General features: G+C 56.2%; 44 protein-coding genes and 1 tRNA gene (2 of these 45 only partly in view). 24 read left to right on the top strand and 21 right to left on the bottom strand.

Annotation, left to right across the window (positions count from 1 at the left end):
- The 3 genes from argF to LEP6406_RS0223865 all read right to left on the bottom strand — a co-directional run.
- Window positions 1–852, bottom strand: the 5' portion of a protein-coding gene (gene argF / locus LEP6406_RS0223880) for an ornithine carbamoyltransferase (RefSeq protein WP_008309663.1). Its footprint begins 78 nt before the window's first position; only the first 852 of its 930 coding nucleotides appear in the window; it begins with the start codon at window positions 850–852; its stop codon lies off the left edge, out of view.
- Window positions 853–1145: 293 nt separating this feature from the next.
- Entirely contained in the window at window positions 1146–1928 is a 783-nt protein-coding gene (locus LEP6406_RS0223875; protein ID WP_008309665.1) for a transglutaminase-like domain-containing protein, read from the bottom strand.
- A gap of 129 nt (window positions 1929–2057) precedes the next feature.
- Window positions 2058–3083: a hypothetical protein gene (locus LEP6406_RS0223865; RefSeq protein ID WP_008309667.1), complete on the bottom strand. Its 1026-nt coding sequence runs from the start codon at window positions 3081–3083 to the stop codon at window positions 2058–2060.
- Window positions 3084–3558: 475 nt separating this feature from the next.
- Between LEP6406_RS0223865 and rsfS the strand changes: the two genes are divergently transcribed.
- From rsfS to LEP6406_RS0223845, 4 genes are all read left to right on the top strand, one after another.
- Window positions 3559–3951 (top strand): ribosome silencing factor, encoded by a 393-nt coding sequence (gene rsfS / locus LEP6406_RS0223860; RefSeq protein WP_225886628.1) that lies wholly within the window; start codon window positions 3559–3561, stop codon window positions 3949–3951.
- 47 nt (window positions 3952–3998) lie between these two features.
- On the top strand, window positions 3999–4496 hold the full coding sequence (locus LEP6406_RS0223855; protein ID WP_008309671.1) for a CGLD27 family protein: 498 nt from the start codon (window positions 3999–4001) through the stop codon (window positions 4494–4496).
- 76 nt (window positions 4497–4572) lie between these two features.
- Window positions 4573–5526 carry an asparaginase gene (locus LEP6406_RS0223850; RefSeq protein WP_008309673.1) on the top strand — a complete coding sequence of 318 codons (954 nt, stop codon included), beginning with the start codon at window positions 4573–4575 and terminating at the stop codon, window positions 5524–5526.
- Window positions 5527–5655: 129 nt separating this feature from the next.
- Window positions 5656–5732 (top strand) — tRNA-Met (locus LEP6406_RS0223845).
- A gap of 81 nt (window positions 5733–5813) precedes the next feature.
- Here the strand turns inward: LEP6406_RS0223845 and LEP6406_RS0223840 are convergent.
- Window positions 5814–7964: a hypothetical protein gene (locus LEP6406_RS0223840; protein ID WP_008309675.1), complete on the bottom strand. Its 2151-nt coding sequence runs from the start codon at window positions 7962–7964 to the stop codon at window positions 5814–5816.
- 535 nt (window positions 7965–8499) lie between these two features.
- On the opposite strand from LEP6406_RS0223840, the gene LEP6406_RS0223830 reads away from it, so the two are divergent.
- From LEP6406_RS0223830 to LEP6406_RS0223815, 4 genes are all read left to right on the top strand, one after another.
- Complete coding sequence (locus LEP6406_RS0223830; protein ID WP_008319038.1) at window positions 8500–9318, top strand: 3'-5' exonuclease; 819 nt, start codon at window positions 8500–8502, stop codon at window positions 9316–9318.
- A 363-nt stretch (window positions 9319–9681) separates the two neighbouring features.
- Window positions 9682–10698, top strand: a complete 1017-nt coding sequence (locus LEP6406_RS0223825; RefSeq protein WP_008319039.1) for a BMP family protein — start codon at window positions 9682–9684, stop codon at window positions 10696–10698.
- A gap of 97 nt (window positions 10699–10795) precedes the next feature.
- Window positions 10796–13528 (top strand): hybrid sensor histidine kinase/response regulator, encoded by a 2733-nt coding sequence (locus LEP6406_RS29520; RefSeq protein ID WP_008319040.1) that lies wholly within the window; start codon window positions 10796–10798, stop codon window positions 13526–13528.
- Window positions 13518–14894, top strand: a complete 1377-nt coding sequence (locus tag LEP6406_RS0223815; RefSeq protein ID WP_008319041.1) for a sensor histidine kinase — start codon at window positions 13518–13520, stop codon at window positions 14892–14894. Before LEP6406_RS29520 ends, LEP6406_RS0223815 begins: the two co-directional genes overlap by 11 nt.
- A 112-nt stretch (window positions 14895–15006) precedes the next feature.
- Here LEP6406_RS0223815 and LEP6406_RS0223810 read toward each other — a convergent pair whose 3' ends face one another.
- The 3 genes from LEP6406_RS0223810 to LEP6406_RS29515 all read right to left on the bottom strand — a co-directional run bounded on the left by LEP6406_RS0223810 (window position 15007) and on the right by LEP6406_RS29515 (window position 17866).
- Window positions 15007–16188: an LptF/LptG family permease gene (locus LEP6406_RS0223810; protein WP_008319042.1), complete on the bottom strand. Its 1182-nt coding sequence runs from the start codon at window positions 16186–16188 to the stop codon at window positions 15007–15009.
- A gap of 108 nt (window positions 16189–16296) precedes the next feature.
- Entirely contained in the window at window positions 16297–17025 is a 729-nt protein-coding gene (gene lptB / locus LEP6406_RS0223805) for an LPS export ABC transporter ATP-binding protein (protein ID WP_008319043.1), read from the bottom strand.
- A gap of 217 nt (window positions 17026–17242) precedes the next feature.
- Entirely contained in the window at window positions 17243–17866 is a 624-nt protein-coding gene (locus LEP6406_RS29515; protein ID WP_008319044.1) for an LptA/OstA family protein, read from the bottom strand.
- A gap of 504 nt (window positions 17867–18370) precedes the next feature.
- Here LEP6406_RS29515 and dnaA point away from each other — a divergent pair.
- The 3 genes from dnaA to LEP6406_RS33165 all read left to right on the top strand — a co-directional run bounded on the left by dnaA (window position 18371) and on the right by LEP6406_RS33165 (window position 21816).
- On the top strand, window positions 18371–19747 hold the full coding sequence (gene dnaA, locus LEP6406_RS0223795) for a chromosomal replication initiator protein DnaA (RefSeq protein WP_008319045.1): 1377 nt from the start codon (window positions 18371–18373) through the stop codon (window positions 19745–19747).
- A gap of 535 nt (window positions 19748–20282) precedes the next feature.
- The gene (dnaN, locus tag LEP6406_RS0223790; RefSeq protein WP_008319046.1) at window positions 20283–21434 is read left to right on the top strand and encodes a DNA polymerase III subunit beta; all 1152 of its coding nucleotides are present in this window, start codon (window positions 20283–20285) and stop codon (window positions 21432–21434) included.
- Between the two features lie 217 nt (window positions 21435–21651).
- Window positions 21652–21816, top strand: coding sequence for a hypothetical protein (locus LEP6406_RS33165; RefSeq protein ID WP_155834757.1), 165 nt, complete (start codon window positions 21652–21654; stop codon window positions 21814–21816).
- 333 nt (window positions 21817–22149) lie between these two features.
- Here LEP6406_RS33165 and LEP6406_RS0223780 read toward each other — a convergent pair whose 3' ends face one another.
- Complete coding sequence (locus LEP6406_RS0223780; RefSeq protein WP_008319047.1) at window positions 22150–22458, bottom strand: hypothetical protein; 309 nt, start codon at window positions 22456–22458, stop codon at window positions 22150–22152.
- 153 nt (window positions 22459–22611) lie between these two features.
- On the opposite strand from LEP6406_RS0223780, the gene LEP6406_RS0223775 reads away from it, so the two are divergent.
- Window positions 22612–23181, top strand: coding sequence for a winged helix-turn-helix transcriptional regulator (locus LEP6406_RS0223775; protein ID WP_162160910.1), 570 nt, complete (start codon window positions 22612–22614; stop codon window positions 23179–23181).
- Between the two features lie 600 nt (window positions 23182–23781).
- Here the strand turns inward: LEP6406_RS0223775 and LEP6406_RS0223765 are convergent.
- Window positions 23782–24624 carry a hypothetical protein gene (locus LEP6406_RS0223765; RefSeq protein WP_027269391.1) on the bottom strand — a complete coding sequence of 281 codons (843 nt, stop codon included), beginning with the start codon at window positions 24622–24624 and terminating at the stop codon, window positions 23782–23784.
- Window positions 24625–25166: 542 nt separating this feature from the next.
- Between LEP6406_RS0223765 and LEP6406_RS0223760 the strand changes: the two genes are divergently transcribed.
- Together LEP6406_RS0223760 and LEP6406_RS0223755 are read left to right on the top strand one after the other, a co-directional pair.
- A complete protein-coding gene (locus LEP6406_RS0223760) occupies window positions 25167–26147 on the top strand; it encodes an ATP-binding protein (protein ID WP_263971221.1) in 981 nt (326 codons plus the stop codon).
- A gap of 148 nt (window positions 26148–26295) precedes the next feature.
- Complete coding sequence (locus LEP6406_RS0223755) at window positions 26296–28785, top strand: S8 family peptidase (RefSeq protein ID WP_263971220.1); 2490 nt, start codon at window positions 26296–26298, stop codon at window positions 28783–28785.
- Between the two features lie 24 nt (window positions 28786–28809).
- Here LEP6406_RS0223755 and LEP6406_RS29510 read toward each other — a convergent pair whose 3' ends face one another.
- From LEP6406_RS29510 to LEP6406_RS0223730, 5 genes are all read right to left on the bottom strand, one after another.
- Window positions 28810–29049, bottom strand: a complete 240-nt coding sequence (locus LEP6406_RS29510) for a hypothetical protein (RefSeq protein WP_202807551.1) — start codon at window positions 29047–29049, stop codon at window positions 28810–28812.
- Between the two features lie 235 nt (window positions 29050–29284).
- Window positions 29285–31606 carry a transglutaminase TgpA family protein gene (locus LEP6406_RS0223745; protein WP_008319057.1) on the bottom strand — a complete coding sequence of 774 codons (2322 nt, stop codon included), beginning with the start codon at window positions 31604–31606 and terminating at the stop codon, window positions 29285–29287.
- 80 nt (window positions 31607–31686) lie between these two features.
- On the bottom strand, window positions 31687–34443 hold the full coding sequence (locus LEP6406_RS0223740; protein WP_008319059.1) for a bifunctional acetate--CoA ligase family protein/GNAT family N-acetyltransferase: 2757 nt from the start codon (window positions 34441–34443) through the stop codon (window positions 31687–31689).
- A gap of 90 nt (window positions 34444–34533) precedes the next feature.
- A complete protein-coding gene (locus LEP6406_RS0223735; protein ID WP_008319062.1) occupies window positions 34534–36033 on the bottom strand; it encodes an MBOAT family O-acyltransferase in 1500 nt (499 codons plus the stop codon).
- Window positions 36030–39194: a hypothetical protein gene (locus LEP6406_RS0223730; RefSeq protein ID WP_008319065.1), complete on the bottom strand. Its 3165-nt coding sequence runs from the start codon at window positions 39192–39194 to the stop codon at window positions 36030–36032. Before LEP6406_RS0223730 ends, LEP6406_RS0223735 begins: the two co-directional genes overlap by 4 nt.
- 278 nt (window positions 39195–39472) lie before the next feature.
- Here LEP6406_RS0223730 and LEP6406_RS29505 point away from each other — a divergent pair, with 278 nt between their 5' ends.
- The 4 genes from LEP6406_RS29505 (at window position 39473) to LEP6406_RS0223710 (ending at window position 44473) form a co-directional block, all read left to right on the top strand.
- A complete protein-coding gene (locus LEP6406_RS29505; RefSeq protein ID WP_008319067.1) occupies window positions 39473–39706 on the top strand; it encodes a hypothetical protein in 234 nt (77 codons plus the stop codon).
- A 62-nt stretch (window positions 39707–39768) separates the two neighbouring features.
- Window positions 39769–42852, top strand: coding sequence for a phosphoenolpyruvate carboxylase (gene ppc, locus LEP6406_RS0223720; protein ID WP_008319069.1), 3084 nt, complete (start codon window positions 39769–39771; stop codon window positions 42850–42852).
- A 274-nt stretch (window positions 42853–43126) separates the two neighbouring features.
- Window positions 43127–43663, top strand: a complete 537-nt coding sequence (locus LEP6406_RS0223715; RefSeq protein ID WP_008319071.1) for a hypothetical protein — start codon at window positions 43127–43129, stop codon at window positions 43661–43663.
- A gap of 144 nt (window positions 43664–43807) precedes the next feature.
- On the top strand, window positions 43808–44473 hold the full coding sequence (locus LEP6406_RS0223710; protein WP_008319074.1) for a cysteine hydrolase family protein: 666 nt from the start codon (window positions 43808–43810) through the stop codon (window positions 44471–44473).
- Between the two features lie 50 nt (window positions 44474–44523).
- Here the strand turns inward: LEP6406_RS0223710 and chrA are convergent, their stop codons facing one another.
- The 3 genes from chrA to yidD form a co-directional block, all read right to left on the bottom strand.
- On the bottom strand, window positions 44524–45795 hold the full coding sequence (gene chrA / locus LEP6406_RS0223705; RefSeq protein ID WP_008319076.1) for a chromate efflux transporter: 1272 nt from the start codon (window positions 45793–45795) through the stop codon (window positions 44524–44526).
- Between the two features lie 206 nt (window positions 45796–46001).
- A complete protein-coding gene (locus tag LEP6406_RS0223700; protein ID WP_008319078.1) occupies window positions 46002–46316 on the bottom strand; it encodes a PadR family transcriptional regulator in 315 nt (104 codons plus the stop codon).
- Between the two features lie 50 nt (window positions 46317–46366).
- The gene (gene yidD, locus LEP6406_RS31655) at window positions 46367–46669 is read right to left on the bottom strand and encodes a membrane protein insertion efficiency factor YidD (RefSeq protein ID WP_008319079.1); all 303 of its coding nucleotides are present in this window, start codon (window positions 46667–46669) and stop codon (window positions 46367–46369) included.
- 564 nt (window positions 46670–47233) lie between these two features.
- Here yidD and LEP6406_RS30680 point away from each other — a divergent pair.
- The 4 genes from LEP6406_RS30680 (at window position 47234) to LEP6406_RS29490 (ending at window position 51569) form a co-directional block, all read left to right on the top strand.
- Window positions 47234–48559, top strand: a complete 1326-nt coding sequence (locus LEP6406_RS30680) for a septal ring lytic transglycosylase RlpA family protein (RefSeq protein ID WP_008319081.1) — start codon at window positions 47234–47236, stop codon at window positions 48557–48559.
- Between the two features lie 64 nt (window positions 48560–48623).
- Entirely contained in the window at window positions 48624–49457 is an 834-nt protein-coding gene (locus LEP6406_RS0223690; protein ID WP_027269387.1) for an RNA methyltransferase, read from the top strand.
- An 88-nt stretch (window positions 49458–49545) separates the two neighbouring features.
- Window positions 49546–51321, top strand: a complete 1776-nt coding sequence (locus LEP6406_RS30675; protein ID WP_008319085.1) for a hydrolase — start codon at window positions 49546–49548, stop codon at window positions 51319–51321.
- 5 nt (window positions 51322–51326) lie between these two features.
- On the top strand, window positions 51327–51569 hold the full coding sequence (locus LEP6406_RS29490; RefSeq protein ID WP_155834752.1) for a hypothetical protein: 243 nt from the start codon (window positions 51327–51329) through the stop codon (window positions 51567–51569).
- Between the two features lie 137 nt (window positions 51570–51706).
- Here LEP6406_RS29490 and LEP6406_RS0223675 read toward each other — a convergent pair whose 3' ends face one another.
- The 4 genes from LEP6406_RS0223675 to surE all read right to left on the bottom strand — a co-directional run bounded on the left by LEP6406_RS0223675 (window position 51707) and on the right by surE (window position 55779).
- Window positions 51707–52618 (bottom strand): AAA family ATPase, encoded by a 912-nt coding sequence (locus LEP6406_RS0223675; RefSeq protein ID WP_008319089.1) that lies wholly within the window; start codon window positions 52616–52618, stop codon window positions 51707–51709.
- Between the two features lie 27 nt (window positions 52619–52645).
- Window positions 52646–53761 carry a bifunctional riboflavin kinase/FAD synthetase gene (locus LEP6406_RS0223670; RefSeq protein WP_008319091.1) on the bottom strand — a complete coding sequence of 372 codons (1116 nt, stop codon included), beginning with the start codon at window positions 53759–53761 and terminating at the stop codon, window positions 52646–52648.
- A gap of 50 nt (window positions 53762–53811) precedes the next feature.
- On the bottom strand, window positions 53812–54687 hold the full coding sequence (locus tag LEP6406_RS0223665) for an MBL fold metallo-hydrolase (protein ID WP_008319093.1): 876 nt from the start codon (window positions 54685–54687) through the stop codon (window positions 53812–53814).
- Between the two features lie 231 nt (window positions 54688–54918).
- Entirely contained in the window at window positions 54919–55779 is an 861-nt protein-coding gene (gene surE / locus LEP6406_RS0223660) for a 5'/3'-nucleotidase SurE (RefSeq protein WP_008319094.1), read from the bottom strand.
- A gap of 176 nt (window positions 55780–55955) precedes the next feature.
- Between surE and pheS the strand changes: the two genes are divergently transcribed.
- Both pheS and rph read left to right on the top strand, forming a co-directional pair.
- Window positions 55956–56957 (top strand): phenylalanine--tRNA ligase subunit alpha, encoded by a 1002-nt coding sequence (gene pheS / locus LEP6406_RS0223655; protein WP_008319096.1) that lies wholly within the window; start codon window positions 55956–55958, stop codon window positions 56955–56957.
- 66 nt (window positions 56958–57023) lie between these two features.
- A protein-coding gene (gene rph, locus LEP6406_RS0223650) for a ribonuclease PH (protein WP_008319098.1) crosses the window boundary here: on the top strand, window positions 57024–57671 show its 5' portion. The gene runs 69 nt beyond the window's last position; the window shows 648 of its 717 coding nt (coding positions 1–648); its start codon is at window positions 57024–57026; the stop codon falls past the right edge of the window.

Raw genomic sequence — 57671 nt, 5'->3', positions numbered from 1 at the left:
CTGGGGGCCTTCCATCACGTCATCGGTGATTTCTTCCCCCCGGTGGGCGGGTAGGCAGTGGAGGACGATGGCATCGCGATCGCACCCCGCCAGCAAGGCATTATTGACCTGGTAGGGCTGGAATCGGGGAATTCGGCTCTCGGCGTCGGATTCTTGGCCCATACTGGCCCAGACATCGGTATAGAGAATTTGGGCTCCCGCCACCGCTGCCTTGGGATCGTCGGTGAGAATGACCTCACTGCGATCGCCCGCCAGTGCCCGCGCCTGGAGCACAATGTCCTCATTGGGCACATAGTCCGGCGGGGTAGCGATACGAATGTGCATTCCAGCCAGGGCACAGCCCAGCATTAGAGAATGGGCCATGTTGTTGCCATCCCCCAGGTAGGTGAGGGTCAGACCCTCTAGGGAGCCAAAGGCTTCCTGCACCGTCAACAGATCTGCTAACACCTGACAGGGATGTTCCAAGTCCGTGAGGGCATTGATAATGGGCATGTTTGCATGGTGGGCAAACTCCGCCAGTTCCCCCTGGTCGTAGGTGCGAATGGCGAGGGCATCAAGGTAGCGATCCAGGACGCGGGCCGTGTCGCGGATGGGTTCCCCCCGGCTGACCTGGGTGAGCTGCACATTTAGATCCAAGACCTGCCCCCCCAACTGCACCATGGCGACGGAGAAGCTGACGCGGGTGCGGGTGGATGCTTTGCGGAACAGGAGTCCCAACACTTTGCGGGGGCAGTCCGCCGTGAGTTGTCCACATTTGAGTTGGGTGGCAATGGTGAGCAAGCCCCCCAGTTCTCCCGGACTAAGGTCCGCCATGCTCACGAAATCTCGTCCCTTTAGCCCATCTATTACCATTGCACCCTGCGCCGCTTTGAAAAACCGCTTTGGAAAATACAACGCTATCAGATTTTGCCCACCCCTAGGCGTTTCCTGGTTTTGGGGGGGAACGAAATTTCGCACGAGATTTTTGCCCTGGAGTGAGGCATCCAAGAGCACGGCTGGACTTTTGGCCTGTACAGGGCGACAAGGTGGGTGTATGCCAGTCTTGTCGGTTGGCCCCTCCTGGGGGAAGCAAGCTATGGCGGCGAGGTCGGCTTCGGAAGTGTAGTTTCGGGTAAAGGGGCTGGGGGATGAATTGTCCACACCCCCTAGCCAGCAGCATGAACCCAGACGTTCATTTCAGTTAGGATTACAGGCCCAAACTGGGTGGCCAAAGCAACATCTGCTGCATCTCGACCATATGCGATCGCAATTCTATTTCCCCGTGGCGCTGACTGAGTCGCATCAAAGGTATACCAGCGACCTCCCACAAAGGCTTCAAACCAGGCATGAAGATCCATGGGTTCCAGTTCATAGAGATACCCCACCACCATGCGGGCTGGAATCGTCAGGCTCCGGCATAGAGCCATCCCCAAGTGGACAAAATCACGGCAGACCCCTACACGGGTTTTCGCCGTCTCCGTTGCAGAGGTAGAAGCCGTACTGGATTCATACCGATATTCAATGTGGGTATGAATCCAACTCCGAATAGCCTCCACTTGGTCGTAGGCGGGCAAATCGGTCAGCACAATATCGTTGGCTAAATTCCCCAGCAGATCCGATTCGCAATAGCGACTCGGCAAGAGAAATTGCAGGGTGTAATCCGGCAATTGCTCAATTGAGACAAAGGCAGCCCCCGGTTGAACATCAATGGCATCAGGGGTATCCACCGTCGCTGTGGTGTGGACTGCAAATTGCCCTGGGGGACTCAGCAAGCGCTGACAGAGGTTGCCATAGTTGTCGATATAATCCACGACAGGGACAGAGGGCTCAAAACGACAGTTTTCTTGGATCACCGACTGCCCTAATCCGCTGCGTGGTCGGAGCATCAGAATCAAGGGAGAAGGGGCACTCGCTTCAAATAAAAGCTGACATCCTGCCTGCAACTGCATAAAGCCCTCCATGGGGCAAAGTATTTCTCCAGTGGATTCTATGCCCTTAGGCAAAACCCACCACCATCAGCGGGCAGAATTCTATCGCTTAATCCTATGGAGCCGTCACACAACCCAACTCAACTGGGCCTAACTCAACTGGCTAATATCTCCCAGATCCAAAGGATCTAACTGATCGATAACCGTTGGATTAGCCGCAGGACGAGCCTGCTGAAGCGTCGTTATCCGGGTCTGATATTCCGTTTCTAATTCCGCTAAGCGAGCGGACCAGCGATCTTGGTACTGGGCAATTTTCTCCGCCAATTGTGCCTCATAATCCTCTCGGATACGGCTGATTTCTGCTGCCATATCCACGGGAGGCTGGACTGAGGGCGACGGAACAGCTAGGGCGATGGTTTCACTGTCGGCAGGATTGGCAGGATTGGCAGGATTGGCAACAGCGACTGGGGGTGGGGCAGCACCAGGATGGAGAGTTACGGTGGGCTCATTATTGGGATTGCCCATAATGGCACTGGGAGACTGGGGATTAGGCGGGACAATGGGGCCAGACCCTTGCTCAATCGTAGCCTGACGGGTGGCGAACTCTTCCTCTAGTTGAGCGAGGCGGGTCGTGAGTTGAGCTTCGTAATGTTCAATTTTTTGGGCGAGGCGAGATTCGTAGACCTGTTGTAGATCAGCTCGTGTGATTTTGGTGTGGTGAGCCAACTGTTGCTCGTAGGCTTGCTGAAGTTTCTGAGCTGCTTCCTTGAGGCGGGCCTCGTATTGCTGCTTGAAACGGAGCACCTCAGGACTGTTGGCAGCCAAGGGGGCAGCGGCGGCGGCGGGTGAAGCAGCAGCGGCCAACTCAGCCTGTTGCAACATTTCTAATTGAACCTGATGCTCTTGGCTTAGCTCTTGGATGCGCTCTTCTAATTGATCTTGGTAGTGGGCAATGCGTTGGGTCAACTGGGCCTCGTGGTCTTGGGTCGTTTGCTCTGAAACGGCCTGGAGGCGCTCCGCGTGGACCTGTTCCATTTCGGTGAGGCGCTGCTGGTTTTGCTTCAGGCGTTTTCGCTGCTGCTGCAACTGCCGCTGGGGCAGGCTATAGCCCAGTACCAGGCCCACTAGGGCACTGACCAGTAGGGCAACAATACCAACCTGAAGGGTCACGGTCATGGGAAATCTCCTGCCGATATACCACGAACTGAAATGAGCGCGAACTTGAGCCGATGGGAGCCGAGGTTAATCTACGGTCTTAACGCAATGAATTTAATGAGATTTATGATACATGCTGGATTTTGCTACTTTCCTTAAAACATCTACAGAATAATGGGCAGCCTCTACCGTTCTCACACTATCCTGACCTGTATTAGCATGTTCCAGCCCAAATCTCTGGCCGGGATCTTGAGGGGAAGCGGCGGTTGACAACCGCATCTGTACCACTATCGAAACCCACCAGTTTTGCGAGAGGGCTGATACCCTTCGCTAGGTCGTCTCCTCCAAATCCTGGCTACGCCCATTGGCCCACCCCAGGGGATGATTTTTGAGATGGAATACGCTGGCCCGTGACCTAATGACCCATTAGTGACCCATTACTGAGGAACACCCCCCACGCATGACAGATCTTCGCCCTGCTTCTACCCTTGCTGGTATGACTGTCCCTATTACCGCTGCTGCCGAGGATTCCGCCCTGGTTTTAGCCCTCACCGCCGCCCGTGCCGCTGACGAGCGTAAGGGAGGCAATATTCGCCTACTTAAGGTCAGTGAGGTCTCCTACCTAGCTGATTATTTCGTTATTGTGACGGGCTTCTCGTCGGTGCAGGCGCGTGCGATCGCACGCACCATCGAAGTTGCCGTAGAAGAGACTCTAGGACGATTACCCCTACGCACAGAGGGACTGACCGATGGCCGATGGGTACTGCAAGACTACGGTGAAGTCATTGTTCATACCTTCATGCCCGAGGAGCGCGAGTTCTACGGTTTAGAAGCCTTCTGGGGCCATGCAGAGGAAATTTCCCTAGCCCCCCAATTGCCCAGCGCCTGAACCGGCCATTGGCGCTATGGTATGGAGGTGAATGTCCTTTGCCCCCTATGCCCGTGACCCCGTCCCGCTGTCCGGTCCCCCCCGATCAGCTCCCAATTAACGAGTACCAAGACATGAACCAGTCTTGGTTCTATAGCTGGGGGGGGCGATCCCTGTCAGGGTATATCAAGCCTTTAGTAGTGCTGTGGTGTCTGAGCTGGATCGTGACGGGTCCAGTAGCCGCAGCCAGCTTTTCCCCTGGAAAAGCTTTGACACCCTTTCTACTCTGGGGAGCGGCGGGCTCCTTGGTGCTCCCCATTCTGACCCTAGCCCAGCTTTACACGGGTTGGTTTCATGTCGGCCAACGACTACGACGGGAAGCGGTGCCCTATGAGGAGTCAGGCTGGTATGACGGCCAAATCTGGGTGAAGCCGGAGGAGGTGCTAAACCGCGATCGCTTATTAATGGACTACCAAGTGCGGCCTATTCTCCGCCGCGTTCAAAAAACCTTTGGAATTCTTTTCGGCGTCTTGGCCCTGTTGATGCTGGGGACGCAACTGGTGTGAGAGGATGTTGAGAATCATTTTGCTGATACTTTGCTAATGATATGTCTGCATCCATTTCCCTGTCAGAGGGCTAGCCATGACTAGGGCTAAACGCTACCAAGCCCCAGAGCTTCAGGTCCAACTGTTACGGGAGGGCATTGTTGAGTCGGTTCATATTGCCCACGCGGTAGTGTGCGATAGTCGGGGTCGCACCCTGTCGGTGGCAGGGGATGCGGAGACAACCTCCTTTATTCGTTCTGCCCTGAAACCCTTTCAAGCCTTGTCGGTGACAGCCTCAGGCACCCTAGAGTCCTACGGCCTAGGGGATCGTGACCTTGCGATTATCTGCGCCTCCCATCGGGGCACCCTGGCCCACATTCGTCAGGCATTCCATATTCTCTGGAAAGCGGATATTGAGCCTAATCGTCTCAAGTGCCCTATTCCAGAGGGGGCTACCAGTCCCCTAGCCCATAACTGTTCCGGTAAACATGCGGGCATGTTGGCGGTGTGCAAACAGCAAAACTGGCCCCTGGATAACTATCTGCACCGCAACCATCCGGTGCAGAAGCTGATTCTCAGCCAGGTGGCGGAGATCCTGGGAATGCCTCCTGATGAGTTCATTGGAGCCCACGATGACTGTGGAGCCCCCACCTACTTCATGCAGTTACACCAGATGGCCGCGCTCTTTGCCAAGCTCTCTTCGGGGGACACCCTGGAAATGGAGCGTATTGTCCGGGCCATGACCCACTATCCCGAACTGGTGGCAGGGGAGGAAGCCTTTGATACGGTGCTGATGCAGAGTACAGCGGGTTCACTAGTGAGCAAGTCTGGAGCTGAGGGCGTGCAATGTGTGGCGCGGGTAGGTGAAGGGCTGGGGCTGGCAATCAAGGTGCTGGACGGCTCTAAGCGCGCTAAGTATGCCGTGGCGGTTCATCTTCTGCGTCAACTGGGCTGGATCTCGCCGGAGATTTCGGAAACCCTAGCAGATCAGTACTTGGTACTAAGTCCCTACAAACGTCTGGATTCCCTAGGGGAGTTGACACTACTGTAGGTGTCGAGGGTGCGATGGCCGCAGGCAAGCCTCTGGCCATCGCACCCTCAGTTTTGATTGCACCCTAGAGAAAATCTTTGGGAGAAAGGGTTCAGATTGAACGTTATACTGTTATAGTTAGTAGAGCGACGCGGGGTAGAGCAGTCTGGTAGCTCGTCGGGCTCATAACCCGAAGGTCCATGGTTCAAATCCATGCCCCGCCACCAAATAGACAAAATAAGGACTTGGTTTCCAGTTGGAAGCCAAGTCCTTATTTTTATCCTAAGTGGCGACCGTGGGCAGCAAGCTCATGGGAAAAAATCGCCCTGTGCCAAAACCAACCCTAACAACGGTCCTGCTTGCTCCTGACCATTCACCGCCAAATCACTGTGGCACAGGACCACCCGCTCTGTAGTGCGACCCAATAGGTCGCGGAGAATACGCTCTAGACGGGCTTCATGGGCTTGCTCGACGGATTCCAGGGTCCAGGGGCGACCCGTCCAGTTTTGCTGAAACAGTTGATAGCCAAACAACTCATCACTGCCCGTCAGCCAGCGAGGTGACCCGGCATCCAGCCAAAATTGCCAGGGATGGACTAGGCGCTGGGATCGGTATTGGAACACCGTGGAGAGGGTCACCCCCTGCTGGGGATCGGTGGCTTTGACTGGGTAGGGATTGGCGGTGACGATGCCCTGGTGCAGCAGGGAGAGGAAGCGGCCTTCGGGGCTGGTTTCCCCAGAGGCACTGGCGGCATTATCCGGCGGCTGGAATGGGCTGGGAGATCGCCGCTGCTGGCGCAGGCGACTTTCCACCTCCCAGAAATGTTGAGCCGTCTCCAATAGTTCCCGCAGAGCCGCAAGCTGGTCATAGGGCAGAATGCTACCCCGCCAAAGAAAGGTCTGAATCGCCCGATCAATTAGGTTCACTGGGCTAGTCAGAAGTCGCTGCTGGCGGGCCTGCCGCTGGGCGGCAATCCACTGGCGCAACTGTTCATAGGCTTCTGTCGCCTGGTAGCCGAGACGATCCCAGCGGGGAAATTCCGTCACCGCCAGCAGGTCTGGCTGGTCAGGATCGGGGCGAAAACAATGGTCGGCGATCAGCTCCGCCCGCACCGGGTCAATCTGGACCCGGTCCATCCAAGTTTCCTGGGGATCGCCCTGGGGCGACTGGCTCAGGACAACGAGCATTTCTGCGATCGCATCTCGATCCAAGAGCCGCCCCAGGCCGGGATACACCAGAGGCAGCAGCGTCAGCACTGCCCGCACCAGGGGGCTGCTGACCAGGGGGCGCTGATCATTCAGCGACGCTACGGAAATGCCCTGATGGGCCAGAATTTCCGCCAGACTGTAGCGGGCAATGGCGTCAAAGCCGGGACCGATGACCGCGATGTCCCTAGGAGCCACCTGCTGGGCCTGAACTGCTGCCCCGATCGCCTCTGCTGTCCGCCGCAGCAGTTCCCCGCGAGAGGTAGCCTGGACCACCGCCATCGGCTCCACCGGCTCCAGGATTGCAATGGGATCTAGGACGCCTTGGACAATGGGTTCGGCCCAAGTCGCTGCAAGGGAATGGGCCGGGGTTTCCGGTTCCTCCGGCAGGGTGATCACCTCACTACTCTGGTGCCGCCAGATTTCTAATGCCTGGGGATCGGCCCCCACCCCCAGCCGCACCTGCCCCTGGGGATTCCAACTCACCGCCACAGGACAATCCAGATCCAAGGCAGTGGCAATCACACGCCCCACCATGGCCGGATATTCGTCTAGGTCGTCGGCCACCACCCCAAGAAAGCGCTGTTGCCAGCGATCGCGATAGGCAGACAGGGGTAATAAGTGCCGCCAATACAATTCCATGGCAATGGCGTAGGTCAGTAGTCCCCCCTGCAAACACCAATCTCGCCAAGTCACTAGGGCGGTGCCGATGGTCTGCCACACCTCCGGCGGCGCAGTACCGGGGGGCATCCCCGCCATCACCATAGAGCCAATATCTTCAGCAGGAATCCCTGCCGCCGCCGCCAGTTGCAAAAAGTCTAGGGATCGCCGCACAATCTGGGCTGTGGTCCAACCCGGAACTGCGATACCCCCTGTGGGCTGGTCCTTGACCATCGCACCCACCTGAAACCAGGGCTGCCACAGAGCGGTGGCCAACTCCTGTTCCTTCTCAGGCCGCAGTTTCATCGGGAACTGGGGACTCAGTCCCAGGGACTCCACCAGCAAGGGCCAGAACAGAATCACCTCATTCTGCACAAATCCCGCTGGGGTCGCAGTGGTCAGGGGCAGGGAGGGAGGCAACTCCGCCGCAATCCGCTCCACCAGGGCCAGCCGATTATCCCCATTCGCCGCCATCACCAAAAACACCGCCTCCGTGGGATGTTTCTGGTCCGCCGCCAATGTCCTCAAATGGGACAGTAACCGGGCCGTTTTGCCACTGCGGGTGGGGCCTTGGATCCAGGTGAGGTGGGGCATGGGGGGGAGTGATGGGGTGGGGGAGGTGATAGGAGTTTTGAGTTTTGAGTTTTGAGTTTTGAATTAAATATCCCGTAGGGTGCATAGCGCTAAGGCGCGGCTTCGCCCACGCGAAGCAATGCACCGCAGAGATGCCGCGCCAGATGCAGAGTTTTGGGGTAGGGGCGCGGTTTCCGTGCCCAATGCAGGATGTCGCCGTAGGGGCGGGTTTGGCTCGTATTGCCTGGGAAATCCAGAATGGGAGGCTCAAAACCCGCCCTGCCCGGTGGGCGGGTGACCGATATTGGGGTGTTCGGGTAGGGGCGCGGTTTCCGCGCCCAATGCAGGGGGTGACAGGTAATAGGTGACAGAGAGTTTTGAATTTTGAATTGAATGTTTGGTAGGGGCGCGGTTTCCGCGCCCAATGCAGGGGGTGACAGGGGATGGGTGGGGCGATGGTCCAGGATTGGCCTAAAGGGGCCATCGCACTTTTGACTCACTTTGCCCTGTATGGTGGAATCTGGCTTAAGCATTTACCCCTATCCATCCATACCCCATGGGGCGACCGATTCCACGCCAGGGCCAAGCGGCTCTGCGCTCTACAGAACTACTAGACTATTATCGCCGGGTCAGCCAAGGGCTACTAACGGTGGTGGATGTCGAAACCACGGGATCCTTGCCCTACCGGGGGGCGAGGGTGGTTGAGGTTTCGATTTTACAGGCCACTCTGGCGGAGGGTATTCTCCACCAAGAAACCCACTTGATCAATCCGGGGCAGCGGATCCCCGCCAATATCACGCGACTTACCGGAATCACCCCAGCCATGGTAGCTCAGGGGTCTTTTCCTGAAGAGGTGTGGCCAGATTGCCTGGAGCGTTTGGAACAGGGCACTCTCACGGCCCATAACTTGGAATTTGACTACGGCTTTCTCCAGGCGGAATATCGTCATCTTGACCATCGATTTATACGGCCCCCTGCCCAACTGTTTTGCACGGTGCTGCTGTCCCGACTACTGCTGGCGGATCTGCCCTCCCGTCGCCTGCCGGATCTCGTGCAACATTTTCAATTTGACGTGGGGCGATCCCATCGGGCCGAGGCGGATACACGGGCCTGCTGGTTTCTGGCGGAATATTTGCTGCGGCAGATCCAGCAACAGCCTGATGCGGTGCTATTGGATTACTTTGCCCAGCAGTGGATTCCGTTATCGGCAGCGGCGGCCATTCTCCAGAAATCGGAAACCGCGACGCAACAATTCCTAACCATGGCCGGAATCGAGAGCCATTTCTCTAAACGCAAGAGTCGTCCCCTTTATCGACGAGGCGATGTAGAGCGCATTGGGCAGGGACTTGACAGCGATCAATTGTCTCTTTTTTAGCGATCGCAGGTTATGCCTAACGGACCCAAAAGAAGTTATGACAAGTTCCACGAGCAGTTAGAACTTGTTATTTTTTTGTGAATTTTGGGTAGTTATAAACCAGACAGACGATCGCGGCCAAGTCAAGTTTTAGGCGCAGCAAATTCCCAATACACTCAAGTACGGATGTGGGTTTCACCGACAGGCAAGCTCCAATTCTCAATTTTTAGAGATGAACTGGGTGGATCTGCGGAGCTAGGCGCAACAGCGCTAATGCTATTCTTCTGGACGCTTTCTGGACAACTGGCCTTGTTTCACTTGTTACCAATTTTCCCAATATTCTGTGGAAATTGATGGTCATCAACTTTATGGGTATGAAATTCTATGCGTATTAAATCTCTGCTGACTAACCTACTACTCGCGATCGCGACCCTGACGCTGGCCATTAGCTGTGGCACAGCACCCTCCGATACCCCCAGTGCTGGGGATACAAACCCGGATGGGCGGCTGCGCGTCGCCATGATTACAACGGGTTCTGAAAGCGATGGCAGTTGGAGTCAAGCAGGCTACGAAGGGCTCAAATTGATTGAAAAGACATTTAACGCCGAGATCGCTTTTAGTGGTTTTGTCAATGATGGTGAAGGGGAAGAATCTCTGCGGCAGTATGCCGAAGAGGGCTACGACTTCATCATTGCCCAAAGCGGTGGCTATATCGAAAATGCGGAAACCGTTGCGGATGAGTTTCCCCGCACCAAATTTGCCATCGTCACCACCTATCCCGGCAACAACCGCAATCTAGGGGCGGTGGCCTTCCGGTCTGGGGAGGTAGGTTACCTGTCGGGGGTGCTGGCGGCAATGACGACGGAAACCAACAAGGTGGCCTACATGGTGGGCCACGACTATCCGGTGTACCAGGAGGAAGCGGCCCTCTTTGAGAAAGGGGTCAAGGAAACCAATCCTGATGTGGAGGTAGTGACGGAGTTCCTCCAAACCTGGACTGATGGCGAAAGGGGAAAAGAAGTAGCGCTAGCACTGGCGGAGCAGGGTTTTGATCGCTTTGCCATCAATGCAGATGAGGCCGGAATTGAGGCTATACACGCGATCGCAGATGACGACACCTACAACAACGTCAAGGTGATCGGCTGGACCGGAGATCAATATGACATTGCCCCTGATCACGTCATCACCAGTGTCTTGCAGGATATTCCTCGACTGATTTTGAATGCCGCCGATCTCTTTCAGCAGGGTCGTTGGGAGGGCAAGCTCTACAAGTTTGGTCTCAAGGAGGAAATCTATGGTTTTGCTCCCTTCCGAGGTGCCCTCAACCCCGAGGATGAGGCCGCCTTTGAAGACATCAAAAACAAGGTCATGATTGGGGAAATTGATATTTCCCCCACCTAAATACAGCCAGATCATCCGTTCTGAGGGGTGTTGTAGCCATCGGTGCCCACACCCTTCTGAACCGCTGCGGGATGTCATTTTTTCTAGGGTCTTCAGGATGAATCATTCCGTTAACCCATCCCCAAATTACGATGGTTCTACACCCAGGGGTGAAGACACCCATCGCCCTCAGACAGGCAAGCTGCAATTTTTTCAGTCTATTGCCCATCAAATCCGTAGTAGTCTGCTGGCGATGGCCCTCCTCAGCACCCTGCCCCTGGGCTCGGTGATGTTCTACTGGAGCTTTCGCGACCATGTGGAACAGCTCCACCTCTTGCAAGGGGAGCGCAGTCAGGTGGTGGCCAACCGCATCGAAAATTACCTGGACGATTTACGACGCAAGCTCAGTTATCTGGCTCGGGTCCAAGGGCTGAGTGATCTGGATGTGACTGTGCAGACGGAACTGCTGGAGGGATTGACCCGCCACAATGAGGCCTACGAAGCGATCGCGATTTTAGACCGCACTGGACAAGTGGTGAGCTTTGTCTCGCCCTATGGGGACTTTGATCCCAGAACATTTACCAATTCACCGGAATTCCAGCGGGCCTACCAACAGCAGGAAGAGTTTGCGGGAATTGTCTCCGTAGATCCAGAAATGGGGATTTCCATGGTGACGTTGGCGGTCCCTATTCGCAACGCCACCGATCAGGTGGATGGAGCCCTGCTGGCCCGCGTCAGCCTCAACTTTCTCAGCTATGTGGTCTCCCAAACCCCCGCAGGCGATACGGGCTATGTCTATGTCTTAGATGAGCGTAATCGTCTCATTGCTCGCTCTGGCAATAGCAGCCAGAATTTCACCATTGCAGATCTCAACAACACGGCCTTAATCACTGCTCTGGATCAGGCTAGGACAGGGGAACTACGCCAGTATGATGGCCTTGCGGAGACACCAGTTTTAGGGGCTGTTTCACCGATTTCGAGTATGAGTTGGAAAGTGGCGGTGGAGCTGCCAACCCGAGAAGCCTATGCGCCCCTCTATCGCTTGCTTCTAATCATGGGTGGGGTTTCGGGGGTGTTGTTGGGAATCGCGATCGCGGCAGGCTGGGTACTCTCCCGACGGTTGACCAAGCCCTTAAACCAATTGACCGAGGCGGCTATCCAGCTCAGCGAGGGAGATTTGGCAGCACGGGTCCACCTGAGCGCCCAGAACGAACTGGGGCTGCTAGCCCGCACCTTCAACCACATGGCGGCGCAGGTGCAGGACTCCGTCGCCACCTTGGCCTCCGCTAACGAGCGTTTGGAACATCGGGTGGCTGAACGGACGGCGGAATTGCAAACTGCCATGGAGGCAGCGGACACCGCCAACCGGGCCAAGAGCGAGTTTCTCGCCAATATGAACCACGAGTTGCGGACGCCCCTGAATGGGATTTTGGGCTATGCCCAGATTTTGAATCGGGATTCTAGCCTGATGCCGAAACAGCTTCAGGGGGTGGAGGTGATTCACCAGTGCGGATCCCACCTACTGACCCTGATCAACGACATTCTGGATCTGGCCAAAATTGAGGCTTGCAAGATGGAGCTGTATCCCCAGGATGTTCACTTTCCCAGCTTTGTTCTAGGCACAGCGGAAATTTGCGCCATCAAGGCTCGCCAGAAGGGGATTGAGTTTATCTATCGGGAATCGGAACAGTTGCCCACCGCTGTCCACACCGACGATAAGCGACTCCGGCAGGTACTGTTGAATCTCCTCAGCAATGCGGTTAAGTTCACGGACCATGGTCGGGTGGTGCTGACAGTGGAGCCGATCCCGGAGTTGGTCTCCGATCGGTCAACCCCTGAAAATCCTGATCAGAGCACTGGCGACGTGCAACTGTCGCCCAACAGAAGCCTGGTCACCCAGGCTATCCGCTTCCACATTCAGGACACGGGCATCGGCATTCCCCCGGAGCGGATCGCAACGGTATTTAGCGCCTTTGAGCAGGCAGGGGGACGCGATCGCAATGCGGAGGGGACGGGGCTGGGTCTCGCCATCAGCCAACAGATCGTGCAGATGATGGGCAGTACCATCCAGGTAGAAAGCACCCAGGATCAAGGCAGCACCTTCTGGTTTGATTTGGATCTGCCCCTAGCCCTAGACTTTGTGGCCAGCACCCGCGATCGCGGCCCCATGATTACCGGATATCGCGGCCAGCCCTACACCATTCTGGTGGTGGACGACCATCCCGAAAATCGCCTAGTACTGGTCAACATGCTGGAGCCCTTGGGGTTTACCGTCGTGGAGGCGGTGGACGGGGTGGTGGGCTATGAACAAGCCTGCCAGATCAAACCGGACCTGATCATTACCGATGTGATCATGCCGAATCTAGATGGCTTGGAGATGACCCGCAAACTGCGGCAGCACTCGGAATTCTCCAAAACCCCCATCATTGCCTCCCCCGCCAGTTTGTCCCAGGTGGATCAACACGAAAGCCTAGAGGCAGGCTGCGATCGCTTTTTTCCCAAACCGATTCAGCTCGATGCGCTCCTGGCGGAAATGGCTTCCCTGCTGCCCCTAGAGTGGATTTACGTCACGCCGGAGGAACCATCCCCTGACCCGTCCCTGGCCACTCCCCTGGACCCATCATCCCTGGGGAGCATGCCCCCGGCGGCGGAGCTAGAGGCTCTCTACACCGCTGTGCAAGGGGGCTTTATCCAGGACATTCAACAGGAGGCCCAACGGCTACGCGACCTTTCCCCCGACTACGCTCCCTTTGCCAATCAGCTCCTGGATTTTGCCCAGGATTTTGATGACGAGGCCATTATGCGGCTCATTCAGCCCCACATTGCAACCGAGAAGTTCTATGGAAACTAACCCGACTCCCCAAACTATTCTTGTGGTGGATGATACCCCCACTAATATTCAGGTGCTTTTTGATCTACTAGATGCGTCGGGCTATCGGGTTGCGATCGCAAAAAGTGGTGAAATTGCCCTCAAGCGCCTCCAGAGCAGCATTCCTGACCTGATTTTGCTGGATGTGATGATGCCCGGTATCGACGGGTTTGAAACCTGCCAGCGGATCAAGGCGGCAGCCCACACCTGCGATATTCCCATTATCTTTATGACGGCCCTCTCCGACACCCTAGATAAGGTCAAGGGGTTGAAATTGGGGGCCGTAGATTACATCACCAAGCCGATTCAGCATGAGGAGGTGCTGGCCCGCATCAAGGTCCATCTGCAACTGCGCCATTTGACCCAGAGTCTAGAATCCCAGGTGGCGTCAAGGACAACGGATCTACAATCGGCCTTGGACCAACTCCAGCAGACCCAACTGCAACTGGTGCAAAACGAAAAAATGTCCTCCCTAGGGCAACTGGTGGCAGGAGTGGCCCACGAAATTAACAATCCCATTAATTTCATCTATGGCAACTTGCAGCCCGCTGAGGACTACATCCGGGATTTGCTAGCACTAGTGGAGTCCTACCAAACCCATGTGCCGAATCCCCCCGAGGCGGTAGCAACTTTAGCAGAGGATATGGATTTAGATTTTTTGCAAACCGACCTGCCCCGGCTGATCGACTCCATGAAACTAGGGGCCAACCGCATTCGCCAGATCGTCCTCTCCCTCCGTAATTTTTCCCGGCTAGATGAATCAGAAGTGAAGGCAGTGGACCTCCATGAGGGCATCGACAGTACGCTCCTGATTTTGCACCATCGCTTCAAGCACAAAGAAGGCAACGCTCCCGCTATTGAGGTCATTAAGAACTACGGCGATCTGCCCTTAGTAGAATGCCACGCCAGTCAACTGAATCAGGTGTTTATGAACCTGATCAGCAACGCCATTGATGCCCTAGAAGACCGGGCAAAGGCTGAGGCGACGGCATTTTCTTCTCCCAATGCCCCGCCTATGATTCGGATTCAAACCCAGCCGCTAGATCGCGATCGCGTCGCCATCCACATCGCCGACAATGGTCCCGGCATTCCTGAATCCGTTCAGGGCCAGTTATTCAACGCCTTTTTTACCACCAAAGGGGTGGGCAAGGGCACGGGGCTGGGGCTGTCCATCAGCTATCAGCTCGTGGTAGAAAAGCACCAAGGTCGGTTGTTCTGCCGCTCTACCCCCGGACAGGGTGCAGAGTTCGTGATCGAGTTGCCAATTAAGCAGGCGCAGTCCCAAGAGGCAAGCGCCAAAGACCGATCCCAGACTATCGCGCCCCGCCCTAAGCTGCCCGTAGCCTAGTGCTCAGTCAATTAATGATTGACAGATGAGCAAAACCCTGAAGTTTAGTTGGGGTTAAATTTTGAAAGTCTTCAACCCGTCAAAATTTTCCTGACGGAACACTAGACCATCCTTATCGCGTCGCCTTCTCTACCAGAAATACCCCCACCCCGAGACCCAATAGCGTGGGGCTCCAGGCCGCGAGCAAGGGCGGCAGCACACCCACTTCCCCCATAGCATTGCAAATAAAGGCCAGCAGGTAGTAGCCAAAAATAATCAAAATGCTGACACCGAAGCTAGTGGCCCGCCCAGTGCGCTGGGGCAGCACCCCAATTGAGGCTCCCACCAACCCAAACACGACACAAACAAAGGGAAGCGCGTACTTCTGCTGAATACGAGTCTGCCAAGTGCGAATGCTGCGCTCATCACCCCCCTTACGCACCACCTGCTCTAGGTGCTGGGTCGCCTCAGCAATGTTCATTTCCGTGTCATTTTTGGTCCGGTTAGCAAGATCTAGCGGTGCCCGAGGCAACTGGAGTTGCTGGTTGTCAAACCGGACAATATTGCGAAAGCTGCCATCTGGGGCGACCACATAGATGGTGCCATCGTAGAACTGCCAGGTATTTTGAGAGGGATCCCAGGTGGCGGATTCGGCACTCACAACCTGGGTTACCCCCGACTGAGACAGATCCACAATGGTCAACCCATACATAGTCTCACCATCAAAACGGCTGGCATAGAAAAGGCGACTGAGGCTCTGAGCGCTGGGATCATCCTCTGCGGCTTGGAATTCCTGGTAGAAAATATTGCGTTCCTGAAAAGGGGGGCGCTCCGACTTCAGCGCCCGCTCTAGGGTAATGGCGGCGCGGTAGTTAGCAGCAGGGGTAATGAGTTCATTAAAGGCAAAGGTCATTCCTGTCACCACTAGGCTCAGGATTACGGCGGGAGCAATGATGCGTCGTACACTAACCCCGCAGCCTCGTAGGGCAATCAGCTCGCTATCGCTAGAAAAGCGGCTGTAGGTCATCATCGTCGCTAGCAGGGTGGACATGGGGAAGGCCAGGACGATGAATTCGGGCAGCTTCAAGATAAAAATTTCCACCGCCAGGGTCATAGAGAGCCCCGCATTGGTAACCTGGCGAATCAGTTCAAATAGTGCCCCAATGGAAATGCCAATAGAGGAGAAGGCTCCCACCCCAAACAAAAAGGGAAGAGTCAATTCCCAGGCAATGTAGCGATCCATGATGGTGATGTTCCAACCACCCGTTCCTCTGGAGGGGCCGTTGGGGACAGAAGCAGGCAGGGTAGTCGCCATAGGTCTAGGGAGAAACGGTTAGGGGGTAGGGGCAGATTCACGCCCTTTACCCATGTTAGGTTTGGAAGCTTTAGAGTTTGAAATTTAGATCTTGAGATCTTGAAACTGTTAGATCTTGAAACTGTCCCCGAGGTAATGCTGCCGCACTAGGGGATTGGCGTAGAGATCATCAGCAGTCCCGGCGGCCAAAATTTGGCCTTCACTCATGATGTAGGCTCGGTCAATGATCTGTAGGGTTTCCCGAACATTGTGGTCGGTGATGAGAATGCCCATATTGCGATCGCGTAATTGCGCCACGATGGATTGGATCTCTGCCACCGCGATCGGGTCTACTCCAGCAAAAGGTTCATCTAGGAAGAGAAACTTCGGCCCATCCACCCCCGAAGCTAGGGCACGGGCCAGCTCTGTGCGCCGCCGTTCTCCACCCGAAACCTGAATCCCCAGAGTATTCGCCACGGTTTCCAAGCGAAATTCCTTCAACAGATTGTGTAGACGATCCTCGTACTCCTCCGCAGGCACATTGGTCTGCTGCATCACCAGTAGGAGATTATCTTGCACCGACAGATTGCGAAAAATACTAGCCTCCTGAGCTAGATAGCCAATCCCCAGCCGTGCCCGCTGGTGCATCGGCAAATCGGTAATATCAATTTCATCCAAGCAAACTCGCCCCCGGTCAGGCCGCTCCAGCCCCGTCGCCATATAAAACGTCGTGGTTTTACCGGCCCCATTTGGCCCCAGCAACCCCACAATCTCCCCCTGGGCCACAGACAAACTTACCCGGCTCACAACCTGGCGCTTTCCGTAGGTCTTTTGAACATTTTCAAGAACAATTTTCAAGGGAGGTCAACGTCCATAGGACAGCAAATATACCCTTGGCCAATTTGCTTAAGCCATCAGGTACTCCTCTGATGGCTTAAGCAAATTGGCTTGCAGTCTCGTCCTAATCGGACTGGCGACTGCTATACCCGCCAACATCGTATCCCGCCAAAATTGTATCAGAGGCCATCAACACCCCTCGGTTCTCTCGGAACCGTTTTTAGACCTCTGGGGACTTTCACGGCACATTGGGGGTAGGCAGTGTCGAGGCATCGACAGCATCAATAGGGGTAATTTCCAGCACGTTGTCTGGCGCAACCGTCTGGCGCTGCCCAGACGAAGACTGATCGGTAGGTAACCCAGAGCCGCTGGTGGGGGTTCCAGCAGCAGGACCCGACGCAGGGATGCGATAGGTAGCCCGGACCTGCTGACGTGGCTGCGGCAGGGCGATAAAGCGACCTTCATCAATCAGGTAGGTAACGGTTTCCGCCTCTAAGCGATTCCCCTCCTGGTTAACAATGACATTGCCACTGAGGATGATGCGCTGCTCTTCATTGAAATACTGCGCCTGGGCTGCGGTGGCGTAGATACTGCGGGCAGGGTACTCAATCTGCACATTGCCCCGTGCCGTAATCACTCCCGTCAGGGCATTGGCTTCCTGCACATCCGCCCGCAGGGTGAGGGTGCCGCCATTGGTTTGGGCCTGCACCCCCGTCGCCACCCATCCCAGAGCCGCCACGGTTAGCCCCACCATGCCGCCAAGGAGCCAGACCGAGCTGCGGAGCATCTGGCGTTGAATAAATTGTCTGGACTTACTCGACTTAATTTCAGTCACCCTAGACACCGTACGTTTGGAGCCCATTCTTTTTTCCGAGACGTTTTCCGAGACGCCGCTTCCGAGACGCCGCCGGAGGGAGATCAAGTTCCCTCAGCTTCCCTAATGTAATCCTTCCCAGGGTCAGTTTGAAGGGGCTGTAGGGTGGGATTGACAGAGATCAACTGGCGGATCCATGCGATCGCATCCAGTAGCAAGAGCGCTAGAAGGAGGGATCAGGCACGATCTCAGATCAGAGAAACGGAGGTTTTAGGGCAAAAATCCCAGCTATAGCGTCAGAATCCCCCTTGTTTACGCTATATGCAGATTTTCACCCCTGCGCTTCCGGTGAAGATCGGGTAGCCTAGTAAGTCCTTATGGGTGTACACCCACCCCCTAGTGGGGCGGCCATCAACACCGTATGCTGAAAAGCCGGATTGATGAAGACCGGATGAATGGCGGTTTGTCTCAACGCTAAAGTCACATAGGTGAGTAGGCTTGGGTCGAAATTGGGTGGGTGGTGATGGTGATGTTGCCGTGTGGAGGTAGGCCGTGGAAAAGGTACTAGATGGGCTCTGGGACGAGGTGTTGGAACGCCTCCAGACACAGCTCAGCCACCCCACATTTGAAACCTGGATCAAACCGGCCCGCGTTCAAAATCTATCGGAAGAAGCCCTAGTCATTACCACCCCCAATCCCTTTGCCCGCAACTGGCTGCAAAAACACTACCTCGGCACCATCTCCAGCGCAGTTGCTGAGGTCCTAGGACGCTCCGTGGACATTCAAGTCATGGTGGAAACAAGCCAAGGCAATGGCGAGCTAGCGCCCCACCCAGAGGTACCCTGGCCCACCCCTGCCCCGCCCCCGCCGCCCCTAGAAACGCCAGCCCCTACCCTGGGCCGCACAGCGGGCCTGAACCCCAAGGCAGTGTTTTCCCGGTTTGTAGTCGGAGCCAATAATCGCATGGCCCATGCCGCCGCCCTAGCCGTGGCGGAGGCTCCTGGACGAGAATTTAATCCCCTGTTTCTCTGCGGCGGAGTAGGACTGGGCAAAACCCACCTCATGCAGGCCATCGGCCACTATCGCCTAGAGATCAGCGGCGATGCCCGCGTCTCCTACGTCTCTACTGAGCAATTTACCAACGACCTCATCACCGCTATCCGCAAGGACAGTATGCAGCGCTTCCGGGATCATTACCGAGCAGTGGATGTACTGATTGTGGATGACATCCAGTTTATTGAAGGAAAGGAATACACCCAGGAAGAGTTTTTCCATACCTTTAATACCCTCCACGAAGCCGGCAAACAGATCGTCATCGCCTCCGATCGTCCCCCCAACCAAATTCCTCGCCTGCAAGAGCGCCTGTGTTCACGATTTTCCATGGGGCTGATTGCGGATATTCAAACCCCAGACTTGGAAACCCGCATGGCCATTTTGCAAAAAAAGGCGGAATACGAAAGTGTGCGCTTGCCCCGCGACGTAATCGAATACATCGCCTCCACCTACACCTCCAACATTCGCGAACTAGAGGGGGCCTTGATTCGGGCCATCGCCTACACCTCCATCTCTGGCCTACCGATGACGGTGGAAAACCTCACCTCCGTCCTCAACCAGCCTATGGATAAAGTGGATGTCTCCCCCCAAGATGTGATGCAAGCCATCTCTGCCACCTTCAAAATCCCCGTCGAAGATCTCAAGGGCAGCTCCCGCCGCCGCGAAATCAGCCTCGCCCGCCAAGTAGGCATGTACCTGATGCGCCAGCACACAGACCTAAGCTTGCCGAAAATCGGCGAGGTCTTTGGGGGCAAAGACCACACAACAGTGATGTATAGCTGCGAGAAAATCACCAAGCAGCTCAAAAAAGATCTGGATCTGGCCCAAACTGTACGTCGCCTCAGCGATCGCATTACCCTTTCTAGCCAGAACTAGAGATCTTGTAAGCCTCTAGCGTTCAACCCTCCCGTAGGGTCCAGTTCTGGACCGATGACGTCATCGGGAGATCACTTATTACCCCAAATCATGACGAGATAGAGCCCTGCGATCGCAGGGCTCTATCTCGTCTGTTTAGACCGATCTCCAAGAAGCAATCCAGAACGTCCCTTAATTGTTAAGTTTTGCGAAGCTTTTGCTTCGGAGCTTGTGGAAAACCTGGGATTCTTTGTGGAAAAAAGCCTGAATCCCTTGGGAGAGTTTCCCGGTAAATGGGGAAAAAGTCCGGACTTACCAAGCCCTGTGGATAAGCATCCCGATTTCCCACAGGTTTTCCACAGGGATGGGGATGATGAACCCCCATTAGACCAAGCGATCCCCAAATTCTCCACAGTTTTCACAGCACCTACTACAACTACTGTAGGAAAATTTAGAGATAAAGATAGAGAATAGAACCCCTTCAAAACCTGGATGGAAGTCCGGGTGATAGGATTGGCATCCATTCCGTCAGCCTTACTCCCCATTCCGTGTGGCCATGAAATTTGTTTGTCCCCAAAGCGATCTCAACATCCACCTATCCCTGGTGGGTCGGGCTGTACCCTCCCGGCCCAGCAAGCCCGTCCTGAGTAACGTGCTGATGAAAGCGGATCTGGAAAAACAGGAGATCACCCTGGTCGGATTTGACGAAACCCTGGGCATCGAAACCTCCTTTTCCGCCGCCGTAGAGGTTCCTGGCGCAATTACCCTGCCTGCAAAGTTGCTGGAAAATATCGTTTCTCGCCTCCCCTCCGAAGATTTGCTCGTCGAAGAATCCGAAGAGGATGCTGCCATTACCCTGACGGGCTCCTCTGGCCAGTACCAAGTGCGGGGCCTCAGTGCCGAAGACTTTCCCAGTTTGCCCCTGGTCGAAGATGGCCAAGCGGCCCAACTCTCCGCCGAAGCCTTGCTAGAAGGACTCCGGGGAGCCCTCTTTGCCACCAGCGCCGACGAGACAAAGCAGGTGCTCACAGGGGTCCACCTGCTGACCGATGGAGACATGCTGGAATTTGCCGCCACCGATGGTCACCGTCTAGCGGTGGTCAAGACCACCGATGAAACCCCAGAGGGCACGACGGATCGGGCAAACTCAGCCGCTATGGATGTCACGGTTCCCGCCAAGGCGCTACGGGAATTGGAGAAAATGCTTCAGAGCTATGGATCCTCCGAACCCATCGCCCTGCGTTTTGATCACACCCAGGTATTGTTTGAGCTAGGTCAGCAACAGCGCCTCACCACCCGCCTACTGGAGGGGCAATATCCCAACTATCGCCAACTGGTGCCCAAACAATTTGAGCGACAGGCCACCGTCGATCGCAAAGCCCTGATCTCGGCCCTAGAGCGCATCGCGGTGCTGGCAGATCAAAAAAATAACATCGTCAAGCTCTCCATGAACACCGACGAGAAAACCATCGCGCTGTCGGTGGAAGCAGCGGAGGTCGGCAGTGGTCGGGAGGTGATTCCCGCCCAGATCAGCGGTGATCCTCTGGATATTGCCTTTAACGTGCGATACCTCTTGGATGGCCTGAAAGCCTTAGGCACCACCGAGATTCAGATGCAGTGCAACACCGCCACCAGCCCCTCGGTGCTCGTGCCCCTGGGTCAACTCCAGATGACCTACCTCGTCATGCCGGTGCAGATAAGATCGTGACTTTGGGTGTCTACAAGCCCGCGTCCAAGGCTTGGTCATCGCCAGTATGTGCGGTGACGACGGCACGCTTTATGTGTTCACCCCAGATGGTCAGCGGGTGCCGTTAAGGACTTGTTTGCCAGCCGTGAGCCGTCGAGGCTCTGACCCACCATAGTGAGTTTTACGATGCATTTTGAGAGCGAAGAAGCGCTACCGATACCACCTCCAAAACCGAGAGATGATCATTGCTGAGTTGTCGGATAGCAGTGGCAAGCCCGCTATGGAGATCATCCAGCAAAACACTATGCAGACCTGGCAACTGGATAAAATGCCGCTATTGCAGGACTGCTACAAGCGGTTGCGATTCCAGTCTTTGAGCCGTCTGGGACCAACACAAGACTAATTTATTCGGCGGAAGTAGCCTAGTCCCTTATGCCCCTACTCCCTTTCCCCATGGAACAGCTTGCAAATTTACGCAGCACGGTACTAGGACGTATTGTATTGGTCTCTACCGGATTGAGTATGCTACCAAAAGGCAGAAATCCCTGAAAGCATTGACTTTCAGGGATCCCAACAATTTATTCAGGCTTCTAGTACATTGAACCCTGTAGATCCTGATATTGTTCGATTAACCACTACCTTTGGTGTTGGCAAACCAAAAGTAAAAACTAACAGTTGAGCTTTTTGGAAAAATCGACAGATCTATTAAACCTGCACGTCCTTGAGACTTTATCATTCAGGCTATGCTTTGTGTGTCAAGAAAATCCATACATAAACATTCCGGATACAGTTCAACCAAGGTAAGCCAATGAGTAACGTCCCCATCCACAAAACCCTGTTCTTCTACCTGAGCCTTCATTTTGCGAGAAGTCATCTGGTAACGAACTTCGTAATCCTTTATTCGAGCTAGTGCTTCACTATCAATGATGGTTGTGATGCTAGGTAAAGATGTGTAGTCAAACCACTCAGCAACCAAATCACTTACATTTTCAAGAGTCATCCCTTTCAAATCATTTAGGCTTAGAGACTGTTTGGTTGGGAGCATGACTAATACAAACGTTATCCATCTGTGTTTTGATGCTGTAAGCTGGTAAATACCATTTGAGCAGACATAAGTCAATCAAAAGCCAACCAATCTTGCCGGAGAGGGTGCTCTTGATTGACCATGTTTTTTTACGCAATCTCATTAGATCACTGTATGGATAGCCTAGAAAACGGTTCTGATCTGCGTCAACACCCTCGTTCGTCTCTGTGTCTCGAATCTGAAGACTCGAAAGATGCAGCGTTAGGCGATTGTTCAGGGGTAGATGCAGACGATTTAGCTATAGACATACTAGACTCTGTCAGCATCTCCATCATTGAAGCCATTAAGGAGAAGGGGCAGGCTGTAGCTCGCGACTTGACAGACACACTTCACCTCAGTCGTGCCCCAGTGCTTGGGCGACTGAAGAAGCTGACAGAGCAAAAAATCCTGGTTCGGCATCCTAAGCCTGGTACAGAACGCAAGGCTAAGCCGACGTACGTATATAAACTTTCCTCTAAAGCAGAGCGGACAATTCAGACCTCAGGCTTGGGTACGGAAGAGAACAGTGCGTCTTCCGGAGTATTGGTTGAGGCCAATACTATCTCGGTCATGGCTGAGCTGTTAGAGGCGTCTATTCAGGAAATTGCGGCCCTGAGGAATCGTGTTTCAAGGTTGGAGGCAGCACTAGATGTCGAAGTGCCTCTCAATCGCTCAGACCTAATTAATAAATTGAAATCTCGCTAAATCAACCTTTTTTAGGGTGTTATGCCGCCACATCAGCGTAATCCGCTTCGTCTAGATAAGTACCTGAGCATTCATACTCACCACATGGAGCACCTTGAGAGGGCTGGGTTTGTACTCTCGGAGGACATCCAGATACAACACCATCGCGATTCAATTTTGATGACTGGACCAATCCTATGCCCAGGGCATATCGAGATCTCAGTTAACAAGCGACTTGACATCTGCCACCGCGATGGGAACGGGAAGTCGCCTGTTGTCAAGACACGGCACTACGAGTACAACGTTGCATGCAAAGGGGTTCACAACCTTTTCAGATACGATAATACTCATCCAGGAGATTTATACCCAGGACATCTGGATCCATTCCACAAACATGTTTTTCATATAGATACGGGTATCGAGAAGCGGAAAAGCCCCATATGGGTGGGGGAACGTGATTGGCCAACACTAGCTGAAGTGGTTGACGAGGCAAATCACCTATATGCGGACAATCAAGACTTGTTGAATGAAGTCTTAAGATACTGCGCTTGGCGATGGCAACCTGTTTGAAAAGCGAGATTGGCAAAGTGTTATAGCCTTTGAACGTCCATGGGCGTTCCCTCAAGGAATTTGATCGGGGTGACGGAGCGGAGGATAAACGCATTGAGGGTGTTGTTGGCTGATCGCCTGTTGCATAGCATCCACTCGGTTAAACACCTTTTGATAAAGGACATTGCCCCTAAAGCCCGATCGCTCCGCCGATTCCCAGGTGGCCTCTACAGTGTCTGCCAGCAAAATATTGCAGTCGTATCCGCTAGCCCGTAGCGCTTGGATGGCCTCGTGTTTGCTCCTTGGATCCCAGGCAATAGCGGCTTCATGGAGCTGTTTAACAGGGGCATTTTGCTGAGCTTGCTGTACCCCGCCGCTAACTGCCCCAATGATCACCATCAGCCCGATGAGTCCCCCAATGCCAATGCCGACAAGCTCACCAAAATCCACAGAGCTTCGGTATGTAGACCGATATGTGGGTTGGGTGTCACGGTAGAAAGCGAACTCGTCTAGATCTGGCTCGGGTTCCTGGTAATAGGGCTCCGGCTCTGGCTCATCGGTTTGGGTGTAGATGTCGTAGTACTCCATCAGGTCTGGCATTTCGTCCAAAAACCAGACCTGATACCCATTCCGGCGCAAACTAGCAGCGACGGATTGTCCACTAGGGGCCGACAGCCCTGCGATCACGCCCTGTCGGCCAAAAAAATGGGGTAGATAGCGTCCTAAGAGTTGCCCTGCGGCACTGTCGATTTCCTTGCGGGAAAGTCTGAGCTTGCATTCAATGACGTACTCATTCGTCACGATGTCTACAAACTCTCCCGTCGTCAATGGGAACTCCTTGTAGCAGCTCAAGCCTTTATTTTCCAAATAGCTGATCAGGAAATCCTGTAACGCTTCCTCGTTAGCAAACTCCATCACTTTGACTTCAGTAGGCACGCCCGTAAGCCAATCCTATCCCTTGTCTGCAATTTCCAGACAGGTAAGGGGCTCACTAATCGGGAGTACAGTCAGGTAGCCATGGCAACTGTCCTCGTGATAGTTTGATGAGATTTTTCTGCAACCCCTAGAAAATCTAGGTGATTTGGGCTAAATTCTAGCGATCGTTGCCTGTTTTCAAGGGTTTTGGGCAGGGGGCTTAGGGAGAGTATGGTGTGATGTGGAGGTTTAAGGCAGCTACAGGGGAGAGGGTGCCCTAGGGACGATCCTGGAGGAGCTGCGGGAAGCGGCCCCCTCGCTACGAGATCTGGGCGATCGCTTCGAGCACTTGATGACGGGACAGAAGCATCTCCATCAATCAAGCCAGTATGAAGTGTTGTATACCGACTGCTGAGGTGACTGTCAAATAGTTTAGATATCTTAAAGATAGATCTGCATTCTAGGGCCGCACCATGAAAGGAGATGTACTTAAGCGGTTATTCCGGGCAGTTGCCAGTGACGACTCACAGGCAATCCAAAGTATGCTGTCTGTCGTTATTGCAGAAGAGCGCCAGCTCGGCCATACCAAGCTGGCTGAGCAGCTTGACGCTATCCTGCAAAAAAACACTCGTCTTGCAAAGACTGAGCAGTTTGCCCTGGCACCTCAGTCCCTTACTGCTTCAATAGCGCCTGTCGGCCCCCATTCCAGTTCGACTGCTGCTCAGCCCTTAAAGGTGCTGTCGAGCAATCGCCGCTTCAATCACCCATTTGTGCTGACGGTGCCGCGAGATCGCCTGCGACATCACATGGTCTTGTCCGATGCCGTCGAGGAGCGCTTCTGCCGGATTGAGCGGGAGTATGCAGCCCGCGATCGGTTGGCCCACTACGGCCTGAAATATCGCCAAAAGATTCTGCTGTACGGCTCTCCAGGATGCGGTAAAACCATGGGAGCCGAGCGCATCGCTTGGAATACTGGGTTGCCCCTAGTCAAGGTGCGCTTCGATGCGATGGTGTCTTCCTATTTAGGCGAAACTGCCACCAACCTCCGGGAAGTCTTTGAGACCGCCGCCGCTAATCCCTGCTTGCTGTTTATCGATGAGTGCGATGCCCTGGCAAAATCCCGTGAAGATGCCCAGGAGGTTGGGGAAATTAAGCGAGTGGTCAATACGTTCCTCCAGTTGCTGGATGAGTATGAGGTATCGAATGGTCTACTCATCGCCGCGACCAACTTGACCAAGTTTTTAGATGAGGCTGTCTGGCGACGGTTTGACGACGTGATCGAAGTTCCCAAACCTACTGAGCCCGAAATTCGCACCATTCTCAAGCAGACCCTGGTCTCTGTCGAAGTGGGCTCAGTGGATTGGGATGCGACCGTGCAAAAGCTGGATGGATTTTCCGCTGCTCAAATTGTGAGAATTGCTCAAAATGCTGCCAAACGCGCCATCTTAGATCGGGAAGACCTGGTTATCCAAGAGCATTTGGAAGCTTCCATTCAAGATGTCATAGTCGCCCATGCCGGATAACGCCTCGAATTTTCCCCATCTCCGTCTACGATTAGCCAGTCAAGGAATTGCCGTCTCACCAAGAGGATCCAGGCAAGCTTCTTCAAGGACTGCCGCAAACAAAGGAAATGCTGGAGGTCACGGGAGCAAACTTAAATCCTCAGTTGATTTGATTACGATCAACTGGCAAGAAGAACAGAAGAAACGCCAAGAGGAAGGCAAGCCTGATCTTCCCGATGCTGTATCATTCATTCTCCAAGTTGATCCCGATGCTTTTGACGCCGATAACCTCAGAAGCTTCGGTATTGAAGTGGTCGCTGACTTAGAAGAAGGCTACATTATTGGTGCTTCCGCAGATACCGAGTTATCCGAGCTTAGGAAGAAGATCGTAAACTTTATCAACTCTGAAACAGGTAGAGGTAAGGTTCCAGCCATTTGGGAACTCCTAGAAGGCACTAATCGACCTGAATTCATTCTGTCCGATAAGCTTAGAACCGGTTGGGATCAGATTCAGGACAACCAGGAATACATCGTCGATGTTGGGATCTCCTGTATCGATATTCAAGAGCAATATTCTCGATGCCCCAAACGGGAACGCTACAAGACCGATGAAAGTTTCCAACAGGGAATTGAAAGATGGTTGTCCAAGTACAAACTCACTCGGGAGGAATGGGATAATCTCTACTTTGAGCGCTCAGACAAGCTAGAGGAGTTTGTCCGGCAGTATAGGGGGGAGATACTTCACAACATTGAAGGGAATGAAATTGGCGTCTCACGCTTGCCTGATAGCTTCTCCTGTCGAATTCGCATCTCTGGCAACGGGTTGAGAGATCTTGTTCTCAATTTTCCCTATATCTTTGATGTGTGTGAATATGAGGACATTGACCTTCCCCCAGTTGATCCAGATGCTGCTGGGGATTATCGAGATGGTTTCGAGCTTGAGCCACCGGAGTCCAACGCCCCTAAAGTTTGCGTCATCGATAGCGGCATCCAAGAACGGCATCCCCTCCTCAGGGGTGCAATTGATGAAGCCAATTCAAGATCATGGGTGCCGGGAGAGCTAGATCAGACAGCCGATTATGTCCCCAACGGTGGGCACGGTACCAGAGTCGCCGGAGCCGTTATTTACCCGCGTGAGGTGCCACGAACAGGGCAGCTTCAGTCCATCTGTTGGCTCCAAAATGCGAGGATGCTTGATCATGACAATCATCTGCCCAGGAATATTTTTCCTCCAGAGGTGCTGGAAGAAATCGTCGATTTTTACTTTAGGCGTACGAGCACTCGCCTGTTCAATCATTCGATTACAACCATCACTCCCTGCCGAACCCAGCTTATGACCGCCTGGGCTGCTGCCATTGATAAGCTCACCTGGAATATGGGGGGAGATCTTCTCTTCATTGTCGCAGCCGGAAATCTTAATGCGAGTGCTAACTTTCCCACTCGTCCCGCGATCGCCAGTCACTTAGGTGCAGGTAGAAACTATCCAGACTACTTGCTCTCCCCATCTGTGAGAATCGCTAGCCCCGGACAAAGTTTCCAAGCCTTAACGGTCGGCTCAGTAGCCCATGCCACCTACGACTCGCCACCCCTGCGATCGCTAGCAGATGCAGATTACCCTTCCGCCTTCTCCTGCACAGGCTTGGGCATCTGGAACACGATCAAGCCCGAAGTGGTTGAATACGGCGGCGACCTCGTCATTGACTCCAGCACTCCGCCCAATTTCACCATACCTGAGCCCGTCTGCCCTGAACTAGTTCGAGCCACCCGAGAAGGAGGCCCAGTCGTCAGCCGCAATAGGGTTGGCACCTCATTTGCAGCCCCCAAAGTTACTCATATCGCAGCCGCCCTGGCAGCCGCATATCCGGAAGCAAACGCTCTACTCTACCGCGCCCTGATTGTTCAGTCAGCCCGCTTACCGGCCTGGGCAGAAGAATCTGATGAAAAGCGCTACCATGCTATCCGGACAATGGGCTATGGCATTCCTGACCTGGACCGAGCACTAGGCAATTCTCTCAGCCGGATTACCCTCACGACTCCGAGCAGCGAGTCCATTAAAGCCCGACAAGCCAAGGTTTACCAGGTCCAAATACCCGAATTTCTGCTCAGGGAAGGTGAAGGCTTCGATATCCGCATTGAAATCACCCTATCCTATGTTGCTGAGCCTCGCCGCACCCGCCGCAATCGCCGGAAATACCTCTCAACCTGGCTTGATTGGACCTGTAGCAAGCGGGGACAAGATCCGGATACCTTTCTTGCCAAAGTTCTGAAGGAGTACGATCAAGCCCCACTAGATGCCGACGAGGGAGAAGGCGGTTTTCCTTGGACTCTGGGTAGAAGGCGAGCGAGACGACGTGATGATGGCACCGTTCCCTCACAGGGGATCGATGGCATTGTCAAGGAAGTTTCTAGAAGTGCAGGGACCATTCAGAAGGATTGGGCAATCGTCAAATCCTATGATCTCCGCGAGGGTTTCTGTGTTGGCGTAGTTGGTCATGTAGGCTGGAATAAAAATCCTGAGGCGACTGTTCCTTTCTCCCTCGTTGTTAGTTTTGAAGCAGTCAACTCAGAGATTCCCATTTATGCAGCTTTTGCTCAGGTTCAACAATCCTTACAGGTTCAGCCGCAACAACAAGTGAGTGTGACAATACCCTCAACATGATTGCCTCTTTTCTCTGGCTAAGCCTTAAAGGTATTGCACATACCCGTGATCTCTTCCCCATGCCCACCAAGCATCAGCCATTTTGTGAATACGTCCCTCATCCTCGGGTTTGACAGGATTTACTCCAGTGATGATGTAAAGCGCCCAAAACCAATGGGTCAAGTTTGCTTTCATGTCTTGCAATATGAAAGGCATTGCACCTGTTCCCATGTCAATGATCTGTTGATAGGCATAATGCATAACCTTGTCACTGGAAAGAGACATATGCTTGGTTTCTGTGTTCCACAGTCTAGATAAGCGATTAAATTTTTCTTGGGGTGTCTCTTGCATTTGATGTGAGGCAACAGCGACAGAGGACAAGTCTTTCTTCTCAGAGAATCCTAATCTCTCGTTAGATACAATTTTAGGCTTAGAAGGTGCAGAGATTCCCCAAGATTGCTTAGTGTTTCTCTTTCGAGTAACCTCACCAGAACTTAAAACTCTTGCCCTGTTGAGGGTTTCAACGAAATCCGATAATCCTAGAATTCGGAGCGGGGTGCTGCTGACCCATCAGCGATCGCGCTTGAGCGTGCAAAGCCTTCTCGTCTTGGGGCTGGCCTCCGTAGCGCCAGCGCACATAGGCTTCTACCAAGTCACTCACTTGGGGGCCGTAGGTTACGGTGTTGTGGCGGCGGATCTGTTGGACATGTTCTAGGGGGGTCTGGGTGGGAGCCTTGGGGAAGCCCTGGATAGCCAACCAAGCCAAGAGCTGCTGGTAGATTCGCTCTACGGCGGGGAGTTGCTTTAGCCATCGCTGCCGCCGCCAACTGCGCCAGCCTAACCAACTGAGCCAGAGTCCAAAGCCCAGCCCCGTGACTCCGATCAAGCCCACAAAGACTTGTAGCCAGCCCTGACTGAGGAAGGCAAAAATGCGACTTGCCCAGGTCGTTAGTGCTAGAAAGACATTGTTGAAGAGTCCGGCTACTGGGGAGGGGAGCCACCCTGCCACCCAGTTCCAAAATTGCCGCAGGACGCTAAAGGTTTGGTAATCCTGAATGGAGGGGGGGACGATGTCATGGGTGGGAATGGGGTCAAAGGCAAACCAGCCGTAGCCGGGAAAGAGAACCTCTGTCATGGCGTAGGCGTCGGTGTTTCGTACTACGGAGTAGCCAGTGAAGGGGTTGAATTCCCCCGGCCCAAAGCCCACTACCAGCCGCGCTGGGATTCCCAAACTCCTGAGCATTACTGTTAATACTGTGGAAAAGTGGTCGGTGTAGCCCCCTTCGTAGCGATAGAGAAAGGCGGTGACTAGATCTTCTTCGGTTTCAAAAAAAGGGAGTTCTGGTAGGAGGGTGTAGTTTTGCTTCAGGGCTTGGGCCAGGTATAGGGCGGTTTCGTAGGGATCTGTGAGGGGCTGGGGGGCTTGGGCCATCAGGTCTTGCGCAGTCTGGCTTAGGCGATCGCCTAAGCCTTCTGGGACTTGCAGATAGTGATCCTGAATGCTGCTGGTATAGTCTGTGGGGGCGTCTCTAAGGAGAGTGCGATCGCGGTAGGGCACCTGGGAGAGCACGGTATAGGTCAACCCCGGTGAGAGGGGGATGGGGGAGCGCAGCCCCCCCTCTGTATCGATAGCGACTTCTTGCGTGGGGAAATAAATCTGCCGTGCCTGATAGAGGGCGGGCATGACATTAGGCAGGGGATTCACCACTGTATAGGTTTGAATCACCTCCCGCTGCCGTCCCTGATCCATATCCGTTAACCCTGGGCGAAAGGCCGATTCTGGCAAAAAGGTCTGGTAGGTCACCCCTGATCGCCGGATTACCTCGACCTCATCTTCACGGGAAACTTCCCACCCCTGGCCGGTGTAGCGATCAAAGGCCATGACGCGCCAAAAGCCTACCGCCTGCGATCGCACCCGTAGTAATACCTGGGGGATGAGACTGCCCCGTAGATTTTGGTTTATGCGGCGGCTAAAGCCGTAGTAAAAGGTGTCATCAAGCTGCCCTGGCCCGGTCCCGTTGCCCTCGCTATCCCCCTCGCCACCCTCGCCATCTGTACCAAATCCGGCACCGGGGTTGGTAATGCGATCGCCGGAGAAGTCACCCTCGAAGCTAATGGTGGCGCTGACGGGGAAATTGCGAATTTGGTAACCGGGCAAGCGAGGCAGTAGCAGGAAAATCGTCAGTCCCAGTAAGACGGTGATCCCCAGTAGTAGACCCATGCGCCGTACCGTGGGTATCCCTCCCAGGGCCGCTTGCCACCCTCGCAGGCCCAGGCGGGATCGATAGTCCAGGATCAAAACTGGCAGTGCGATCGCTAAAAAGGTCAGGAGAAACGGTGCTAGAGTCAGGGTTTGGCTAATGGTGGCGGCCACCCCTAGGAGGATCAGGCCAATCACCATGGAATAGCCCAAGTCCTTGCGCCGGGGCATGTCAAAGCTGTGGAGCACCTGCAAATGGATCAGCAGCTCCGCCAAGCGTACCCGTGTATCGCTGCCCTCCCCCAAGAGACGGGATAAAAAAAAGCCTAGGGCCAGTAACATGCCCAGGGCAATCACAAACTTTACCGTAATGTTGGCTTGGTGGCGGCGACGCCAACTCCAGTAGCCGCCGATGGCACTGAGGGGAATCGCGAGCAGATTCAACCAGGATGCCGGAGCCACCCCGATGGCCGCTACGCTGACGGAGGCAATGCCCACCGTTACCAGCCCCTGCACCAATAGCCGCAGGGCGCGGGATTCCTCCGGCAGTTCCCCTGGCCCCGCCCATACCCCCAAAAATTTGCGCCATTGGTCGGTGGCAGAGGAGCTTGGGTCGCGAGAAGGTTCAGAGGACACAGGCACGCACAAAACCCTAAAGATTCGCCCCTATGCTAGCCCACGGGGCAGAGTCAGGTTAGCAGGGGACGTGCCGCCGTCCCCTGCTAACCTGTCACCATAAAGACCGCCTGAACAAAATCAGGGGCGCGGGTGAGGGTAAAGCCGACTTTTTCGCAAACCCTTTGCATGGCACGGTTTTCCCTCAAAATTTCAGCGGTGATGCGGGTCATGCCTTCTTGGCGGGCGATGGCCACAAGCTGCTCTAGAAGCTTGGTGCCCAATCCCTGCTGCTGATAGCTGTCGCTCACCAGCATGGCGAATTCCGCCTCATTCTGGCCGTGCTGCTTACTTAAGCGTCCTACACCCAGGATCCGATGCTTGCCTGTGTCGGGATTTTTGTGGTCGGCCACGAGGGCCATCTCGCGATCGTAGTCAATGAAGCAAATGCGGGTGAGGCGATCGTGGGCGACCCGATGGCTCAGGTTCATCAGGTGAAAATAGCGCAGATACACACTCTCCTCTGACAGGGTGTGATGAAAATCTACCAGTAAGGGTTCATCTTCGGGGCGAATGGGGCGCAGGGTGATGTTAGTGCCATCCCGCAGTTGCCAGGGCAGCACATACTGGCTGGGGTAGGGACGAATGGCGGGGGAGGGCAAGTCTTGCAGGCTGGCGTCGTTGGGGTGGAGGGCAATGCGGGCATCCAGTGCTAGTAGGGGATAGCGGCTACTGGCCTCTGAGACGAGCAAGGGATTAATGTCAATTTCTTTAATCCACCGCTGCTCCATTGCTAACTGGCTAAAACGCACTAACAACCGTTCTAATTCGTCCAGGGCGGTGGCCTCTCGCCCCCGTACCCCTTGCAGGGCTTTATAGATTTTGGTCTGCTCCATCAGGCGGCGGGCTAGGGTGGTGTTTAAGGGCGGCAGCGCGATCGCACTATCCTGAAACACCTCTACCAACTGCCCTCCCGCGCCAAACAGGATCACCGGGCCAAACTGGTCATCGACACTACTACCAATAATCAACTCATAACTGCGATCGCGATCGATCATGGGCTGTACCGTCACCCCTTGAAAGTGCTCTGCCCCCGCCTTCGCCGTCACCGCTGATTGAATATCTGCATAGGCGCAGCGCACCGCCTCCGCCCCAGGCAGATTCAGATGCACCCCCCCCACATCGGTCTTGTGAGTCAGGGTCTTAGACACCAGCTTGACCACTACGGGGTAGCCGATTTCCTCCGCCCAGGCCACCGCAGCCTCTGGCGTGTGGGCAAGGCGCGACTCCACGGTTGGAATCCCATAGGCTTGCAAAATCTGCTTCGACTCCATCTCCGTCAAGAGGGTGCGTCCCTCCGACTGAACGGCCTGCAAAATATCACTCACCTGGGCGCGGTCAGTGGTCCCAAACTCCGACTCTGGCAGCAGGGCAGGCGTCTCGTAAATGCCTTGCAGATTGTAGTGGTACTTCCACATGAAGTTAAACAACACCGCCGCCGCATCGGGGTAGCGGTAGGTGGCAATGCTGGCACGGTTGAGAATCGTCTCGCCATGGGTCACCTCTGCACCCCCCATCCAGCTCGCCAAAATTGGCTTATCACTGTTTTGGGCGCAATGCTTCAGTTGTTCAGCAGTTTCCGTCGGATCCGTCATCGCCTGGGGCGTCAGGATGACCAGCAAGCCATCACTGTTGGGATCCCTCATCGCCACCTTCAGGGCTTGCGTGTAGCGCTCGGGATCGGCATCCCCCAGGATGTCAATGGGATTATGGTGACTCCAATGGGGGGGCAGCGTGTCATTCAACGCTGCGATCGTTTCCGTCGCTAGGGGAGCCAGTTCCCCCCCAGTGGCGATCAGAGCATCCGTCGCCAATACCCCCGGTCCCCCCGCATTGGTAATGATGCTGAGCTTGGGGCCTTTGGGAAGCTGGTGCTGCTTGGCCAATACCTCCGCCAGGTCAAACAGTTCAGAAATGCGGTTGACCCGCAACACCCCACACCGCCGGAATGCCGCATCTAGAACCGCATCACTCCCTGCTAAGGATCCCGTGTGGGAGGCCGCTGCCTGAGCCGCCGCCGCTGTACGTCCCGCCTTGATCACAATAATTGGCTTTGTCAGAGCCACCTCCCGCGCCGCCGAGAGAAAGGAGCGAGCATTGCCGATAGACTCCATGTAAATGACAATGCTGCGGGTCTGGGGATCATCCCCCAGGTAATAGATCAGGTCGCCCCAATCCACATCCAACATGGAGCCAATGGAGACAAAGGTGCTGAAGCCCACATTTTCTTGCAGACTCCAGTCCAGTACAGCGGTACAGAGGGCTCCACTCTGACTGATAAAGCCCACATTGCCGGGGCGAGCCATGGTGCTGGCAAAGGTGGCATTGAGCCCCACCAAGGGGTTCATTAATCCCAGGCAGTTGGGACCAATCAGGCGTAAATCACTGGTGGCCAACAGGGCACGAATTTGTCGCTCTAGCTCAATCCCTATCGGGCCAATTTCCTTAAAGCCCGCCGACAGGACAATGGCTCCTTTTACCCCGAGGTCCACACAGTCTTGCAGGATGCCGGGGACGGTAGGGGCGGGGGTGGCAATGATGACGAGGTCGGGGACATCGGGGGTATCCCGCAGACTGGCGTAGGCCCGGATGCCTAACACGTTTTTTCGATTGGGATTCACCGGAAACACGGTGCCCCCGAAGGGATTGCTGATCAAGTTCCACAGTAGGGTCCGGCCTACGCTACCGGGGCGCTCTGTAGCTCCGACGACGGCGACGGTTTTGGGTGTAAAGAGGGCACTCAGGGGCTGTTGCTCAGCCCGAAAAATGTCGTAGGCCGGATCGGGGGTGGCTAGGGAAGACATGGTTGAGGAGGGGGGGCTGGCGAGGGTGATAGGAATTGTCCATGTCGCCTCGGCGACATGGACGATTTCGGAGTTATGCTCTGGAAATCCTTAAAACTCGAAATAAATGTAGGGCAGGCTTTCGGTCGGGGCCAAAATCCAGGCGGCGAAAAGGCACAGGGGCACCAAGAGCAGCTTAAGGGGCCAACTGATTTGCAGCTTTAGCCCCCGTTGGATACCGTAGGCGATCCCCATGGCGACCGCCACCAGTCCCAGTAGCCCCCACAGTTGGGGAACGCTGAGCCCTAGGGATTCTCCATAGACCTGCTGGGTAAACTGGGCATCGCTGGGCACGCCCCAGAGCTTTTGCAGCGCTAGGGCATATTGCCGGGGTTCCGGCAGCCGGAAAAAGAGCCAGCTAAAGAACACCACGGCTTGGGTCAGTCCCCAGCTCACCAAGATGCCTAGGGGATTTTTCCAAAACCCTTGCAGTAGGGGCACTCGTTTAGTCACTCCATGGTTGAGGCGGTGGATAGCGAGGGCCAAACCATGGATGCCACCCCAAATCAGAAAGCCCCAGGTGTCTCCGTGCCAAACTCCGGCGATGGCCATGACAAAAATCAGGTTCAAGCAGGTGCGGGCTAGCCCCACCCGCGATCCCCCCAGGGGGAAGTACAGGTAGTTTCGCAGCCAGTCCCCCAGGGTCATGTGCCAGCGTCGCCAAAAGTCGGCGATGCTGGTGGTGAAGTAGGGGAAGTTGAAGTTTTGGGGCAGGTTGATCCCCATTAGCAGGGCGCTGCCTCGGGCAATGTCCACGTAACCGCTGAAATCCAGGTAGAGCTGGAATCCATAGGCAAAGAGGGCCAGCCATAGATCCCCACTACCGGCCCGCTCCAGATTGCCCAGGCTGAGGTTGACCAGAACGCCGATGTGGTCGGCAATCAGCAGTTTTTTCACCGATCCCACGGCAATCAGCCACAGTCCCTCCACGACCCAGTTCCAGTCTAGGGTGGGGCTGTCCTTGAGTTGGTGGGTAAAGGCATGGAAGCGGGTGATCGGCCCGGAGATGAGCTTGGGGAAAAAGAGTTTGTAGGCGGTGAATTCTAGGAAATTGCCCGTGGCGGGGGCTCCCCGGTAAACATCCACCAGGTAGGCGATGCATTCAAAGGTGAAGAAGCTGAGGCCCAGGGGTAGCGCGATCGCCAGCCAGCCTGGGGGTTCCCCGGTGATAGTATCGGGCGTGAGCCAAGCCTGTGGGAGGATCCACCCTAGCCAGGTATCGGCATATTTGAAGGCGATGAGGATGAGGCCATTCACCCCAATGCCCAGGCCCAGGAGCAGACGGCGGCGGCGATTCCAGCCCTGCTCCGCCACCTGCCACTGTTCATTGGGGATGCGCCAATCCATGGGGGTGACTAGCACCTGTCCCCAGAAAAAGTTCACCACTACTAGAGCCAGCATCAGGGGCACATATTCCACTTGAAGCGAGGTGTAGAACACCAGACTCGCGATCGCGAGTAGGGGAATTCGTAGGGATCGCCGTCCCACGGCCCAATAGAGGCCCACTACGCTGATGAGGAAGAGGCCGTAGGTGATCGAGGGCAGGATCATGGCGTGCGCTCCGCCGCCCGAGGCCAGGGGATCATGGGATCCTGAGCGATGCGATTGGAGACCTGATAGGCTCCATAGCGGTTCAGGTGACTGGGATCGGAGAAATAGTCATAGCGCTGGGGCCAAATTTGGCCCAGGTCGCGGAAGATGAATTCCGCCTCTGTGGCGGACAACTGCAACATGAACTCCAGGAAGTCATTTTCTGCCTCCCTGCGGTAGGCATCCAGGTACTCGTCCGTCAGGGGCGTATTGACAAAGACAATGGGAATGTCCTGTTCCTGGCCAAATTGCACCAGCCGCTTCAGGGCGGCGGCCTGGGGGCCTACTAGGGAAAACTGCTCGTAGTCGCTGTCGTAGGATCCCGACACCCGTGCGTAGAGCTGATAGTAGGTGGCGGGGTTGAACCGCATGTCCATGGACAGGAAGCCGTCGAAGTCGATGCGGCTGTTTTCCGGTAGGGGCATGTCGGCGTTGGAGAGGCTACTCTCGACGCTGGACTCTTCAGCGCTTAGGGCGGTAATGAGGGTCCGGGTCAGGGGCCGGCTGAGGGGCAGCAAAATGCGATCGCGCACCAGCGCCTTGAATTGCTCTCGGTGGTTATAGAGAGCGGAAAACTGCCCCAAGCGATCACTCAGGGTTTGATCCAAAGCCTGGTAGCTGGCCCGTAGGGAGGTGTCTTCGGTGGGGGCCGCAATGGTGGGATCCGCCTCTGCTGCCGCCGCCGCTTCTGGGTTGATACGCCCCAACTGACGAAAGCCCTCGGAGGTGGCGATGCCGTTGTAGGTGACATCCACCCGGCCACTGTTGAGGGCACGGGCACCATCGGCCCAGAGGATCAGCCGGGGTAATTCCTCCGGGCGCAGGATCTGGCGCAGGGTCAGGTCCACCACCTGGGCTGTGGACCCATTCACACCAAAGTTAAAAACATCTACCTCGCCATAGCCCAGGGCCGCCAGCTCTCGTCCCAGGGCCGTCGGGTCTACTCCCCGCAGGGCTCGGGAGCTACCGATGATCAGCACATCCGGTGGCCCAGATTCCTGGAGACGCTGGTGGTAGAGGGCCAGCTTTTCATCCATTTGCTCGCTGCGAAAGCTGGGGTAGGGGGAGGTGGCTAGAAGATCCGGGGTTGGGGCCAATGCCCGATCGGGACTGGCTACTAGGGTGGAATTGGGATCCCTGCTATCGCGGATCGGCCCCCCCAGGGGGAAGCCAGGATCCGCAAACCCATCCTCCCGAAAGGTATCGCTATCACGGGTTTCCGTGCCCCACTCCAGATCCGAGAAGGCCGAGATCAAATCGTCTTCCGCCCCAGTGGCGCGTGAGTCCCCTGCCGCAGGTTCCCTCACCTCCCGCCAATCTGTCGCGCCTGCGCTACCAGAGACCTCCACCGGACGCAACCCCTGGCCCATTAGCCAATCCACCTGGAACGCCGCCAGGATTCCCACCAATCCCCATACCAGACCAATCTTCAAGGCATCGCGGCGATCGCGCTCCGGCAGGGGAGGGAGGGCACGGGGGAGATCCTGCTGAGGCGCAAAAAATTGGGATTTCACCAGTCCCTGGCGTATCCCTTCCAGGGTGCGCTGCCCTAGATCCGCCAGTTGCTTCCGGACTGCTCCGGCGGTCAGGTCGGGGCGCAGCCCGGTGTCTTCCGCCTGGGGCAGCAGATCTCCCAAATAGGCTTCAGAGGCGGCGAAGGTCGGCTCTGCTTGGGGCACCAGCCGCTGGCGCGTTTGGAAATCGCTGCCGTAGCTCCACGTGGGACGCTGCTGTCCGGCCCGTCGCCCATAGAGGCGCAAGCCCTGGATGCCATTGGGTCGTAGATCCATCAGCACCTTCGTCACCGCCGGAGCCACCTGTCGCCGAGGGGGGCACACCGGACCATCCACCATGACGTGCAGGAGGTCGTCCCGCTCCAGTACCTGCACCCGAACTCCCCCCGTGGCTAAATAGCTGGACAGATCCGGATTCAGCCGCCGCGTTAGCAAAAAGCCCAGGGCCAGCCAGTCCCGCTGACGGGCGAGTACCTGGGGAGATACCGAGAGAGCCTCATGTTCCGAACCGGGCAAATTCAGGCAACGCACCCAGTCTGGAGTCCCCGCTTGGGGGCGCTGTCCATAGATCATGGCCCGGTGCAATCCCTGGGGGGCAAGACGGTCCAGTAACGGTGCGATCGCAGCCACCATGACGGCTTCCGTCGGCACCGGGTCCGCCGCAGTTTTGCCCTGGAGGATGGCGTGGAGAGTTGTGTCCTTGCGCTCCAGACTGGACTGGACTGGATAGGAAGCCAGGGCTTCCGTCAAAAGCTGTGCGATCGCCGCCTCATCCCCCCAGCGTGCCCACATCGCCAGCAACTCCGAAGGCGGCGTCAAATCCACCCGCAGACTCCAATCCGGTTGGTGCTCCCCCTGCACCTGAATCACAATCACCGCATCCTTGAACTGGGTCAGCTCTAGTTGCCGCAAGCGCTCAGTGACAGGTTCCGCAATCAGCATCGGATCTGGGCTATAGGCCGCCTCACAAAAGACCCACAGCCGGGGAGCCACCTTGTCCTCCAGCTTGCCAGGGGTCGCTTTAGCCTGACCGGGCACCGCCCGCACACTCACCCAGACCCCCACATCCAGGGCACTCAGCACCTCACTCAGATACCAGGCAATCGCCTCCGGATCCCCCTGGCGGGCCAGACTCAAGTGAGACAGGACAATCGCCGCCGTGGTGCTGTCCTCCGTCCAGGTTTTAGACACGGGGGTCTTGCTGGCCTGGGTTTGCAGCATGGACTGAGCCGCCGCCACCGCCACCGGATCCTGAGTTTGCAGTTGCAATTGAGCTTGGTGGCGCTCCAGTCGATTCAGGTAAATTGGAGCGGTCCAAGCCGGACTGCGATCGCCAATGCAGCGACTGTAGACATAAAGCTGATAAACCTGGGGATAGGTTCGAGTAATCGCATCCCCCTGAGTTGGCTCCAACAGTGCCGACACCAGATGTGCCAGCGCCTTCACCTGGGGCAGTGGCTGCTCCGTCTCACAGAGGACATGAAGAATGTTGCCCCGCAGTCGCACCTGAACCTGACCGGGTTGTCCCAACAACACCTGTTGGGACAGCCAGTCCGGTAGGTTAGAACTGATCTCACGTTTGCGGGAGAGGGGGAACTTAGCACGCATGGAAGCTTTTGAGCCCATGTACTGGCTTTTCTAGCGTTGCGGTCGGAGGCAATACCCTATATATGGGTGGCAATAGGGTCAGGTAATCACACATAGCTGAGAAGGATACCTCAGTCTTTCCCTAGGGCACCGATTTCCAGAAAAAAACCTCTGCCTGTTCAGGCTAACAAACCCCATCACCTCGTCAGATCGGTGTCATTAATATATATGGATCTCCTATATGGATCCCTCCATCACTCTCCATCACCATAGATCTTCTAGAGGAGTCACAGTACCCTATGGCAAGTTTTAAGGATCTTGACCCCACACTAGGGGCTAATCGTGGCCATGAAACCCACGGGCAACCCGATATGGTGGTAAGCATGATGACAGGTTCCCTGTTGCTGGGTCTTTTAGGGACACGGGCGATCGCGTCTAGTCTGACCCAACTGGGCATTGCCAGTGAAGAACTCTTTCGCGGCGAACGGCTCCCCGTCCTTACCCTCAGTGACAGTGCCTCCGACCCCGGCTAGGACGCGCCCCCGTCCTAACGTCCTAACGTTCTGCTGATACCATCTATCCAGCGTCCACGCCCATGCAACCTCCCCTGACCGCCTCCACTAGCCTGCAAGCCAATGGTGTCCTGATGCCCCAATCTCGGATTGACGGAGCCATCACTCCACCTGGATCCGCCTATGATTTGCGGGTTCAGCACCGCCTCAAGGTGGTGGAAGATATCTGGGAAACCGTCCTACGGGATGAATGTGGTCAGGATTTATTGACCCTACTCCACCTGCTGCGGCGCATCTGCTCCCCAGAGGGACAAGCCCCCACCGCCGAGGCTGCCCAAGTACAGACCGTTGTGCAGGTGGTCGAAGATCTGAAGCTAGAGGACTCCATTCAGGCGGCGCGGGCCTTTGCCCTCTACTTTCAGCTCATCAACAGTGTGGAGCAGCACTATGAGCAGCAAGGGCAGCAGCGCCAGTACCAAGTCGCCTATGACGAGGTTGCGCCCTTCTCCGCTATCCATGGCGTCACTGCCCTGCGCCCCCAGCCCCTCCTCCGAGAAGCTCCTGAAGGCACTGTGGCCACCGATCCCCTAGGGCTCTCCGCCTCCCGTAAGGAAACGGGCACCTTTCACTGGCTGCTGCCGACGTTGAAAAAACTGAATGTGCCCCCCCAGTTGATTCAGCGGCTGGTGGACAACCTGGATATCCGCCTCGTATTTACGGCCCATCCCACGGAAATTGTTCGCCACACCATTCGGGACAAACAGCGCCGTATTGCCGATATCCTGCGGCGGTTAGACCGGGCCGAAGAAAGCGTCCAAGCCCTAGGTGTGGCCTCCTCTTGGGAAATTGACTCCCTTAAGGAGCAGCTTACAGAGGAAATCCGTCTCTGGTGGCGCACCGATGAGCTGCACCAGTTCAAGCCCTCGGTGCTGGACGAGGTGGACCACACGCTCCACTATTTCCAGGTGGTGCTCTTCGACACATTGCCGAAACTCTATCAGCGCTTTGAGCGCACTCTCAAGGCCACCTTCCCTAGCCTGCGCCCCCCCCGCAAGGACTTCTGTCGTTTTGGCTCCTGGGTGGGCTCTGACCGGGATGGTAACCCCGCTGTCACCCCCGCCGTCACCTGGAAAACCGCTTGCTATCAACGCAATCTGGTGATTCAGAAATACATCGACTCCCTGGATCATCTGACCAAGCTCCTCAGTCTCTCCCTGCACTGGAGTGAGGTTCAGCCCGAACTGCTCGATTCCCTAGACCAAGACCAGCGCTATATGCCCGAGGTCTACGAACAGTGGGCCATTCGCTACCGCCAGGAGCCCTATCGCCTGAAGCTGGCCTACATGATGCAGCGGTTGGAGAATACTCTCCAGCGGGGGCTCAAGCTCTATCGTGGGGAACTGATTGCTGAAACCCTTAAGGATGGACCGGAGATCCCCCTTTATGAAACGGGGGAGGCGTTTCTGACGGAATTGCGGTTAATCCAGCAGGATCTCCAGGCGACGGGGTTAGTTTGTCAGGATTTGGAGACCCTGCTGTGCCAGGTGGAAATCTACGGCTTTGTTTTAGCCCAACTGGATCTGCGGCAGGAAAGCTCCCTTCATTCCGATGCTCTAAATGAGATTACGGACTATCTGCAACTGCTACCCAAGCCCTATAACGACCTCTCGGAGGCGGAAAAAACCACTTGGCTGACCCAGGAGTTGCAAACTCGCCGCCCCTTGGTGCCCTCTGAACTCCCCTTTTCGGAACGCACCTGCGAAACCATTGAGACCTTCCGGATGGTGCGTCGTCTGCATCAGGAGTTTGGCCCTGAGATCTGCCGCAGCTATGTCATTAGCATGAGCCATGATGTTAGCGACTTGCTGGAGGTGCTACTGCTGGCGAAGGAGGCAGGGCTTTATGATCCGGCTACTTGGCAGGCTAGTATCCAGCCGGTGCCTCTTTTTGAAACCGTTGAGGACTTGCAGCGGGCTCCCGCTGTGATGAATCAGCTCTTTAGTCTGCCCCTGTATCGGGCTGTGCTGGAGGGTGGGCGCATTCCGGTTCCGGTGGAGGGACGGTCTACCCCTCTTCAGGAGGTGATGTTGGGCTATTCCGACAGCAACAAGGACTCTGGCTTCCTCAGCAGCAACTGGGAAATTCACAAGGCTCAGCAGGCGCTCCAGACGACTGCTGATCGCTATGGGTTTGCCCTGCGAATTTTCCATGGGCGGGGCGGTTCCGTAGGTCGAGGGGGGGGGCCAGCCTACGAGGCGATTTTGGCCCAGCCCGGAGCCAGCCTGAATGGCCGCATCAAAATTACGGAGCAGGGTGAGGTGCTGGCATCGAAGTACAATCTGCCGGATCTGGCTCTGTACAATTTGGAAACGGTGGCCGCAGCGGTGATCCAGGGCAGTTTGCTCCACAGCAGTGTGGATGAAATTGAGCCTTGGAACGAGATTATGGAGGGTTTGGCGGTGCGATCGCGCCGTCATTACCGCGAATTAATTTATGAGCAGCCGGATCTGGTGGACTTTTTCCATCAAGTCACTCCGATTGAGGAAATCAGCCAACTTCAGATCAGCTCCCGCCCTGCTCGGCGGGGGGGCAAAAAGACCTTGGCTAGCCTGCGGGCGATTCCCTGGGTCTTTAGCTGGACCCAGGCCCGATTTTTGCTGCCCTCCTGGTATGGGGTGGGGACGGCCTTGCAGGAATTTTTGGCGGAGCGCCCGGAGGAACATCTACAACTGCTGCGCTATTTCTACCTGAAATGGCCCTTTTTCAAAATGGTGGTTTCCAAGGTAGAAATGACCCTAGCCAAGGTGGATCCCCAAATCGCCGAGCACTATGTCCAGGAACTGACCCAGCCGGAAAACCGAGAACGGTTCCAGGCCCTTTTTGCCACGATCTCGGAGGAGTTTTACCTCACCTGTGAGATGGTGCTGGCCATTACTGGGCATGAGCGGCTGCTGGACGGCGATCCTGACCTCCAGCGCTCTGTCCATCTTCGTAATGGCAGTATTGTGCCTTTGGGCTTTTTGCAGGTGTCGTTGTTGAAACGGCTGCGGCAATATCGCAACACCACATCTGGGGTGATCAAATCCCGCTATAGTCGGGAGGAACTGCTGCGGGGGGCGCTCCTCACCATTAATGGGATCGCCGCTGGAATGCGGAACACGGGCTGATCCCGCCGACATTGAGCCGAATTGTAAACTTTTGTTGCAATTTTTCTGCGTTTCCGGATTAATTTGTTTGAATTAGTCCGTGACAAATGGCCTCGAACTGCTGAATCCCCAGTATTGTCGGGCTTTAACCCAGTCAATTAGGGTCTCCCAAGTCAGGAATGTGAGTTACCTTTGGTGGCAAGGGGGATGGGGGATGGAAGGCAATCGTTGATACTGTCCCTTGTGTGGTGTCCCTGTGTACAAGTGTTTTTGTGAGCCTGAGGAGTAGACCGGGATGATGAGTCAAATGCGCCAAGCCATGGGCTGGATGTGTGGGGCAGTTGTTGGAGGTGCGATCGCAGGGCTAAGTACCCTTTCCTTTGCGGAACCAGCCCAAGCCCAAGCTGCCTACGGCAGCTATGTCGGTTTGGGAGCCTCCTTTGGCCTGACCAATGATTCCACCACGGGCCGGGGGAGTGACTTTTCTGGGGTGATTGCGGGACGCTACCGCTTTTTAGAAGTCCCTGTCTCTATTCGGGCTCAGGCGTTTGTCGGGGGCGGGGGTTTTGCCTTTGTACCCACCGTGTCCTATGACTACGCCCTGAATTGGAATACGGACATTTACCTGGGGGCTGGGGTCTCCTTTGCGGGTGGCGATACCCCCTCTCCGGTAGGGAACCAAACTGCCTTTGTCCTGCAACCTGGTGTTGATTATCTTTTCCCCAACAGTAATCTAGTTCTGTTTGGCAATGCCATCATCGCCTTTGGCGCATACCGTGACGGCGGCAATACGGCGCTGGCTATTCAAGGCGGTGTGGGCTACCAGTTCTAGTCTTCTCCCACTAGTCTTTAGAGCCCGATTACAACTAACGTTCTCTAGCACCCCCTCCTCTGGAAACAGTGGAGGGGGTGCTATATGGGGGATGTTTCTCGGGAGAATCGTTGCTGCACTCATTAGTCATCCCTAAATTCAGCCATGGTCACCCTTTCTGCCCAGCCCTATGACTACGAGTTCCCTACCTATGATGGTGTGGCGCTGATCATTATTGATATGCAGCGGGATTTTCTGGAGCCCGGTGGCTTTGGGGATGCCCTTGGCAATGATGTGTCGCGTCTACAGGCGGTGGTTCCCGCAATTCAGAGTCTTCAGCAAGCTTTTCGCGATCGCAATTTGCTCATCATTCAAACCGTCGAAGGCCACCAGCCGGATCTCTCCGACTGTCCCCCCAGTAAGCGCTGTCGGGGCCAGAGCGCTTTGAAAATTGGCGATCCTGGTCCCATGGGGCGCATTCTGGTGCTGGGGGAGCCGGGGAATGCCATCATCCCCGCCCTTGCGCCCCAGCCGGGGGAAATCGTGATCGAGAAACCGGGGAAGGGAGCCTTCTACGCCACCCCCCTGGGGGGAATTTTGCAGGAGCACGGCATCACCCATTTGCTCTTTACGGGGGTGACGACGGAGGTCTGTGTTCAAACCACGATGCGAGAGGCCAACGATCGCGGCTATGAATGCCTGCTGGTGGAGGATGCTACCGAGAGCTATTTTCCCGAGTTCAAGCAGGCCACCCTGGAGATGGTGCGGGCTCAGGGGGCGATCGTCGGCTGGACCGCTACCACTGCCCAAGTCCTAGCGGCCCTGGCTTAAGAGATCAGCGGGTACGCTATTTTCCTGTGAGGGCCTAATTGGATAGGGGCTTAATTGGATAATAGTGCCCCAGCTAGGAGGCCGACCCCGGCTCCAGCGGGCACCAACTGCCAGGTGGGCCGCTTAAAGCGAATGAGGGCGACTAGGGCCACCAAGCCGACAACGACCGCTACCCCAGTTTTAGGTAGGGTGTCTTGGATAATCGCGGCCCGAGCTAAGGGGACTGCCGCTGCCGCGATCGCACCTAGCACCGCTGGGGTCACCCCCCTGAGAAAGCTTTTGATCCGAGGATTGCGCCGAATGCGGAGTAGGAAGGGGGCAGCCCCCATGATGAAGCAAAAGGAGGGGGTGAAAATTGCGATCGCGGCCACCAGTGCCCCTAAGACTCCCGCCACTTTGTAGCCCACAAAGGCCGCTGTAATCACCACGGGACCAGGGGTCAGTTCCCCAATGGCCACCCCATCGATAAATTCATTCTGGGTCAGCCACTGCAACTGCCCCACCACCTCGAACTCCAAGAGGGGAATAATCACCAACCCTCCGCCAAAGATAAAGCTGCCCACCTTGAGGAAAAACAGGCTTAAGGGTACAAAATACGTCTGAATGCGCTCCCAGCCCCAGAAGCTGGACAGGGCCAAGACCTCCCCCGGTAGGGTAGCCAAGGGGGTGGACAGGATCGGTAGCACCGGGAACAAGGGCAACCATCCGGCAGTTGCGCGGGGGGTGGGGGGCGGCGGCGGGCTATTACCAGGGCGGTAAAGCATCAAGCCCACTAGGCCCGCTAGGATGAACTGCCCTAGGACCGTGACTTGAAACAGTAGGGTTGTGATCAGGACGGCAAGTGCGATCGCGATCCCCTGCCAGTCCTTAATTGCCTTCTTAGCGAGTTTCCAGCAAAAGCCGAAAATGATCGCAATCACCACAGGCGAGACCCCTAGAAATAAATCATCAATCTGGGGCACCCCCTGAAACCGAAAGTAAGCCCAGGACAACACCAACACAATCAAAAAAGCAGGGGCAATAAAACAGATCCCGGCCACGATAGCCCCCAGATGTCCAGCCCGTATATATCCGGTATAAATCCCCATTTGAGTCGAGGCAGGACCGGGCAACATCTCACAAATTGCCACCCCTTCCAGAAACTGTTCCTCAGTGAGCCAGCCGCGCCGCACCACCGCCTCATCGTGGATCATAGCCAGGTGAGCCTGAGGCCCTCCAAAGCCAACCGTTCCTAGCCTGAGGAACAACTTCGCCAACTCCTGAAGTTGGGCAGATCCCCTCAGTGGCGTATTCACCAGATCCGGCTGTTCAACCTGCCCCATAGATAAGCTCCTATCCAGATACAGAGGCTTGCTGGAAAGCAGTATATAGGCTTTCGATATCGAAAGCCTATATACTGCTTTCCTTGTATTCTGCGTATTCTGCAATACAGTGGCAGTCTTCTGGGGCGATAGGGCTGCGAGATTAAGCTACAGAGCAAATTGCCGCGAATTCCTACCCGATTTCTGTGTTGTGGAGGAGGGTGGTTTCAGAGGTTCGACCCCTGCTCAAAAAGTTCTCCAAACAGTTCCCGTACTTTCTCCTTGGCTGATTCGAGGGTGGTTTTACCCAAATCGGTGGCGCGGTAAAAGCGGCGGTGTTGTCGCCCTGTTCGCTCTTCCAAAGAGTAGAGATAGCCCTTGCGCTCCATATCGTGGAGCATGGGATAGAGAGTGCCTGCGCTCAACTTATAGCCGTGGCGCGCCAATTCCTCAATAATCCCCAGACCAAAAATCGGCTCCTCGACGGCATGGTGCAGGATGTGCAGTCTGATCAGGCTGGAATAGAACTCTCGTCCATCCATGGGGCATAGCGGGTACACACTGGTCAATTCACCTAATCTACCCAGGCTGGCTATTTCTGCGGACGTGAGGCAGGGACTTCAGTCGTTTGAGGGGTAGCGGAATCCCCTGGTGTAGAGATGAGCGTCGTCAGTTTGGTCTTACCCAGGGTGGGAAACACGTCCGGTACGGGATCGTAGCCACCGGGATGGAAGGGATGGCAACGGACAATCCGGCGGAGGGCAAGCCAACTGCCTCCCATAGCTCCGTGGCGGTCCAGAGCGATTAGGGCATAGCATGAGCAACTGGGCTGAAATCGACACATGGGGGGCAGAAGGGGCGAGATCAGGCTGCGATATCCTCGCACCAACGCCATTAATAGAAACTTTATAGCCCTGAACTGTGCTTGAACTGTGTTAGTGAGTTCATCTTAAAGCTAATTCAGGGGGCTGCGGTTCGCAGTTTTCCGAGGATCTTGCCGGTAAGGAATCAGTGGTCCAATAACGTACCGATCAAAACGTACCGATCAACCCGCTTTTCTTCCTCCGGGAGACGCAAAGCCTATTGCCCAAGGGGCAATAGGCTCCGGCATGGCCACCCTAAGGCGCAGCCTCTCCTTGAGGAGCAAGCTCGATCTACGGTTTTTTTCAAGCTAGTCCCTCAGGTTCTAGCAATCACCGCTATGGATCTGGGGGCTGGGGACCGTGACTGAGCTAGGAGCTGATCTGGGGGCTGAGGGCTGTAACGCTTTTGTCACGGACCTTTGGGGGCCTGGGTGGTGTACCGAAGGGGGACCGGAAACAGGGACGATCCCCAGTTTGAGGAATTACCCTCTATACTGTAAAACTGCTCAACTTTGTGTCCGGCGTTACGGATTCAAGGTTTTCTTTCTTGAAATCCTGTTGCTTCGCAGATTTTCTCTAGCAAACAACAAGCACCTATGGAACTTTTGGGACTGGTTTGGGCGGCTTCGCTTCTCAACCAAGCAACACCACCTACCCCTGGGGTAGATCGGCAAGACTCTCCAGCCCAGACAGAATCGAGGGCGGTGGAGGAGGGTGCAGAGGTATCCACGTGGTTTATGCCCTTGGCCAAGGCTTACGGTTGGGGCAACTCTTGGCTGTCTTCTAAGGCGCAGTTCAGCAGCTACGCCTCTACCACAAGCTGGCTCGTCCCAGACAGTGTTGCCCTGGTAGCTCATCAGACTGAATGGGCGCTCGTTCCCTTCCCCGCGCTGAAACCCGATAAGACGTTCCCCCAGGAGACCCTGAGCCCTGTGCTCACTGCTGGTCTCGGGGCGCTGGATCCGGCGATTTCCCTGACGATGGTTGAGGCCCCAGCAATTCCTGGTGTTCCAGCCACCTTGGAACCTCTGGATGCCTCCATTGCCAATCCGGAATCTGCAACCCTAGGCGGTGCGGACTGGAAACAGTGGGATGCGGTGGGTGCAGTGCGGATTGTAGATGCCAGTGCTGGGGAAGGTGCCGGAACTGAGCTTCCGGCTGGGATCGCTAGTGACAACCTATGCCTGGAGGCTCCTCCTCATTTGCCCTATCAGGCCCAGCCCATAGCCATGACCGCTGCGTCGCGACTGCAAATTTGGGTCTACGACCAATATATTGGCGAAGTGACAGGCCAGGTCTCTGCCCAGCGCATTGTGCGGAAGCTGCGATCGCAGATCCAGTCGGGCCAACTGAATGCAGGGGATATTCGCCCCCTCTTTGGCAAAAACTTTGCCGCTGCCAGCGTCAATACCGACATTCTCTTTGTCGTAGACGAAACCATGCGTAGCCATCCCGAACTGCCGGCGGCGGCGGTGGCGGTGCAGTGGGTCAACAACCTACGGATTGCCCTAGACGCTGATCCCCTGCACCTGGCCCAGGTGCAGATGGCGATGCAGGGGCTCCAGCCCACGGGCGAAACCCTCTACGGCACCGCCTCCTGGTATGGTCCGGGCTTCCATGGCCGTAAGACTGCCAACGGGGAGCGGTTCAACCAGTACGAGCTAACCGCCGCCCACAAAACTCTGCCCTTTGGTACCCGGTTGCAAATTCGCAATCGCTTGAATGGCAAAACCGTCGTGGTCCGCATCAACGATCGCGGTCCCTATATTGGTCAGCGCACCCTCGATTTATCTAAGGCGGCGGCCCAATGTTTGGGCAGTGAAAGCCAGGGGGTAATTCCCTATGAAGCGGTGGTGCTGGAGCCAGCGGCCACACCAGAGGGCGTAGAATGGTTGACCGCTGCCGCTATATCGGAGCCATAGAGACGGAAATCTCTCGGGCCGTGCAGTTAGATTGGACCTGAGGCGCGTACTGGGGTCAGGGGGCTTGACGGAATCAGAAGTGGGAAATAAAGGGGTAGATCACCGGCTCAGCGCCATCCGGATTGTGCTGGTGGAGCCCGCAGGTCCGCTGAATGTGGGCTCTGTGGCACGGGCAATGGCCAATATGGGGCTGGCGCGGCTGGTGCTAGTCAACCCCCAATGTGATCCCCTGGGGGATGAGGCGCGGCAAATGGCGGTCCATGCTGGGGCATTGTTGGAGACTGCCCAAGTGGTATCCACTCTACCGGAGGCGCTGGAGGGGTGTCGTCGTGCGATCGCAACGACGGCTCGCCATCGCGCCCAAGGCCCCTCGTTGGAACTCCCGGAGGCAGCCCTCCCTTGGCTGCTCGATGCTGCTCCGAACTCCACTGCCCTGATCTTTGGCCCAGAGGATCGGGGACTCAGTAATGAGGAGTTGAACTTTGCCCAGCGCTGGGTGGGCATTCCTAGTAATCCGGCCTATCCCTCTCTGAATCTGGCCCAGGCGGTGGCGGTGTGCTGCTATGAGCTGGGGCGGGCGGTAGTCCCAAGGGAATCCCAGTCCGGTGCAGAACTGCGATCGCAGTTCCCTGCCCCCTTAACCCCTGGACCAGTGGCAACACTGGATCAGTTAGAGGGCTTTTATAACCAGCTCGCCACAGTGCTGTTGCAGATTGGCTATGTATATCCCCACACCTGCGAGAGCCGCATGGAAAAGTTCCGGCATTTTTTTAACCGGGCTGCGCCCACCGAACAGGAATTAGCTATGCTGAGGGGGATTTTGCGGCAAATGGACTGGGCACTGGGGCGTGCCAATGATTTACAGCCCCCTCAGCCGTCTTCTAACGAGTCGCCCTAGGTTTTTTGACCGCTTTCTCGGGCGTGTTTTGACATTCAGCTTTATTATCAATTGTTCGGCATGGGCGTCTTGGAGGGATAGGCAATTTATGGCAGAGCATGGCGATCGCTCCAACAATGGTCACGCCCCCTTTCGTCGGTATTCCCCTCCGGCTCAGAATGGTGGGGCTGGGACGGGGAGCGGGGCCGATCGGCCCATGCCCTACCAGCGCCCTCCCGGTAACCCCACCCCCGCTGAACTTCGAGGCCAGTCCTTGACCCATCGTTCGGCCCGCCGCCGCTGGCGACAGTGGATTCAACCCCAGGCTCCCCAGGGCAATACTGCTCCGCCGCCCCAGCCCGCTCCCCGAACCCAGGGTCGGCGTCCTGCGGGCGATACTCGGCCATCGCCGCTCCCTGCGTCGCCCCCTCCTGCGTCTTCCGGCCCGGTATATCGCACTCCCAGTAGTGGTGCGGCCCCGCCCCGTCCGACCCCTATTCCCCAACCCTCTCCCTGGGTGACGGGTCAGCCCTTACCCCAGATCCCTCGGTCCGATGACACCCCCCGCCGTGACGCTGCGACGCCCCTTAATCCCAGCCCTGGTGGGCAGACCGTGCCCTTTGGCCCCCCTCGGAGTCGGAGTGGTGCGGCCCCCAGTAAGGTCACCCCCCTGCGTCAGCGGTCCGCTTGGTCCACTCCCACCCAGGTTGATACCGGAGGACCGCCCCGCCGTGAGGGTTCTCGATCGGCCCCTCGGGGCCGCGCTCCCCGGCGTCGCCCCCAACGCGCCCCCCGACCTGTGCTCTATGGCATTCGCCTACTGATTTTAGGGGTGGGCATGGCCGCGATCGCGGGAACCCTACTCTCAACTTTGAATCCTGAAAATCGGGCTGCCAGCTCCAATTCTGCTGATCCCACCGCCGCTCCAGCGGTTGCCCAACAACGAGACAATGCTCCCCGCGCCGCCCTTTCCCCAGACCTCCCCTTGGAGGAGAAAATTACCCATTTGGAAAATGCGCTGCTGGAGTTGGAGGGGCTGGCACCGGGCCTAACCCAATCTACTTTTTTGCTGGATCTAGATTCGGGCCGCTACGCCGATATCAACGGTGGCACTGCCATCGCCGCTGCCAGCACCATCAAAGTTCCGATTTTGGTTGCCTTTCTCGCCGCTGTGGACTCGGGTCGCCTCACCCTAGATCAGGCGGTGACTCTCCAGGAATCCTCCGTTGTGGGTGGGTCTGGTGAGATGCAGACGGATGCATTAGGCACCCGTTACACCGCCTACACCGTGGCGACGGAAATGATGATCGCCAGCGACAACACCGCCACCCAGCTCATGATCGAGCTGTTGGGAGGAGCCTCGGCCCTGAACCAGCAGTTTCAGTCCTGGGGTCTGAGGAGCACCGTCCTTCGCAACCCCCTGCCAGATCTGGAGGGCACAAACACCACCAGCCCCAGGGATCTGGTGCGGATATTGACTCTGGTGGAACAGGGCGATCTACTCCAACCGAGATCGCGGGATCGCCTCCTCAGCATCATGCAGCGTACCTACAGTCGGGATCTGATTCCCGCTGGTATTGCTGAGGGGGCCTTGGTTTTCAACAAAACCGGGGATATTGGCACCCTATTGGGGGATGTAGCCCTGGTAGAAGCCCCCAACGGCAAACGCTACATCCTGTCCACCCTAATCCAGCGCCCCCACAACGATGGCCGCGCCGCTGAACTGATCCGCCGCATTGCGGAGACGGTGCATCGGGAAATGAACCAACCCCTCGCCCCCGTCGGCGGAGAGGTGAGCCCCACCCCTGAGGCGGAGCCTACCGCCGACCCTGGAGCGGAAAACTTGGGCGACCCCGATACCGTGCCCGATGTGCCCCAGGGCTAGAGGCTGTGGGCAATCAAAGCCAGATTCCACCTACTCAACAGGAACGTCATATGGTTCTTTTGGAAAGCAACCAAGAGAGCCTTCTGACTATGGAAGAGCGGCGAGAATTAGAGGAACTTTCGCTGGCAGCCGATCAATTGATGCTGAAGAAGGCTCATGCTTGTGCCTTGTTACGCTGGCGAGGTCACCCGATTCGAGCCCTGATGCTTTTGTCTGGGCTGATGCAGGAATCCAGATCGTGGGCTTAACTGCAACAGCCCGAGCTACGGTTCATGCCCTTAAGCTGAACAATGAATATGTTGTTGGGTCTCGAAAGATCTGGGTCGCGGAAAACTGGCATCCTCCCACTTTTTGACAGGATCTTGTTGAGTGTGGTGTGGGTGCCTTAAGTGGGAATGGGGACGGTTTCCAGGATCGTGGCCACGAGATCTAGGGCTTGATGGCCGCTGCCGGGAATGAGGCGATGGGCGAGGACGTGGGGGGCGAGGTGTTTGACATCATCTGGGAGAACGTAGTCGCGATCGCAGAGGAAGGCCAGAGTCTGAACTGCCCGGTGAAACGCCACCGCCCCTCGGGGGCTGACCCCCAGGGTGATGTCCGGGTGGGTGCGGGTTGCCCGTACCAGCGCCAGCAGGTATTGCTGAATTGAGACATCGATCCGCACCTGGGCACACTGCTGCTGGATGGCCGCCACTTCTGCCGGGGTGATGCAGGGCTGGAGCTGCTCGGGACGAACCTGGGAAGAGAGCCGTTGCAGCATCTGCAATTCCTCTGCCTCGCCAGGATAGCCTAGGCTAAAGGACAGGGCAAAGCGGTCCATTTGGGCCTCCGGCAGGGGAAAGGTGCCTTGGTACTCCACCGGGTTTTGGGTTGCGATCGCAAAAAACGGCTTCGGCACTGGGCGGGAAACTCCATCTAGGGTTACCTGCTGCTCCTCCATCACCTCCAACAGAGCCGACTGGGTGCGGGGAGTGGCGCGGTTGATCTCATCCGCCAGCAAGACATGGGCAAACACCGGGCCTGCCAAAAACTGAAACTCGCCGGAACTGGGGTTCCAAATATTGGTGCCGGTGATGTCACTGGGGAGTAAATCCGGCGTGCATTGAATCCGCTGAAACGTGCCATCAATACATCGGGCCAGGGATTTGGCCAGCAACGTCTTGCCCACCCCCGGCACATCCTCCAGCAGCGCATGGCCCCCGGAAAAGAGGGCAACCAGGACCAAGCGGATGGCATCCTCCTTGCCCACGATGGTTTTGCTGAGATTGGCTACCAGTTGCTCAACGCGATCGCCCATGAATATCCCCTATGACCAATAGGGCTATCATGCCCTGACCTCCGGACGATTGCCCACCCGTAACAGCGCCCTAGCCCGCTGACAGTCCGTCTGGATCTGGGCCTTGAGCTGATCCAGGGAGTCAAACCGTTGCTCTGGCCGTAGAAACGCCTCCAGAGTCACCGTCAGAGTTTGACCATACAAATCCCCTGCCCAATCCAACACATGCACCTCTAGGGTCTGGGTCTGGCCCGCCACCGTGGGCCGCACTCCCAGGTTCATCACCCCCGTTAGGGGACACTGGGGGGAGGAACCTGGTATGCCATAGACCTGAACCCCATAGACTCCGGTGCGAGGCAGACATTTTTCCATCGGCACCCGCAGGTTCGCTGTGGGAAAGCCCAGTTGACGACCCAACTGCTGCCCCTGAACCACTCGTCCCGAGATGGCATAGGGACGCCCCAGAAGTTGACGAGCCATAGCCAAATCCCCTGTCCACAGGGCTTCGCGAATACGGGAACTGCTAATGCGATCGCCCCCCGCCTGGGCCAAATCCACTACAGTGACGGTGACGCCGTGGGGGGCTGCGAGAGTTTTCAATCGTGCCGCAGTGCCCTCGCGACGGTGACCAAAACGAAAATCCGCTCCCACGCTGATGTGGCGGGCTTGGAGGCAATGGATCAGGATTTTCTCGACAAAGGCTTCCGGGCTGAGGGTGGCCAGCTCGGGGTTAAAGGGCAACAGGACCAACTGCTGCACCCCCAGAGCACGCAATAGGGTCGCCTTCTCATCTAGGGGGGTCAGCCAGGGGCGCGGCGTGCCGGAGAAAAATTCCTGAGGGTGGGGATAAAAGGTGACGACCGTTGGTGTCGGGGTCGATCTCGGTAGGCCCATTGGAGGCTGGGGAGGATGGCTCCAATGGGCCGGCCCCTGACCATCGCAGGAATCTAGAAGCAGCGGCGTGCGATCGCTATACCCCCAGATCGGTGGCAGGGTCAAGTCAGCCCTGGCTTCAGCCCAAGACGGTGTCTTCGCCAAATCACCGGCACCCGAGGACAAAATCGGCTCCATGACGCGCTCATGGCCCCGATGGACCCCATCAAAGTTGCCCAGGGCAATGACCGTTGGGGCGTGAATAGTCGAAAGAGAAGAAGTGACCCACACGGTTCATATTTTTACATATTTCGCCGCTGCCATGATCCCAGGGCTGACCCTTAGGCGTGAACAGCAGGCTCGTTAGCGGCCATGAGGTCAATCACCATTCCTTCTCGCGCAATCGTGCTTTTTGGGAAGGCTTCGGTGGTATTCTTCGCCACCTCGTCCATAAATTCGTCGTTGTGGAGGGGATCGTGGTGGAAGATAATCAATTGTTTTACATTAGCGGCCTTGGCCACCTTTACGGCTTCCTGCCAAGTGGAATGGCCCCAGCCCACCTTGCTGGTTTTTTCGTGGTGGTATTCTTCGTCGGTGTAGGTGGCATCGTAGATCATCACATCTGCATCCCGCGCCAGCCACAGCACATTTTCATCGGGGCGATCGGGGAAATGCTCCGTGTCCGTCACATAGGCTGCTGAGCACCCCTTCCAGGTGACTCGGTAGCCCACCGCCTCTCCGGGGTGGTTGAGGAGGGTATTCTCCACCTTGATGTCTTCGATCTCGACGGGTTCCCCCACCTCTAGATCGCAAAACTTCAGGTCGGCTCCCATGATTTGCAGGGGCACCGGGAAGTTGGGGTGCAGCATCTGGTCGTTGAGGCGCTGCTCAATGGTGGAGCCATTGGGTGCGATCGCACCGTAGATGTTGAAGCGATTGCCCGGCACAAAGGCGGGAACAAAGAAGGGGAAGCCCTGAATGTGATCCCAATGGGAATGGGTGAAGAACATATTGGCTTCTAAGGGCATCTCCGACAGAAGCTTGGTACCCAAAACCCGGAGTCCGGTGCCACCATCAAAGATCAGCAAATGACCCCCCACCCGCATTTCCACACAGGAAGTATTACCGCCATAACGAACGGTCTTTGGCCCTGGACAAGCAATGCTGCCCCTCACGCCCCAGAAGCGAATCAGAAACTGGTCCTGTAGGTCAGACATGGGTAGGTCGCGTCGAGAATTGACAAGTCACTGTGGAAGAGACCCCACCATCTTTGGGTATTACCCTTCATGATATGAAAATTTTGCTGGGATCGCTCATCCCCAAGCCTTGACCTAGCATATATCTGTATAGAAAGGTCGTGGCAAATCTTCACAAAATCTCTTTGTTAGGGCAAGACGGTGAACAGGTGTGCTCCTGGGAGTCTCTCTAGCTTTCTCTCCCTAGAAGCCCTAGTCAGGACAAACTGGAAGATTTACCCCCTGGGCTTGCCAGCGGTGCAGATGATGTAACCCCAGCAAAGACGTGAGGTTGTACTGAAGGGGCGTCACGGTCACAAAGTGATCGCGAATTGCTTGGACATCCGTAGGAATTCCTTTTAAGGTAGCGAAATCTGGTAGTCGCTGGAGCTCCTGGGCTAAGGCTTCGTAACCTTCTGGTATATCTACCACATCCTCTAGAACTTCCCCTGCCAGCCAATAATAGGTTTTCCCTCGGGGATCGATGCGTTTTTCAAACAAATCTACGTAGCGGCGAATGCCTTGGCGGGCAATCACCGTACCCTTGATGGCTCCACTCTCGACAGCAGGGATGTTGACGTTCAGCAACATGGGTAGCGGCAACGGGGATGTGGTCAGGGTCTCCAGCAATGCCTGGGCAAAGGCCGCTGCGGGCTGAAAGTTGCGAGCTTTGAAACTGGTGAGGCTAAAGGCGATCGCAGTGAGTCCCTCAATCACCCCCTCCATTGCTGCTGACACGGTGCCGGAGTAGAGCACGTCGGTGCCCAGATTGGCCCCTTGGTTAATACCCGACAGCACCATATCCGGTAAGTCATCCAACAGTGCCCCTAGGGCCAGTTTCACACAATCGGCAGGGGTCCCCGAACAGGCCCAGGCTTGAATCCCCGGTGCAAACAAACCCTGTACTGCCTCTGCCCGAATCGGTTTGTGGAGGGTGAGGCCGTGACCGGTAGCGGATCGTTCTCGATCGGGACAAACCACCGTCACACCATGGCCCGCCGCCGCCAGGGTATCTGCCAGAACGCGGATTCCTGGTGCAAAGATGCCATCGTCGTTACTAATCAAAAGTTCCATCACCTGCCTGCCTGAATACTTCCCGAACCTGCCTGAATCTACCTGCCCTGCCTGCCCTGCCTGGGCAGACCTCATGTTGCTCACACCATGCCACTAAAGCAGGGCGAGGGCTGCCCGAAGGGGCCGGTCTCCCCATACACTGGAAAAGATGACCCTGGTAAAGCAATCCGTTGGTTATGACCCCTGTGCCCACCAGCCTGGAACAAGAGTTGACGACTCTGCAAGCTGCTGCGATCGCCGCGATCGCAGCAGCCGACACCCTAGATGCCCTCGAAAAGCTCCGGGTAGACTACCTGGGCAAAAAAGGACAGGTGTCTAAGGTACTCGGAGCCATGGGCAAACTGCCACCGGAGGATCGGCCCCGCATTGGCAGTGTGGTCAATACTGTCAAGACCGCCCTGCAAACGGAACTGGATCGGCGCAAAGATGCCCTACAAACGGCTCAAATCAACGCCCAACTCCAGGCGGAGACCTTGGATGTGACTCTGCCTGGGGTTTACCGTCCCCAGGGGCGGGTCCACCCTATCAACAGCATCATTGACCAAATTACGGATATTTTTGTCGGCCTAGGCTACACCGTCGCCAGCGGTCCCGAGGTGGAGTCGGACTACTACAACTTTGAGGCGCTGAATTTTCTGCCCGATCACCCGGCGCGGGACATGCAGGACACCCTGTACCTGCCCAATGGGGAATTGATGCGGACCCATACCTCTAATATTCAGATCCACCACATGCAGGATCACGATCCCCCGATGCGGGTACTGGCTTCGGGGCGGTGCTATCGCCGGGATACGGTAGATGCCACCCACGCAGCCGTGTTCCACCAGATTGAATTCTTCGCCATTGACAAGGGCATCACCTTCACGGATCTGCGGGGGACGATTCGGGCCTTCATTGACGAGCTTTTCGGCGAGATCCCGATTCGGTTCCGCCCCAGTTTCTTCCCCTTCACCGAGCCTTCGGCAGAAGTGGATGTGGAATGGCAGGGCCGCTGGCTAGAGGTGCTGGGCTGTGGCATGATCGACCCCAATGTCATGCAGGCGATGGGCTACGATCCCGAGGTCTATACGGGTTTCGCGGCGGGGTTGGGGGTGGAACGGCTCGCCATGGTGCAGCACGAAATTGACGACATTCGTCGTCTCTACAGCAGTGATCTCCGCTTCCTACGCCAGTTTTAGTCTCCCCCCTATCCCCTGCGGTATTCTAGGTGAGAATTTTTACCCCGGCACCACGAGACAACCCACATGGCATGGCAGCGACCAGACCAACGGCAAGCCGACGAACTCCGTCCCGTTTCCTTTGAGCGGCACTTTACCCGCTTTGCCGCCGGGTCGGTACTGGCCCGCTGCGGCCAGACCCAGGTCCTGTGTACCGTCTCTGTTCAACCCGGTGTGCCCCGCTGGCTAGAGGGCAGCGGACGCGGCTGGCTCTCAGCGGAGTACCGTATGTTGCCCGGAGCCACCCCCCAGCGTCAGCAACGGGAGGTGCTGAAACTCTCTGGACGCACCCAAGAGATTCAGCGGCTGATTGGTCGTAGCCTGCGCTCCACTGTCGATTTCGCCGCCCTGGGGGAACGCACCCTGCTGGTGGATACCGATGTGCTTCAGGCTGATGCCGGTACCCGCACCACCGCCATCACCGGAGCCTATGTCGCTCTCCGGGATGCGATCCAATCCCTAATATCTGCTGGTGACCTGACGGCCTCGCCCCTGCGGCACCAGGTTGCCGCCATCTCCGTCGGTATCGTGGAGGGCGAATTCCTCCTGGATTTGAAATACGAGGAAGACGTGGCCGCTGCCGTGGATTTTAATGTGGTGCTCAATGAAACCCTAGAAATCATTGAAATTCAGGGCACCGCTGAGGAAGGCAGTTTTTCCCGCGTCCAGATGAAT

The organism is Leptolyngbya sp. PCC 6406 (assembly GCF_000332095.2).
Taxonomy (GTDB): domain Bacteria; phylum Cyanobacteriota; class Cyanobacteriia; order Phormidesmidales; family Phormidesmidaceae; genus PCC-6406.
This window is presented reverse-complemented; position numbering and strand designations above follow the sequence as displayed.

Excerpts from the sequence above, each read along its gene's own strand:
- LEP6406_RS0223700 (WP_008319078.1), bottom strand. The coding sequence starts at position 46,316 with ATGGATGGACGAGAGTTCTATTCCAGCCTGATCAGACTGCACATCCTG.
- LEP6406_RS0223875 (WP_008309665.1), bottom strand. The coding sequence starts at position 1,928 with ATGCAGTTGCAGGCAGGATGTCAGCTTTTATTTGAAGCGAGTGCCCCT.
- LEP6406_RS0223830 (WP_008319038.1), top strand. The coding sequence starts at position 8,500 with ATGGGGCGACCGATTCCACGCCAGGGCCAAGCGGCTCTGCGCTCTACA.
- yidD (WP_008319079.1), bottom strand. The coding sequence starts at position 46,669 with ATGGCGTTGGTGCGAGGATATCGCAGCCTGATCTCGCCCCTTCTGCCC.
- LEP6406_RS30675 (WP_008319085.1), top strand. The coding sequence starts at position 49,546 with ATGGCAGAGCATGGCGATCGCTCCAACAATGGTCACGCCCCCTTTCGT.
- LEP6406_RS0223825 (WP_008319039.1), top strand. The coding sequence starts at position 9,682 with ATGCGTATTAAATCTCTGCTGACTAACCTACTACTCGCGATCGCGACC.
- LEP6406_RS0223665 (WP_008319093.1), bottom strand. The coding sequence starts at position 54,687 with ATGTCTGACCTACAGGACCAGTTTCTGATTCGCTTCTGGGGCGTGAGG.
- LEP6406_RS0223675 (WP_008319089.1), bottom strand. The coding sequence starts at position 52,618 with ATGGGCGATCGCGTTGAGCAACTGGTAGCCAATCTCAGCAAAACCATC.
- ppc (WP_008319069.1), top strand. The coding sequence starts at position 39,769 with ATGCAACCTCCCCTGACCGCCTCCACTAGCCTGCAAGCCAATGGTGTC.
- LEP6406_RS29505 (WP_008319067.1), top strand. The coding sequence starts at position 39,473 with ATGGCAAGTTTTAAGGATCTTGACCCCACACTAGGGGCTAATCGTGGC.
- LEP6406_RS29515 (WP_008319044.1), bottom strand. The coding sequence starts at position 17,866 with ATGGGCTCCAAACGTACGGTGTCTAGGGTGACTGAAATTAAGTCGAGT.
- LEP6406_RS0223735 (WP_008319062.1), bottom strand. The coding sequence starts at position 36,033 with ATGATCCTGCCCTCGATCACCTACGGCCTCTTCCTCATCAGCGTAGTG.
- LEP6406_RS0223730 (WP_008319065.1), bottom strand. The coding sequence starts at position 39,194 with ATGCGTGCTAAGTTCCCCCTCTCCCGCAAACGTGAGATCAGTTCTAAC.
- rsfS (WP_225886628.1), top strand. The coding sequence starts at position 3,559 with ATGACTGTCCCTATTACCGCTGCTGCCGAGGATTCCGCCCTGGTTTTA.
- LEP6406_RS0223740 (WP_008319059.1), bottom strand. The coding sequence starts at position 34,443 with ATGTCTTCCCTAGCCACCCCCGATCCGGCCTACGACATTTTTCGGGCT.
- LEP6406_RS0223760 (WP_263971221.1), top strand. The coding sequence starts at position 25,167 with ATGCTGTCTGTCGTTATTGCAGAAGAGCGCCAGCTCGGCCATACCAAG.
- chrA (WP_008319076.1), bottom strand. The coding sequence starts at position 45,795 with ATGGGGCAGGTTGAACAGCCGGATCTGGTGAATACGCCACTGAGGGGA.
- LEP6406_RS29510 (WP_202807551.1), bottom strand. The coding sequence starts at position 29,049 with ATGTCTCTTTCCAGTGACAAGGTTATGCATTATGCCTATCAACAGATC.
- pheS (WP_008319096.1), top strand. The coding sequence starts at position 55,956 with ATGACCCCTGTGCCCACCAGCCTGGAACAAGAGTTGACGACTCTGCAA.
- LEP6406_RS0223840 (WP_008309675.1), bottom strand. The coding sequence starts at position 7,964 with ATGCCCCACCTCACCTGGATCCAAGGCCCCACCCGCAGTGGCAAAACG.
- dnaN (WP_008319046.1), top strand. The coding sequence starts at position 20,283 with ATGAAATTTGTTTGTCCCCAAAGCGATCTCAACATCCACCTATCCCTG.
- LEP6406_RS0223855 (WP_008309671.1), top strand. The coding sequence starts at position 3,999 with ATGCCCGTGACCCCGTCCCGCTGTCCGGTCCCCCCCGATCAGCTCCCA.
- LEP6406_RS0223850 (WP_008309673.1), top strand. The coding sequence starts at position 4,573 with ATGACTAGGGCTAAACGCTACCAAGCCCCAGAGCTTCAGGTCCAACTG.
- LEP6406_RS30680 (WP_008319081.1), top strand. The coding sequence starts at position 47,234 with ATGGAACTTTTGGGACTGGTTTGGGCGGCTTCGCTTCTCAACCAAGCA.
- LEP6406_RS0223810 (WP_008319042.1), bottom strand. The coding sequence starts at position 16,188 with ATGGCGACTACCCTGCCTGCTTCTGTCCCCAACGGCCCCTCCAGAGGA.
- LEP6406_RS0223775 (WP_162160910.1), top strand. The coding sequence starts at position 22,612 with ATGGATAGCCTAGAAAACGGTTCTGATCTGCGTCAACACCCTCGTTCG.
- LEP6406_RS0223710 (WP_008319074.1), top strand. The coding sequence starts at position 43,808 with ATGGTCACCCTTTCTGCCCAGCCCTATGACTACGAGTTCCCTACCTAT.
- LEP6406_RS33165 (WP_155834757.1), top strand. The coding sequence starts at position 21,652 with ATGATCATTGCTGAGTTGTCGGATAGCAGTGGCAAGCCCGCTATGGAG.
- surE (WP_008319094.1), bottom strand. The coding sequence starts at position 55,779 with ATGGAACTTTTGATTAGTAACGACGATGGCATCTTTGCACCAGGAATC.
- LEP6406_RS0223780 (WP_008319047.1), bottom strand. The coding sequence starts at position 22,458 with ATGCTCCCAACCAAACAGTCTCTAAGCCTAAATGATTTGAAAGGGATG.
- LEP6406_RS0223715 (WP_008319071.1), top strand. The coding sequence starts at position 43,127 with ATGATGAGTCAAATGCGCCAAGCCATGGGCTGGATGTGTGGGGCAGTT.
- LEP6406_RS0223815 (WP_008319041.1), top strand. The coding sequence starts at position 13,518 with ATGGAAACTAACCCGACTCCCCAAACTATTCTTGTGGTGGATGATACC.
- LEP6406_RS0223865 (WP_008309667.1), bottom strand. The coding sequence starts at position 3,083 with ATGACCGTGACCCTTCAGGTTGGTATTGTTGCCCTACTGGTCAGTGCC.
- LEP6406_RS0223765 (WP_027269391.1), bottom strand. The coding sequence starts at position 24,624 with ATGGAGTTTGCTAACGAGGAAGCGTTACAGGATTTCCTGATCAGCTAT.
- LEP6406_RS29520 (WP_008319040.1), top strand. The coding sequence starts at position 10,796 with ATGAATCATTCCGTTAACCCATCCCCAAATTACGATGGTTCTACACCC.